We start from the raw sequence: 53,434 nt of genomic DNA, 5'->3' as shown, positions 1-53,434 counted from the left end.
AGGAGATCTCGTCCGCCCTCTCGGAGTTGTTCGTCCACATGGCCCGCGCCGTCGAGAGTTTCGCCGTCCTGATCACCACACAGGTCACCGTCAACGCCGAAGAGGCGGAGGACCGGCTCGTCAGAGAGCTCGCCGCGAGCCGCGCCAGCCGGGAGATCGTGGCGCACCTGCTCCTCGACGGCGTACAGGAACACCCGCGCCAGTGGCAGCTCCACGGCGCTCTGCTGGCCGAGATCGACCGGATCCTGGACGAGTTGGACGTGGAGAAACGTTCCATGCGACTGGTGGAGGAGCTCGACCGGCAGTCACGCGAGCAGCGCGAGAAGTACCCCGTGGTGGACAAGCTCCGGAGCAGGCTGCGCATCCGCCGCTCCAGGGAAACGCCCGAGGAATCGCTCGACTAGGGCCGTGATGATCGGGTACCCGGTGCTCGTGCCGAGATCCGCGCGGCAGGCACGCTGCCGTGCGTCACCCGAAGGAGGCGCAGATGAGCACGGTGAAGGAGACGGTAGAGGTCGAGGTCCCCGTCCGCACCGCCTACAACCAGTGGACGCAGTTCGAGGAGTTCCCGAACTTCATGGAGGGGGTCGAGGAGGTCAGGCAGATCGACGACCGCCACAACCACTGGACCACGAAGATCGGCGGGGTCAAGCGGGAGTTCGACACGGAGATCGTCGACCAGCTCCCCGACGAGCGGATCACTTGGCGTACTACCAGCGGTGACATGCATCAGAAGGGCATGGTCAGGTTCCAGCGGGTCGACGACACGCACACGCGTGTGGAACTCGTGATGGACGTCGAGGCGAGCGGCGCGGCGGAGAAGGCCGCCGACATGACCGGCATGATCGACCGGCGGGTGAAGGGCGACATGCGGCGGTTCAAGGAGTTCATCGAGCACCGCGACGGCGAGTCCGGGTCCTGGCGCGGTCGCATCACGCCCGGCTGACCACCGGCGTCGGAAGCACATCGACGGCCCTGACGCCCCGGCGTCAGGGCCGTCGCCGCTGCCCCGGACCCCTGACACGCGGAGAAGTCAGATTGAGCGGGGGCTTGTCAAGTTTGCTGCTCCGAGCTATATAGGTGTTGTCGCCATGTGCATCCCGTATCCGGGAAAGGAGTGACCGATGATGCTCATGCGTACCGACCCCTTCCGTGAGCTCGACCGCCTCACCCAGCAGCTGATGGGCACCAACGCGAGGCCGGCGGCCATGCCGATGGACGCGTTCCGCGAAGGCGAGACCTTCGTCGTCGAACTGGATCTGCCCGGCGTGGACCCCGAGACGATCGACCTTGACGTGGAGCGGAACGTGCTGACCGTGAAGGCCGAGCGCCGCTCCCGCGCGGGAGAGGACGCCGAGGTCCTGATCGCGGAACGGCCGACGGGCACTTTCAGCCGCCAGCTCTTCCTCGGCGAGACGCTGGACACCGAGCGGATCGACGCGTCGTACGACGCCGGAGTGCTGCGGCTGACCATTCCCGTCGCGGAACAGGCCAAGCCGCGCAAGATCTCGATCTCCGGGGGCAGCGGTCCCAAGGAGATCAACGGCTGACCCTGTCGGGGCGGGACCGGCGGACCCGGTCCCGCCCCTCGGCCCGCCGCGAGCGGGCGAGAGCCGCAAGTACGCACACGTACGAGGAAGGCCGGCGGCATGGTGATGATGTGGGACGCGTTCCTGTCGGCCGTGCAGGAACGGGGCCAGTACCCCTCACGGCAGGAAGCCGAACGGGCGACGCGCGTGGTGATCGCCCTCCTCGGCGCGCATGTGGTGGGCTCCGAGCGGTCGGAACTGGCTGCCCGGCTGCCGGAAGGCTGCGCGCTCCTGTTGCTCAATCCGCTGCCGGCCGCCGAGCCGCTCGGACCGGAGCGGTTCGTGCGGGCGACAGCCGCGTGGATCGAGGGCGCCACGGAAGAGACAGCGAAGTGGGACGTCAGCGCCGTTCTCAGCGTCGTCGCCGACGCGGCCGACGACGAGCTGATGCGTCGCGTCCTGCTCCAGCTGCCCCCCGGCTACGACGTCCTCTTCGGCCGCCCCCAGACGACGTGAGGTGTGGGGCGTTCGGCGGAGTCGGCGCGGCCTGTGGGCGGGCCCGCGCATAAGGTGCTGCCTCCCCGAAGAGGGGGCATGCTGATTCTGGACATCACGCAAAACCGCACATAGCTAGCACGAGCGGTACATGCAGCACAAGCAACACAAAGAAATACACCGGACGCGTCCGGACATCAGGAAAACAGCAGAGAGGCAGGTAGCCACAGTGATGCGGTGGAACGAACTCGTACAGCAGGTCCGCGCCTCGGGGCAGTACGCCACCGACGCCGAGGCGGAGCGCGTCCTGCGCACCGTGCTGACTGTGCTGGGCGCGCATACCAGTGGTGAAGAGCGCCGCGAGCTGGTGCGCCTGCTGCCTGTGGAGGCGGCCGTCATCCTCGCCCGTCAGGCCCCGGCCGCCCGGGCCCTGACCGCACCGGAGTTCGTCGAAGCCGTCGCCGCCAGACTCGGCGGGCTCACGCACCCGGCCGCGCGCTGGGGAGTGAGTTCCGTGCTCGGCGTGGTGGCCGACTGCGTGGGCGACGACCTCACCCGTCGCATCACCGCCGGCCTGCCGAGGGGCTACGCCCTTCTGTTCGGCCGCGCGGAGCTGTCCCCGGCAGCCGCCTGAGCCTGTACGCCGCCTGCCGTACAGGGGGAACGCCCACCGGGCGTTCCCCCTTCTCCATGCCCCTTCGCCGCGTCCGCCGACGCTTCGGTGCATACGGTCGTACGCTTGCCGTATGGCGGACAAGGAACGCGTCACGATCACGATCCCGGCGGAGAGCGCGGCTGCGCTGCGCAGGCTCGCCAAGGAGAAGCGCATCGAGTCCGTGTCGGCGTACGTGACCGAGGCGGTCGAGGAGCGCCTCGGCCGCGAGGAGCGCGCCCAGCGCATCATCGAGGGCTGGGCCGCGGAGGTCGAACGGGCCGGTGTCGAGGAGTGGGCCGCGGCGGTGGAGTGGGCGCGGGCCTCCGACCGGCGGGGAGACGACGCGGGGGGCGCAGCCGCGTGATCGGCGGGTACATCCTCGACGCCGGCGCGATAAGGCAACTCGTCCTCGGCCGCCCCTTCATGGTGGCCCGGGTGGTCGTCTCGGTCGAGCAGATCCAGGTCCTGTACGTACCCACCACGGCTCTGGCCGCCGGCCTGATCGGCCACGACATCTCGCCCCGCCGGCGGGAGCAGGTCGACACCGCCCTGGCCGCGCCGGTTTTCGAGTTCCACAGCCTGGACCGCCCGGCCGCCCAGGCGGTCGCCGAACTCGCCACCATGGCCCAGGTCGACCTGGCCACCGCCCACACCGGCCACCTGGCCCTGCGGCGGCCGGGCTGGCCGGTCATCACCGACCGTCCGGCCGAACTGCACAAGATGAACCCGGGCATCGAGACGGTCGACCTGCCGTAGTGGTCCGTTCGACTCCGCCGTCACCTGGCTTCGGCGCGCGCCGCCGCCTCCTCGGCGCGGCGGCGGGCCGTACGGGCCTCGGCGGCGGCCTCCCGGGCGCGGCTGCGCGCCGCCCCGACCTCGTCGCGGGCGGCCCTGTGCCGTTCCTTCGCCGCCCGCAACCGCTCGGTCAGCGCGGCCTCCTCGTCCGCCGCCTCGCGCAGCCGGCTCTCCACCTGGGCGAGTTCGTCCTCCCGCCCTTGGGCCCGCTCTTCCGCGGCGCTCGCGTCCTTCGCGGCCCGAACGCTCCGCGCACGCGCTTCCTCCCGCGCCTTCCTCTCCCGCTCCGCCTCCTTCTTCTTCCGCCCGCTGTCGGGGGCAGAGGGCGGAGAAGCCTTGCGCGCCACCGCGTCCGCCGTCGTGACGGCGGCGAATCCGACCGGCGGGCTGAGCGGTCTGGTGAGGCAGCCCGCGGCCCACTCCCGAGCGGCTTCGGGGTCGGCGAGAACGGCGTGCAGCGTGGCCTCCACCTCGTGCCGCACGTCCTCCCCGACCGGATGCCCGGCCTCGGCGGCCAGCGCCGTCGCCTGCCGGGCCAGTGCGCCGACCAACTCGTGCTGCCGGCGCCCGAGGTCCCGCAACTGCTCCCCGTCGAGCTCCCGGTGAGCCCGGCGCATGCCTTCGCCGAGGCTGATCAGCGGCTGCACCTGCTCGGGCAGGCGGCGTACGAGCAAATTGCTCGCCCACGCGGACAACGTCGGGCGGCGCAGGGCCTGGATGTGCCGCGCCAGCTCACGGTCGCCCGCCGTGCGGGCCGCCGCCACACGCTGGTTCCTGGTGGCGGTGAAGCCGGCCGGGGGCAGCCCGTACAGCTCGGCGGTGACGCTCTGCAGGTCCACGGTGCTCCCTCCATCCTGCCGACGGCCGACGGGGGGCCGGTCGCGGGCCGCTCCCGCGTGAGGCCGGCGGACGTGCGGGCCCGGAGACGGATGGGGCGGGGCGACTAGCGCGAGCCGGGCTCCGGCGCGCCCTGCTCGTCGTTGTCGTCCCGCTCTCCCTCCGCCTGGGACGGCGTCGTCTGCCGTACGTCCTCGTGCGTCTCGCCCTCGCGCTCGCCCTCTGCCTGGGAAGGGGACTGCTCACTCATCGGTGTGGTCCTCACTGCTGGAAGCCGCGGACGGCCGGCCGCCGTGAAGGGGCGCGGCCCTGCCTACGCCATTTTCGGCGGTGAGCGCCTTTCCTGCGATCCGGCGGACCTGTCCCGGGCCGTGCACACGGTGATCGTTCGCGGCGGACGGCTTCACGCGGTGGGCTTGCGCAGTTCCTCGTTGAGACGCAGGGCTTCTTCGAGCTGGTCTTCCAGGATGACGATGCGGCAGGCCGCCTCGATCGGCGTACCGCTGTCGACCAGTTCCCGTGCGCGGGCCGCGATGCGCAGCTGGTAGCGGGAGTAGCGGCGGTGGCCGCCGTCGGACCGCAGCGGCGTGATGAGCCGGGCCTCACCGATGGCCCGCAGGAAACCGGGCGTGGCGCCGATCATCTCGGCGGCGCGGCCCATGGTGTAGGCGGGGTAGTCGTCGTCGTCGAGGCGGTCGGTGGTGGGCGTTCTGGTGGCGTGCGGATGGGCTTCTTGAGTCATTTGCACCTCTTCTGGGACGCGTCGAGGGGCCCCGGCGCCGTACGGCACCGGGGCCCCGAGGGGGTACAACACGATCTACCGGCTCCAACTGCGCCGGCTGCTGTTCCGATTCGCTGATGTGTCGCTGAGTTCGTTGGCTGTGTCAGGAACCTTAACCGCGCCGCGCGTGGATGTCTATCGCCGCCGCGACAGATATTCAGGCGTGCCGCACCGGGATCAGCCGGCGCCCCCGCCGTCGACCCGCATCCGCACCTGCCGCTCCAGGCGCTCCAGGCTGTCGTCGAGGGCGGCGTTAACGGACTCCTCGCCGGGGTCGTGGCCCTGGTCGAAGAAGGAGAGGTGCACCGTGACCTCGGTGGCCCCGCTGCCGAGACCGGCCACCTGGAGCCATCCGGTGTAGCTGCCCTGGTCCCTCGTTCCCCATTCCAGCCGCATCTGCTCCTTCTGGGCGCGCAACAGGGCCGAGGTGTCCTGGTCCGTGCGGTCCTCGTGGACGGTGACGGCGGGCAGCTCCTCGGCGCGCACATGCAGTGCTTCCGGCATCCACTGGTCCAACTGGTCGATGTTGGCCGCCTGGTCGAAGACATGCTCGGGCAGTGCGGGCATTGTGCGAGAACGCTCGTATTCGGTCATCACCACACCATTCCTCGGCTCGAAACCGTTCGACGAACGCTTGCCCGGCGTGCCGGACGCGAAGCCGTACGGCCGTACAACCACCCGTTCGCAGGAGACCGCGCGGTGGGGGAGCGGAAGGCCGGTTCAGGTCCTCGTCTCCGCCGGCGGCCGGCTCGCGCGGATCACTGGCCGGTCGCTCCGGTGATCATCCGGTGCATCACGGCCTCCGGGATCGCGGGGTTGGCCGCGGCGTCCCGGGCAGTGCCGGAATCGTGCAGCAGGCGCTTGATCACCCGGGCGGGCAGCCGGGGGTCGCGTGCGGCGCGGGACCGGACCGCGCCGCTGGAGTCGTCGAGCAGCCTGATCACCGAGGCGGGTGAGAGCCGGGGATCCTGCAGGGCCCTCAGTCTGACCTCGGGGTGCGGGTCCCGGCTGTGGCGTTCCACCAGGCCGACCGTCGACTCCGGGTCGCGCAGGGCGGTCTGACGCATCCTCGGGTGCGGGTCGTCCGCGAAGCGCAGCAGGCCCTCGCGCGGGAAGTTGGGGTGGTCGTAGGGGCTGCGTCCGCTGAGGCTGCCGCCCCACTCCCGGAAGAGCGCCGACAGCATGGCGCCCGGTGCGTCGTCCGAGTTCTCGCTGAGGAAGATCCGTACGACCCGGTCCTCGTCGCGGGCGAGCTGTTCGACCAGGTCCCGGGGGAGCCCGGGGACACAGGCCACGCTGCTGCGGACCAGCAGATGCGCGGAGGACGCGCAGCGGCGCAGCAGTTCCGGGTCGTCCCGCGCGGCGAGGACCCAGGGCAGGGGAATGCGCAGGCCGTCGGGGTCGATGTCGACGGGGATCGAGGCGCGCTGCTCCTCGGAGAGGCCGGGGTGCGTGGACAGCGCCAGGCGCAGGCCGTCGTCGGCGTCCTCGGCGAGGGCGAGGACCAGGTCCGGCGGGAGGTGCGGGTTCTCGGCGAGGGCGGCGCGGCGGGCCGTCCCCTCCCGGCCGGCGGACGGGGCGGCGCAGGGGCCGGCGGCTGTGAGGGCCGGCTCGCCCCGGTCCCGCCGGGCGAGGAGCTGGGCCAGCTCACGGGTGAGGACGCACTGCCGGGTCGCCCGGTCGCGGGCCTCGTCCGACGGCAGGGCGTCGAAGACGGAGCGCGGCATGGGGACGCTCCGGTGGTGGGCGAGCAGTGCCTCCGTACGCACCTGCTCGTCCGCGTCGTCCAGGAGTCCGCCGCGGGCCCCGGGAATCAGCCGCGGCCAGAGCGGGCCGCAGACCGCGCTCCGTACGGCGGGGACGGGGTCCCGCGCCAGTACGGCTCCGAGGCCGGCCTCCAGATCATGGCGGTCGGCCACCGCCCGACGTACCGAGGGGTCGGGGTCCGCGGCGAGTTCGCGCACAGTCCCCCCGGGCAGGGGCGCCTGCCGCTCGATGAGCAGCGGGCGCCACGCCGACGGGAGTGTGGCGAGGAGCCGGGCGCGCTGCTCGGGGCTGAGATCGCGGTGTTGCGCCAGATCCTTCCTGACCTCGGGATCGGGGTGCGAGAGCCAGTGATCGATCAGCTCCGGCGGGAGCGAGCGGTAGCGGAAGAGGCCGGACTCCATCGCCAGGAGCCGTGAGAAGACCGGCAGGGTCAGGGCGGCGGGATTGGCGGCGAGCCCTTCGATCCAGGCCCCGCCGATGCGGCTGAAGGCCCGCCCCGCCGGCGGCCGCAGGAGGCCGCCGAGCCCCGTGAAGGGCACCGTGTCCCAGGCCGCGTCGCGCTCGTCCGGCGTCTCCTGCGCCTGGTCGCGCGCCGCCGCCTCGCGCCGCTCCCGCACCCCGGTCTCGACGACCAGCCAGACGGTGTACTCCTCTCCGGTCACGCCGAGCAGGGTGTCGCCGTCCGTGGAGAGCGTCACGAACTCGTGGTCGGTGGCGCCCGCGAGGTCCCAGCGGTCGGTGAGGCGGACCTTCGTCCAGTACGCGTGGCTGAAGATCTGAACGAGGAAGGTGCCGTCCGGTCCGACGATTCCGTGCCGGGTCGCCAGCCGGTACCACTGGTCGTTGACCTCCGCCGCCAGGGACGGGTGGTCGAGGCGGACCTCGGCGGTGGGCTCGGTCTCCTGTCCGGCCACGGACCGCCAGGCGGCTCGGGGTGCGAGGGTGTCGCCCTCCGCGCCTGCGCCGAAGTCCACCAGTTCCAGCCCCGCGCGGTCCACCGCGTCGTGCAGCGTCTCCCTGCCCCCACCCGTCATGCGCCCATCCTCGCCGACGCCGACGCCGACGCCGACGCCGACGCCGTGCGACTACGCCGCCCTGTACGGCAGCGGATCGAAACAGACGTGACGGTGACGGTCCCGCATGCCGAGACGCTGGAACCGCTGCGCGCACGATCCCTTGACGCGTCCCGCCGGCCCTCACATACTGACGGCCAAATCGATTTGGCCGAGTCGATGTGGCCCCCGTCCCGGGCCGGATCACGGTCGAAACCGGAGCGAGTCGAACGGAGCTCGAACGTGCCCAGTCCCCGCCCCGCGTCCCTTCACCCCGAGCCGACCCAGCCCGAACAGATCCACCCCGTGGACGAATCCCGCCCGATCGGCAGAATCCTGCTGTTCGGCATCCAGCACGTCCTCGTCATGGCCGCGACCCCCATCTCGGCGATCTTCCTGATGAGCGCGACCCTCCAGCTGGACCCCGACCTGACCGTCGACCTGCTCTCGGCGGCCTTCCTGCTCTCCGGGGCCGGCAGCCTCATCCAGTCGCTCGGGCCGTGGAAGTTCGGCCCCAGACTGCCCTTCGTCATGCTGCCCGGAGGCGCCCCTCTCATCCTCTTCCTGGCCATCGCCGAACAGCACGGACTGCCGACCGCGAGCGGCGCGGTGATCATCACCGCCGCCTTCTACTTCGTCGTGCTGCCCGTCTTCTCCCGGCTTCTCGCCTTCTTCCCGGCTCTCGTCATCGGCACGATGATCGTCATCGTCGGCGTGAACCTGGTGAAGGTCGGCGCGTTGCTCGTCACGGGCCGCCCCGGCCAGCCGGGCTTCGCCGACACCACCAATCTCCTCCTGGGGCTGGCGACCATCGGCTTCACCGTCGCGTTCTACTGGCTGTTCACCGGCGTCCTGCGGCAACTGGCCGTCATGCTCGGCCTGGTGGCCGGTACGGCCCTCGCCTTCGCGCTCGGATCCGTCGACGCCGGCCGGGCGGCCGAGGGCGGCCTGGTGAGCGTCCCGCAACTGCTGCCGTTCGGCTCGCCCGAGTTCAACCTGCTGGCCGCCCTGCCGCTGATGCTCTACAGCCTCGCCTCCATGGCGGAGGCCACCGGGCAGACCGTCATCAACGCGGAGGCCGTCGGCAAGGAGATCGACAAGCGCTCCGACGTCCCCAAGACCATCCGCGGCGACGCGCTCACGTCCCTCTTCGGCGGCTTCTTCGGCCTGCCGCTGATGGTGACCAGCGGCGAGAACATCGGCATCGTCCGCGTCACGGGCGTACGCAGCCGGTACGTCACCGCCGCCGCCGGCGTCGTGCTCATCGCCATCGGCTTCCTGGCACCGGTCACCCGTGCGATCAGCGTCGTCCCGTCGGCCGTCGTCGGCGGGACCGCCATGGTCGTCTTCGCCGTCATCACGGTGCTCGGCGTGCAGATGCTGGGCCGCGCCGACCTCGACCGGCACACCCACACCTTCATCTGCGCCGTCGCCATCGCGCTGGGCCTGCTGCCGATCCTCGTCCCCGGTGTGTACGGGGGCTTCCCGTCCGGCGTCCGGATCCTGCTCGAAAGCGGCGTCGCCGTCGGGGCGTTCGTCGCCGCCGTACTCAACATCCTCTTCCACCACGTACGGCCGCGGCTCACGCGCGGCGCACCGCACCCGGCCCCCGCTCCGGCGCGGACCGATGAGCCCGCCCCGGCCCAGCACCCCTGACCCGTCCCACCCGGAAAGAGCCCGATGACCTTCCTGCCCGACCCGCCCGACCAGCCCGGCCTCCAGGGCCCGGCTCCCGACCGGCTGCGCGCCGGCGGCGCCCCGCTGCTCCTCGCCCCCGACGCGGTGCTGACGCCCGACGGGCCGATGGACCATTACGCGGCCGTCGTCGACGGTGGCGCCTTCCTCGCGGTCGGACCCGCCGAGCAACTGGAGCGGACGTACGCGCACCTGAAGCCCGTACGGCTGCGAGGACACGTCCTGATGCCCGGTTTCGTCGACGCGCACCACCACCTCACGCAGACCTTCGGCGCCGCCCTGGCCTTCGGGGAGCCCTCCGAGATCTTCCGCCGGCTCTGGGTGCCCCTGGAGGGCGCTCTGGACGAGGAGGCGGTGTACGTCGCGGCCAAGCTCGCCGCGCTCGAGTCGCTGCGCGGCGGGTTCACCACCGTCGCCGAGGCGGGCACCCGCGCCCCGGTGGACGTGGAGCTGGTCGCCGCGGCCGCCCGGGACGCGGGGATCCGGTGCGTCCTCGGCCTCGTCTGCAACGACGCCGACGGCGGCGGCGACACCTCGACGACCCTGGCCCGGGCCGAGAAGCACCTCGTCCGTTACTGCACCGAGGAGTTGATCCACCCCTCCCTCGCCGTCTCCGTCCCGGAGGCCGCGACGGCCCGCACCCTGCGCGACACCGCGCGGCTGGCCGCCGGGGCGGGAGCTGTCGTCCAGATCCACGTCAACGAACACCTCGCGGCCGTGGAGCGCTCCCTCGTACAGCACGGGCTGCGCCCAGTGGAGTACCTCCACGAAGTGGGCGCGCTCGGCCCGCAGTTGCTGGCCGCGCACGCCACCCTGCTCACCCCGCGGGAGCTGACGCTGCTCGCCGACTCGGGGGCCGCGGTGAGCTACAACCCCGTGGCCAGCGCCTGGAAGGGCAACGCGGTGGCCCCGGCGACCACCATGGCCGAGCGCGGGATCCGGTTCGGCCTCGGCACCGACGGCACCCGGGGCGACGCCTTCCGGCTGACCGAGGCCGCGGAGTTCGCTCAGCGTCTCGCGTACGGCCTGGCCACCGGCGACTCCTCCTGCGGCGCCGGCTGGACCTGGCTGGAGCACGCGAGCCGGGGCGGCGCCGACGCCGTCGGGCTCGGCGCGCGTACCGGCCGGATCGCCGAGGGAGCCGCCGCCGACTTCCTGCTCGTCGATGTGAGCGGCCCCGAGATGCGGCTGTCGTGGGACCTTCCGTGGGAGCTCGTACGGCGGGGCAACCGCGACCAGATCACCGCCGTCTTCGTCGCCGGCCGCCTGAGTCTGTGGCGCGGCATGCCACTCGACTGGGACGGTCCGGCGCTGGTGCGGCGGGCCGCCGAACTGAGCCGGGACGTCATGCTGCGGGCCCCCGTGACCCGGGTCCACCCCACGTCGACGGCCGCCCGGCACGCCCGGGCCCAGTCGAGCGCGGCACGGTGAGTACGGAGACGCTGGCGGTCCTCGCGGTCACGGTCGCGGTCGCGGCGTTCGTCCAGGGCAGCAGCGGCCTGGGCTTCGCGCTGATCGTCGCGCCGGTGGCGGGGCTCCTCGACCCGGCACTGGTCCCGGTCTTCGTGCTCGCGTCGATGATCCCGCTCAACCTGTACGTCGCGTGGCGCGAACGGGACTCCCTCGACCTGCGCGGAGCGGGCTGGATCACCGCGGCGCGGCTGGCGGCCACACCGGGCGGCCTCATGCTGCTGTGGGTCGTCCCGGACGACCGCCTCGGCCTTTTCGTCGGGGCGGCGACCGTCCTGGCGGCGGTGGTGAGCCTCGCCGCCCCGGCGTTCACGCCCGGGCGCGGGGCCTACGTCGCCGCCGGGGCCGTCACCGGGCTCACGGAGACCGCGACCGGGGTCGGCGGACCGCCTCTTGCCCTCGTGTATCAGCACCGCCCGCCCGCCGAGCTGCGCTCGACGGTGGCGGTGTGCTTCCTGGTGGGCGAAGTCGCCTCGCTGGCCCTGCTGTTCGCGACCGGGCAGGGCAGACCGGCCCAACTGGGCCCGGTGGCAGTGCTGTTGCCCGCGCTCGCGGTGGGCGCCTGGTTGAGCCGTCTGGTGCACCACCGCGTCGACGCCCGCCGGATGCGCCTGTTCGTGCTGGCCTTCGCCCTCGTCTCCGGGGCGGTGCTCATGCTGGCGCCGTGACGCGCAGGGACGAGGCCCGGGGGACGACGCGGGGCTCGGGCGCCGTCGCGACCGCGGAGGCGGCGCCCGCGTCCCCCGCCGCCGCCGGTGCGCCGCCCAGCCGGCCGAGCAGCAGCTCCACCGCGTCGGCGGCGGCCCGGTCGAGGTGCAGCTCGACGGCGGTCAACGGCGGTTCGCAGGTCCGGGCCCGCAGACCGTCGTACCGCGTGACGACCATGACGTCGTCGGGGATCCGCCGGCCGCTGTCCCGGATCGCCCGTACGGCGCCGACCGCGAAGGCGTCGACCAGCGCGCAGACCGCGTCGGTCTCCGGGTGCTCGGCGAGCAGGGCGGCGCAGCGGTCGTAACCCGCCTGTTCGCCGCCCTCCTCCGGGGCCGTCGCGACCACCGGGGTCCAGCCCTGCTCGGCGGCGGCGCGCTCGTACGCGGCGCGGGCGTCGACCGCGGAATGGCGGGAGCCGGCGCCGATGATCAGGGCGGGCCGGCGCGCCCCCTGCTCCCGCAGGTGGGCCAGGAGCAGTTCGACGACGAGGCCGCCGCGCAGATCGACGTACGGGGCGTCGTCGCCGGGCGCCATGGGCCGGCCGAGCGCCACGTACGGCAGGTGCCGCTCCCGCAACTGGGCCACGGCCATGTCGTCCTCGTCGGGCTCCACCACGATGGCGCCGTCGATGTCCAGTGAGTACAGGGCCGATCCCGACTGAACGGGCGGCACGAGAACGAGTGCGTAGTCGTGGACGAGCGCCCGCTCGGCGGCGGCCGCGGCGACCTCCATGTAGAAGCCGAGCCGGGACGGCCCGCCGGCCACCGCGAAGGGCATCGACGAGGCGAGCGCGATGGCCTTCGCCTGCCCCCGGCGCAGCCGCTGGGCGCGGAGGTTCGGCCGGTAACCCAGCTCGGCCGCGACCTGCTTGATGCGTTCGCGGGTGCGGGGGTCGACCTTGCCGAGCCCGTTGAGGGCGTGCGAGACGGTCGTCCGCGACACCGCGGCGGCCTTGGCGACGTCGGCGATCGTCGGCGGCCGTGCACCGGGACCGGAAGTGGGCATCTGCGCTGACGCTCCTCGCTGGCTCTGACGAACGGGTGACGTGTGACAGCCACATCTTCGCCGACCGGGGCCGCCTCGCACACGCGTACGCCGCATCGCGGGTTGCTCCATTCGGCGCAAACGGGCTGCCCGGCGGCGTGGGCTTCCGCCCGTACGAACCGCGGCCGGTGACGATGCCGAGCGGTGGACGAGGTTCCGCTTCGGAGTCGGAACCGGCGGTGAACAGGAGACCTTGTGACGGCTGCACCGGGCGTTGCCCTCCCGCGCGAACCGGTACCGGGCGGAGGCGGCCCGGGGCGCGGGAGCGGAAAGCACCGTCTCCCCCGGTCGTGGACCGGCGTCTGGACGACGGCCCTGTGCCTGCTGCCGCTCGGTCTGCTCGGGGCGGGGGCGTGGCTGGGCCGCCACGTGCGTCCCAGCGCGGACGAGTGGTGCTTCCTGCCCAAGGTGCGTGACCTCGGCGTCTGGGGAATGGTCGAGAAGTTCTATGTCCTGGACAACGGCCGCGTGGGCAACGGTGTGCTCGTCGGTCTGTACGCGCAGTTCCCCGTCGCCGGACATCAGTGGTTCGCCCTGATCAGCGGCGCCGTCATGCTCGGTGTGCTGTGGGCGCTGACCGTCCGGGTGCTGCGCAGGTCCGGACGGACGGCGCCCCGCGGAATCCCGCTGCTCGTGGCGTCCATGATCACGGCGGTCTTCCTCTTCGCCACCCCCAACACCTACAAGACGTTCTACTGGCCCGCCGCCTCCGTGTCGCACACGCTGGCTCCCGTGCTGGCGTGCGCCGCCGCCCTCCCGCTGCTGGCGGCGCGCGGCCGCAGGGGCAGGATCGTCGCCCTGGCCGTCGTCTTCGTCTCCGGTGTCTTCATGGGCACGCTCTCGGAGGAGGCGTCCGTGGTCTGCCTGGTGGTGCTGGCGGGCATCGTGCTGCTCGGGCGCTGGATCTTCACCGAGCGGGCCCGTGCCGCCGCCCGCTGGTGGTCACTGGCCGGCATGGCCGGCATCGGCATCGGAACGCTCGTCCTGATGACGTCGCCCGGCGGACGCAGGCGGCGTGAACGGTTCGGCCTCGAAAGCACCTCGATGCTCGCCCCCGAGTCGCTGATCGCGTCGGCGCGCGGCTACGCGCACATCCTGGAGACCGTCTTCACGACCTGGCAGTACGCCGGGGCCCTCGCGGCCGGAGTGCTGCTCGGCCTGCTCGCGCGCGGCCGGGCGGGCGGCTCTCCGGTCCTGCTGCCCGTCCGTCCGTTGCTGTGGACGTCGTTCGGCGCCCTCGCCTTCCTCGTCTCGGGCTACCTCTGCACTGTCATCACCTATCCGGTCTTCGGCGCCCGCGTGATGACCGCCCAGCGGACCTGGAACGACTACCTGCTCCTCTACGTCCTGTTCCTGGTGGGCGCCGGCGCCTTCCTGGGCCGCGCGCTGCGACGGCGCGAGCGGCGTACGGGCGTGGCGACGGCGGCAGCCGCCGTGCTGTGCGCCGTGGCCGTCGCCGGGCTCGCCGTTCCGCTCCACGACCTGGGCCAGGACATGCGCGTACGGGCGCAGAAGTGGGACCGTCAGGACCGGTTCCTGCGCGCGCAGGCGGCGCAGGGCGCGACGTCCGCCCCCTACACACCGCTGTCGGTCGCCGGGACGCTGGAGCCGTTCGGCGGCAAGGGGCGCCACACCTGGCCGGCCGGCTGCGTCGCGGACTACTACCACCTCGACCGGGTCACTTACTCGACTCGGCTTCCGTGACCTGCGGCTCCGCCCCCGGCCGCGCGCCGGCCCCGGAGGCCCGGGTGGCGGCCGCACCGGACGTGATGGCCCACCGTGCCAGCAGGAAGGACAGCGGTGTGACCAGGACGCCGGCGGCGAGCGCGGAGAGGTTCTCGGGCAGGCCGAGCCCGCTCACGGCGACGTAGAGCAGGATGCCGCTGCCGACGACGTTGACCAGGCCCGACAGGGGATAGCGCAGGAAGGCCCGCCAGGTCGGCTTCGTGCGGAGGGTGACGTACGAGTTGAGGAGAAACGATCCGACGACGCTCACCGCATAGCCGACACCGTGGGCGGCCAGATAGGGCAGCCAGATGTTCAGCGAGGCGTACACGGCGTAGTAGACGGCCGTGTTGACGACGCCGATCGCGGCGAAGGCGGCGAATTGGCGCAGGCCCCGGGCGTTCACGCCTCAGGCCGGGCCTGTCCGGCGGGCTCCAGCGAGAGGCCGGAGCTCAGCACCGTGGCCGTCTCGTCGGTTTCGCGGACCACGTAGTGCGGACGGCGCTTCGACTCGTCGTAGATCCGCCCCACGTACTCGCCGATGACACCGAGCGTGGCGAGCTGGATTCCGCTGAGGGCCACGACGGCGGTGATCAGCGTGGCGTATCCGGGGGTGTCGACACCGTCCAGCACGACGTTGGCGATGATCCACAGCGCGTACACCAGGGCGGACAGGAAGAGCCACAGACCGGTGTGGATCGCGAGGCGCAGCGGGCGGCTGTTGAAGGAGATGAGCCCGTCGATGCCGTAGTTCAGCAGATGGCGCCCGCTCCACTTGGACTGCCCGGCGGCCCGCTGGACGTTCTCGTACGTGAAGCTGACCGTGTCGAAGCCGATCCAGGAAAAGAGCCCCTTGGAGAAGCGGTTGTTCTCCGGAAGGGCCAGCAGCGCGTCGACCGCCCGGCGGGACAGAAGCCGGAAATCGCCCGCCCCGTTCACGATCTCGACGTTCATGCAGCGCCGTACGAGCCGGTAGTACGCGCGGCACAGCGCCGTCCGCAGGACCCCCTCGTGAGCGCGGTCGCGCTGGGCGACGACCTGGTCGTACCCGTGCTGGTGCAGCTCCAGCATGCGGGGGATGAACTCGGGCGGGTGCTGGAGGTCGGCGTCCATCAGGACGACCGCGGCGCCCCGGGACATGCGCAGGCCCGCGAGCATCGCGGATTCCTTGCCGAAGTTCCGGCTGAAGGACGTGTAGCGCACTCGCGGGTCCGTGGCGGCGAGGTCCTTCACCACGGCTATGGTCTCGTCGCCGCTGCCGTCGTCGACGTAACAGACCTCGAAGGTCGAGCCTGTCGGTTCGAGAGCGGTGATCAGGGCCTGGTGAAAGGCCGCGAGCACCTCGCTCTCGTTGTAGCACGGCACGACGATCGATATCTGGACCATGGTCACCCACTCCAGCACGGTTCCGGTACATGCGCTGCCGCCTCCAGTGGAACGCGGCGGCGCGCCGGGGGCCGTCTCAGGCACTCCACACGGGTGACGCGTCCCGGGACGCCGGTGTGCCGGGAGTGGGGTGGAGGAGGACCTGCCGGGCTCAGCCGCCGAGCTGCGCGACCGACGTGTCCAGCGTGTTCGCCACGGCGGAGATGTCCTGGTCGGACGGGTCCGTGCCGTCGAGGCGCCGGGCGAGGTCCTCGGCGGACACCACCTCGATCGCGCCCCGGTAGGCGTCCGATTCCAGCTCGGCCGCCGGAATCACCCGGGCGCGGCCCTCGACGACGACGAGCGTCGGCTCGGCCACGCGCGAGCGCAGGAGTTCGCGGACATGGTCCTCAGTGATCACGCGTTCGTCCTTTCCCTGGTCACCTGTGACGCTTGCGGCGGGCGGGGGTGTCCGTGACGCCGCCCTCGCCCGAACGGCGCGCGCCGCGTTCCTCGCCGGACGACTCCACACCGGCGAGGCTCTCGCCGTCCGCCGTGCCGCCCTTGGCCGGATAGCCCTCCTGCGCGCTGGCCGTGCCGGGCACGACCCGTTCCTGCGCCTGGCGCTCGGCGCCGGAGTGGGCGCCGGGGCCCTTCTCTGTGCGCGGCCGGGGCTCGCGGTCCGGATTCCGTGATTCCTTCTCACTCATTGCGCACACCTCGTTCCTGGGTGTCGACGGCCCCCGACGACCCGCGGGCCGTCACGGCTGAGGGGTACCCGCGGTACGGGAGGGATAACTGCCCGGACTCCGCGGGCCCGCCGCCGGCGGGGCGGAACGCGGCTCACGCCGGTACGAGGCCCGGCCGGCCCGCCTCGGTGACGAACGAGGCGGCCGTGGTGAGCGTCCCGCCCGGCCTGGTGACCTCCGAGACGGTCCGGAAGTCCGCACGGGCCCGGTCCGACTCCAGGGTGATGACCGTGTATCCGCGTCGGCCGTTGTAGAACTTCAGGTGCGGGTTGGCCTGGACGAGGCTGTCGAAGTTGGCGGGCCGGTCGGATCCGTCCTTGCCGCTGGAGAGCGACGTGGTCGAGATCTCGGTGCCGACCGTCCGCGAGGCCGGGTCGTCGAAGTCCTTCTTCAGGTCGAAGCCGTATCCGACATGGGCGTCCCCGGCCAGCACCAGCAGGTTCTCGACACCGGCCGCCCCGGCGCCGTCGAGGAACCTCCTCCGCGCGGCGGGGTAGCCGTCCCAGGCGTCCATGGAGAGCTTGTAGTCGGCGGTCGGCAGGTCGCGCCGCCGCGCGAACGTGACCTGCTGCGGCACGACGTTCCAGGTCGCCCCCGCGCCCTTCCAGCCGTCGAGCAGCCAGCGCTCCTGCGTCTCGCCGGTCATGGTGCGCGACGGGGCCTCCGCCTCCGGGCCCGGCTTGTGCCAGCCGCCGCCGTACGCCCGCGGCGAGCGGTACTGCCGGGTGTCGAGCACGTCGAACTGCGCGAGCCGCCCGAAGCGCAGCCGCCGGTAGAGCCGCATGTCGGCGCCGTCGGGCTGCTGCGGGGTGCGCAGCGGCTGGTTCTCCCAGTACGCCCGGTAGGCGGCGGCGCGCCGGAGCAGGAACTCCTCGGGCGGCACGCCGTTCTCCGACGTCTCGTCCGCGTAGTTGTTCTCCGTCTCGTGGTCGTCCCACGTGACGACGAACGGATGCGCGGCGTGCGCGGCGATGAGGTCCTGGTCGGACTTGTAGAGGGCGTACCGCAGCCGGTAGTCCGCGAGCGTCGTGGCCTCGCGGTCGAAGTGCGCGGGCAACTGCCGGTCGGCGTAGGCACGGGCCCCGCCGGCGCCGTCGACGGCGTACTCGTAGAGGTAGTCGCCGAGATGGACGACCAGGTCCACGTCCTCGCCGGCCAGGTGCCGGTGAGCCGTGTAGTAGCCGTGGTGGTACGCCTGGCAGGCCACGGCGGCCAGCTTCAGCCTCGACTTCGCCGCGCCCCGGGCGGGTGCGGTACGGGTACGGCCGGTCGGGCTGGCCCAGGTGCCGGTGCGGAAGCGGTAGTAGTACGGACGGTCGGGGGCGAGGCCGTCGACCTCGACGTGCAGGGTGTGGTCGAACTCGGGATGCGCCGTGACGGTGCCGCCCCTGACCTTGCGCAGGAACGTCTCGTCGTGGGCGAGTTCCCAGGTGACCACCACCCGCTGCTCGGGCAGGCCGCTGTCGGGTTCGAGGGGGCGCGGAGCCAGCCGGGTCCACAGCAGCACGCTGTCGGGCAGCGGGTCCCCGGAGGCGACGCCCAGCGTGAACGGGTTCTCCGTGATCTTCCTGGGGTCGAGTTCGGCGACGCCCGCCGCACCGGCGGCCGGCACGTCGGTGGCGAAGGCGAGTGCGGCGGCGGCCGCGGTGAGGGTGAGGAAGTGACGGCGTCCCAGACGCCGGACGGCGGCGCGGAGCTCAGGCTGATGACTGTTCATATGCCGCCTGATATGCCCGCTTCGCTGCTTTCCTGATCACCGCATTCGAGTGGTGCGGGCAGTTGTGGGCCCGTCCCCGTGAAACGAGGGCGAACGAGGGCGAACGCCGCGGAGGGCGGCCGGGACAGGCCGCCCTCCGTGGTGCTCCGGTGCCGGTGCCGCGGGGGCCCGGCCACCGTGCCGGCGCGTCAGAGGCCGCTGGTCGCGTCCGGTTCCTTCTGGCGGCGCAGCAGGGCCGAACCGGCGAGGACCGCGCCGACCGCGGCGCAGGACACCGCCGCCGCCTCCGCCCACGCGAAGGACTCGCCCAGGCTGCTGTCCAGCAGGTCCACGGTGCCGACGCTCGCCAGCGCGTGCAGGGCCACGATGCCGATCGCGGTCGCGGCGCTCGCCGCCCAGACGCGCGTGGTGTCCCGCACGGCCAGCCACACACCGAACACCAGGCAGAGCACGGTGACCGCGAGGGCGAGGCCGTCCGCGTAACCGCCGGAGCGCAGGTGCGCGAAGTCCGTCGGCAGGTGGATGACGCCGCAGGCGAAGAGAAGGACCGCCGCGGGCCATCGCAGAACGGACCGCAGGGCCGGCGAGGGCGTGTCGTCGCCGAGCGCGTCACCGACGGACGGGACGACGCCGCGGGGGGCGGCGGTGGTCGGCCGCGCCGGGCGGCCGACCGGCCGCTCGCCGCCGGGGGCCGGCATGCGGCCCGCGTCGCGGACACCGGCCGGCGGTGTCGTCACGGCCCCGGTGCCGGCCTGCTGCTTCCGGGCGGCGGCCGGTTCCGCGGCCGGCGGGCGCTGGTGTTCGCCCTCCTCGTGGCCGAGGATGCTCACCAGCTGCGCCACCTCCTCGATGGGCCTGCCCACGGCCGCGGCGCGCAGCGTGGTGTCGGCCTCGTCCACCTCGTGCGGGGACTCGTTGAGCATGGCGACCAGCTGGCGCACTTCGTCCAGGGGCCGGGCCACGGCTGCGGCCCGCAGGGCCTCGTCGCCGGGGCTGTTCACCTCACCGGTGTGCCTGAGCAGGCTCACCAGCGCGGCGACCTCTTCGAGCGGCCGGCAGGTCGCCGCCGTCCAGAGCAGAGTCCGTATGGGTTCCTCGCCGGAGTCCGGGTCCTGCGGTCCGGTGGCCGCGGCCAGGTCGGCGGCCGTCGCCTTCGCGGCGGCCACCCGCGCGGCGTCCTCCTGCAGGGCCTTCTCCCGCGCGGCGGGGTCGCTCGCCGGGGTCGTTCGTGCGGCGCTCTCGCCTGCGGGCACGCGCGCGGCGGTCTCGTGCTCCGGCGTCGTCCGTGCGGCCTCGTGCTCCGGGGTGGTCCGTGCGGCGCTCTCGTCCGCGGGGGCCGTGCGCGCGGCGGTCTCGCTCACCGGAGTCACGTGCACGCCGGTCTCGTGCGCCGGGGTCACGCGCGGGCCGGTCTCGTCGGCGCGGGGCGTGCGCGGGGCGGCGCCGTTCGCGGAGGCCGCCCGTGCGGCGGCCTCGTCCCTGGCGGCCGCGTAGACGGCGGCCGCGTACGCCGCCGCGTCGTCGGGCGGCTGGGAGCGGTCGTCGTTGCCGGGCGTGGGGGACGTTGTCGGGTCGGTTGTCATGGCGCGGCTCCGTTCGCCGTACTTCCGGTGGCACACACCGTTCGGTTGCCGTGCGCCACCTGGACGCACGCTTTGATCCATCAAAGGGGCATACACGCCAATTGCGCCATCCGGGCAGGGCAGAAGGGGGGTTCCGGACGTCAGGCCGCGGGCGCGTGGTCGTCGTCGCCCTCGTCCTCCGTCCTGACCCTGGGCAGCAGCAGCACGCCCCAGGTGACCAGCACCGCGCCGACGCCCTCGGGGACGAGCCACCACCCCGTGCGCACCTCGTCGCCGTACACCAGCATCCCGAGAGCCACACTGACCAGCGCCTCTCCCAGCGTGAGCGCGGGCTGCGAGGCCACCAGGGGCCCGGACTCCATGGCGTTGGCCAGCAGGAACAGCGAGCAGGCGCCCGCCGCCACGAAGCCGTACGTCTGCCAGCAGGCCACGAAGGCGCCGAACCCGTGCTGTTCGAACGTGGTGGTGGAGAACTTCATCAGCGTGGCCGTCAGGGCGTAGCCGATCGCGGAGGCCGAGCTGAACAGGGCCGCCCGCGCCATGCCGCGCGGCCGCGCGAGGGCGGCCAGTACGCACAGGGTCATGACGCCTCCCGTCGCCAGCAGCGTCACCACCCACACGACCGGCGCGACCTCGGAGTGGCGTTCGTACGGCGACGCCGCGGCCAGTGCCAGACCGAGACCGAAGGCGATCATTCCCGCGGCCGTCCAGCCGGCCGCGGGAAGCCGGCGCCGGGAGACCATGCAGGCGATCAGGAGGGTGAAGGGCAGCTCGCTCACCAGAATGGGCTGGACGAGCGACATCGAGCCCAGCGTCAGGGCCAGCGCCTGGCACGCCGCGGCGACGACGATGACGGCGATCCCCCCGAGCCACGCCGCGCTGTGCACCAGGTGGGGGATGAGCCGGAAGCTGAAGGCGTCACCCGGGGGAACGCGGCGCGCGGCGATCCGCTGGAGCACCGTGCCGGTGGCGTTGCCCACCGCCGCGAGCACGGCGAACAGCACGGTGAGTACGGATGCCACGCGGCGCTTCCTCCGGTAGGCGGGAACTCAAGAGGTGCGGCCGGCGGGCCGGTTCTCCGGATGCGGCGGCGGCGCCATCCCCGGCAGCGGTCCGGCCGCCTCCTCCCGCGGCTCGTTCCGGGGCCTGCCGGACGTGAGGAGTTCGCGGGCCAGCAGGGTGAACCACAGCCCCACCAGCAGCACGTGCGCGCGTTGGGGCAGTCCGTGCCAGCCGGGGTGGCCGATCAGCGGGCCGACGGTGACGACGGCCGACACGAGCGCTCCGGCCAGCAGACGGGGCCCCCAGCGGCGCACCAGCGGCGCGCGCGACGGTGCGGAGGCCGCCGCCACGCACAGCAGCACCATGGAGGCGAAGAGGAAGAAGTGCACCAGCCCGCTCGTGACGGTGTGCCACGGGTGCACGGCCTCACACGCCGGCTCCCGGGAGGGGGCGCAGCCCATCGGCAGCATGACGTCGGCCAGCGACGACGCCCCGAACCCGCACAGCGCCCACCAGCCGGCACGGGCGGCGGCCCCCGGCAGCAGGTCGCGTGCGAGGAGTGCCAGGAGAGCGCCCGCCATCACGAGAGCGGCGCACGCGATCTCCATTCCGCCGAACAGCGCCCTGAAGGGCTGGTCCGCGGCGAAGAGTTCACTCACGTACGCGTGCCGGTAGTCCAGGCCCGTCGGCAGCAACAGCTCCAGCAGCCAGCCGTTGTACAGAAGGGCCGCGCCGACGAGGGCGACCGCCGCCGGTCTGCCCGACCTTCCCGCGACGGGCCGTCCGGGCCCCTGGGGCCGTGTGCGCTGAGTGGGCGTAATGCGAGTCGAGTGCATCGTGACGCTCCGAACCGGGCGGTCGCGGCGGCACGCGCCGGCGGGACGCTCGGATCGGTGAACGTGGCCGCTGCGCCGCCACGCGGGAGAGGCATGGTCATCCGCTGGTCTAGCGGGCCCGGCGTGCCCAGTCCAGGACCTGACGCCTCGTCTCACCCGTGTGGCCCTGAGCGGCGGCCGCGCCGTTGTGCCGGATCAGGGACTCCACCAGCCCGGAGCGGGTGTTGGGGAAGTCCAACGGGACCACCCCCAGCCCCGTCCAGCCGCCCGCCTCCGCGCCGTCGAGGAAGCCGTGCACTCTCGGGTTGAGCCGGTCGGAGTTCCACCGGGGCGGCAGCAGGGCCGACGTGCTCACGTAGTTCATGAACAGCTTGCCGGGCTGCTGGGCCGCCTTGCGGAAGTGGGCTTCGATCCTGGGGTACTTGGCGCCCGGCTCGGCCATGTAGTCGTCCTGGATGTCGAAGAGCGCCGAGTCCCCGTACCGCACGCCCGGCAGTCCGCCGTTGTCGGCCAGCAGCACGACCCGGCCCCGGGCCTGCCCCAGGGTCGGCAGTCCCGCGTCGATCCGGAAGAGCGGCCGCCAGCCCTTGACGTCCAGGTAGAGGTCGAAGATCCGGCGGAATTCGGCGTCCGCCGCCTCCGAGTACTCCTGTTTGACGCGCATCAGGACCGTCTCCGAGGGACGGGCCCGAAGGAAGTCCCGGCAGGCGATGAGGATGTCGCCGAACATGAGGTTCTGGTAGTACGCGCCGTGATGGATGGCGAAGGAGTCGCCGGTGACCCGGCAGCGTACGTCGAGGAAACGGATGCCGCTGAGCAGCTGGTCGGCCACCGATGTGTTCTGGCACGCCACCCAGGGGCCGCCGACGCGGGCGCCCGAGTCGTGGGTGCCGGGGATCGTCAGCCGCTGTATCGGCGTGGAGTCGCCCAGGCCCGCCATCCAGTCCTGTACGGACAGGGTCCGCGTTGCCGCGGCGGCGCGCGGCGTGGCGAGCAGGGCGGTCGCGGAGACCGCCGCCGCTCCCGTGAGAAAGGTGCGCCGGTCCACGCTCATCTGCCTGGTCCCCCTCGGTCGGCCGGATCGCCGACCGCCCGATCGGCCCGTGCAGTATGACGTGCACAGGTCATGACTGCCAGGGGTCGGACACCTGCGCGGCCGCGCGGGATCGGGGACACTCGGGAGGACGACCGGACGCCAACTCACCGTCACCGAGGTGCACATGACCGTCAGAAACCAACGATCAGGTCCCGCGCGGCCGCTCGCGCTCGCCGCCACCGGGCTCGTCGCCACGGTCGCGCTCTACATGGCGCTCGTGGCCTTCGGCAACATCACGGACTTCGGCACGAACCAGGAGTTCGTACGGCACGTCCTGGCGATGGACACCACCTTCAAGGACGAGGACCTCATGTGGCGGGCCGTCGAATCGAGGACGCTGCAGGACGTCGCGTACATCGCCATCATCGTCTGGGAGACCGTCGCGGCCCTCGTGCTGATCGCGGCGACCGTCCAGTGGGCCGCCGCGCTGCGCAGCGGCGCGTTCGGCCGGGCGCGGCGGACGGCCAGCCTGGGCCTGCTCATGGTGCTGCTGCTCTTCGGTGCGGGGTTCATCGCGATCGGGGGCGAGTGGTTCGCGATGTGGCAGTCCGAGGACTGGAACGGGCTTGAGGCCGCCACCAGGAACGTCCTCGTCGCGGGTCTTGCCCTGGTGGTCGTCCACCTGCCGGCCGGCGCCGAAGTCGACACGCGGTGAGGGCGGGACAGCAGTCTGTCCCGCCCTCACCCGGCCGCTGACGGTCAGGGCTGAGGAGGCCGGTCCTGCGGACCCGTGCCCCGCTCCCCGCCGAACTCGTCCCTCAGCCTCTCCTGGCCCGTGTCGACCTGGCGGCTGTACTTGCCCTGGGTCCGGTCGTCGACGGCGTCGCCCGCCTTGTCGACGCCCTTCCCGGCCTGCGACTCGTGGCCCTTCATCATCTGCTTGAGCTTGTCCATCATGGACATGAGCTAGCCTCCTAGCTGGTCGCCCCCACTCCTACAGGGTCCCCGCACCTCACGCTGTCCGCATCCGCGGGCCCTGACGAACCGGCGAGAACGCCGGGCCGACGGCCGAGTTCGCCGGTATCCGGCGGGACACGCCGAGGTTCGTGTTCTCCCGGACGCTGGAGCGGGCCGACCGGAACACCACGATCGTGCGGGAGGCCGACCCCGGCGCGATCAGGGCGCTCAAGGCGCGGCCGGGCGGGGACATGACCCTCAGCGGCGCGGCCCTCGCCGCGGAATTCATGCGCCAGGGCCCGGTCGACGAGTACCGCGTCTACATCCGTCCGGTCCTCATCGGGCGGGGCAGGCCTCTGTTCCCCGCGGCGGACGCCTATGTGGGCCTGCGGCTCGTGGAGACCCGGACGTCGGCAACGGCGTACTCCTCGCCCGTTGCGCCGCGGGGTGAGCGCGGCCGCTCACCCCGCCTCCGCCGGCCCCGCGTCCAGCCAGCCCCGCGATCGCAGCTCCGCGACGAAGCGCTGGTACGACGCCTCCAGCGCCGCCCGCTCCCGCTCCACCGGATCGACCGCGCGCCCGCCCGCCGTCATCGCCGCCGCACTCGCCGACAGGTCTGGGTGGAGCGTTCCGGCGGCGGCGAGCAGGGCCGCTCCGAAGGCCGTCTCCGCCCGCTCGGCGACGCGCAGCGGCCGGCTCAGGACGGTGGCGCGGATCCGGTTCCACAGGTCGCTGCGGCTGCCGCCGCCCGCCGCGTGCAGCGGGCCCCGCACCCCGACGCCCAGTGCCTGGACGCGTTCGATGGCGAGGCGCTCGAGGAAGGCGACGCCCTCCAGCGCGGCCCGGTGCTCGTCCGCCTCGTCCCGCGGTGTGCCGGCGAGGAAGCCCCGCGCGTCACCGGAGACGAACGGGAACCGCTCGCCCTCCCGGCGCAGCGGATAGTTCAGGCACGACGCCGGGCCACGGGCGGCCGCGGCCGCGTCCAGTTCCGGCAGCCGGGCCGGGTCCACGGCGGCCAGGGCCTCGCCACCGGTGTTCGAGGCGCCGCCGGGCAGCCACCAGCCGTCGGGGTGGCGGTGGCTGTAGAGGGCGCCGGACGGGTCGGTGACCAGCTCGCGGGTGACCCCCTTCAGGACGTACGTCGTCCCGAGCACGCCGACGAACTGGCCGGGTTCCACGGCGCCCGTGGCGATCTGGCCCGCGCATCCGTCCGTCATCCCGAGCCGGACCCGGCAGCCGGCGGGCAGACCGGTCTCCGCCGCCGCCCACGCCGATACCGTGCCCGCCTCGGTGCCGGGCGGCCGCACGGCGGGCAGCAGGCCGGGGGAGACGCCGAAGGCGTCGAAGACCTCGCCGGCCCACTCGCCCGCGCGGGGGTCGTAACCGGTCTTCAGCGCGTGGCTCCAGTCCGCGGCGACCGGATGCCCGGTCAGCTTGCGGCCGAGCAGGTCCGGCGTGTGCAGCACGACGTGTCCCGGGAGCGCCCGGTTCGCGTACCAGACGAGCCTGCCGAGCGCCGCCGTCGGGCCGACCGTCAGGCCCAGCGCCCGCCAGCGCGGCGCGCCCAGTTCCTGCGCCTTGGCGTTGAGGTCGGCGGCCCGCCGGTCGTCGTACATCAGCGCCGGTCCCACGGGATCCCCGTCGGGGTTCGCGAGGACCAGGGTGCCCGAGGTGGCGCAGACCGCGACCGCCACCACCTCGGCCCCGCCGGCCGGCAGCGCGCCGGTGGCCTGCCGCAGTGCGGCGGCGGCCGCCGGCCACCACGCGCGGGCGTCCTGTTCGCTGTGGCCGCCCGCGCCGCGCACCGGCCCAGGGAGCGGCGCCCTCCCCTCGGCGAGGACCTGCCCGAGGGCGTCGGCGCACACCACTCTGACCGCGGCGGTCGCAACGTCGACGCCGGCCACGACGGGGACGGGGGAGCGGGCGGCGCCGGTGGTGGGGGTCATGTGAGGGGCGGGTCCTTCCGTGCGCGGGCGGGTACGGGGATCGGGCTCAGGTGGTGGCGCGGGCCGCGACCGGCACGGCGGCCTCCTGGAGGGACTTGCCCTGCTCGATGGCCTCCTCCGACGCCCGCGGGAGACGCAGGAAAAGCGTGAGCACCGCGGCGACGACGTACAGGCCGGCGAAGATCAGGACGACGCCGTCCCGGCCGAGCGGCCCGAGGAACAACGAGACGACGGCGGGCCCCACGAACGCCGCGCCGCCCGCCCCGAGGTTCAGCAGCGCCATCGCGCCGCCCTTGTTCTCCGGGGCCAGCGACGGCATCAGGGCGGAGATCGGGACGAACCCGGCGAGCGTGGCGCCGTAGACCATGCCGACGCCGACCGCGACCCAGTAGTTGTCCGTCATCAGCTTCGGGACGAAGTACAGGGCGAGCACGCTCACCGCACAGCCCACCGCGCCGAACCAACCGATGGTGGTGCGCCAGCCGATCCGGTCGCTGACCAGGCCGAAGAGCAGGTTGAAGAAGATGTTGGTGGCGAACATGATCGACAGCAGTCGCAGCCAGTCGCCGTCGCTGAAGCCCATCTCGTCGGTGAAGAAGGCCGGCAGGATCACCCAGAGGCCGAACTGCGGAGCCGTGTTGATGACGCGCACCACGCAGCCGACGGCCACCTTGGGGTTGGTCCAGGCGATGGACAGGCTGCGGGTCAGCGACTGGACCGGCTTGACCCCGGGCGGCGCGAGCCGGGAGTACCCGGTGCGTTCGTGTACGCCGAGGAGACAGAAGGCGCCGCCGATGGCGATCAGGGCGAGCGCGACCCACAGCGTGCCGAACTTTCCGAAGAGCGGATTGGTGACGGACGCGGTGAGCGAGCCCAGGGTGGGCAGGCCGCCGGTGAAGGCGAAGTAGAACCAGCCGACGGCCGCGCCGAGCCGGGCGACCGGGGCGGTGGCCGTGACCCACACCAGGAAGGAGAACGCGAAGAGCGGGTAGCCGAAGCCCCGCAGGCCGTAGAACACGAGCATCAGGGTGTAGTCGTCCTGCGCCGCGCCCAGCGTCAGGAAGAGGATGTCGAAGACGATCCAGATGGCGAGGCCCGCCTGCATCACCCGTCGCGGCCCCCACAGTTCGGACAGGGCGCCCGACAGCCAGGAGGCGAGCATGACGGTGACGCCGTACGCCGTGATCACATAGCTCGCGCGGACCTCGCTGCCGGCGCCGTTGCCCTCGATGAACGGCGCGATGAAACCGGACTCGACCCCGTCGCCGATCATGAAGATCAGTACGCCGATGAACCCGAAGAGGAGGGGCCTGGGAATCCCGACGCGGTCCCAGACGGTCCCCCCGACGCGCGCGGCGGATGTGGCGGTGCTGCTCATTGCTCGTGCCTCCACAGTGAGGTGCCATGGCCCGCGGACGTACAGCCGCGACGGGGATGCATCATGACCTCTGTGAAATTAACACGCAAGAGTTTAAGAATCTTGTTGTCACGCGGCGGACATGCGGTCAGGCGGCGGACGCGACCCGGACGTCCGTACGCTCGCCGAGAGCCGCCAGCAGCTCCGCGTCCACCCCGTCGTCCACCACCAGGTGGTCGAAGTCCCCGACGGGGCCGAGCCGGTGCAGCGCGGTCCTGGCCAGCTTTGTGCGGTCCATCAGCAGCACCTTGCGCGTGCCGGAGGCCAGCATCGCCCGCTTGACCAGCACCACGTCCTGTTCCTGGTGATACGTCATCCGGGCGTCCATCGCCGAGGTCGACACCAGCACCATGTCCACCGAGAGCGCCTCTATGGCCTCCAGGCAGGGCACGCCGAGGAAGGAGTCGTGGGTGCGCGAGTACTCCCCGCCGAGCGAGATGAGGCGTATCTCCTCGTGGCCGGCGAACAGGTCGATCACCCGCCGGGCGTTGGTCACCACCGTCAGCGGGGCGTGGTCGACCAGCAGCGCGGCCAGGGCCAGCGCGGTCGTGGAGTCGTCCAGCATCACCGACATGCCGGGCTCGACGAGCTCGGACGCGGTCCTGGCGATGGCCTCCTTCTCGGCCGTGTTGACGCCGAGGCGGTAGTCCAGATTCGACTCGAAGACGGTCGAGGGCAGTGCGGAGACCCCGCCCCGGAAGCGGCGCAGCACCCCGCGTCTGGCCAGTTCGTCCAGGTCCCGGTGGACCGTCATCAGACTGACCCGCGTCAGCTCCGCGAGCTCGGCGCCGCTCGCCGTGCCGTGCTTCAGGACGTGCTCGGTGATGATCTGCCTGCGGGCTTCCGCGCCGGTCGTCGTCATGCGCCCAAGTTTCGCGCACCGCCGTGGAGGGACGCCGAGGTGGGGACGTTGAGCGAGCGCAGCGCCGTACCGGCGTCCGTCACCTCGATCTCTGTCACGGCCGCGTTGTCGAGCCGCGGGAACACCAGGCGGTAGCGGCCGACGGGGATGGAGAGCATCGCGCACAGCGCCATGCGCAGCAGCGTGTTGTGCGCCACCACCAGGACCGTGCCGTCCGCGTGCTTGCGCGCCAGGCCGCGCAGCGCGGTGGAGGCGCGGGCCGCGGCCTCGGACGGCGGCTCCGATCCGGGGAAGGCGCCCAGCTCGGCGTCCTCCATGAAGCGCCGTACGGCCTCGGGGTCCTCGGCGGCCATCTCCGCGATGGTGCGGCCCTCGCCCCAGCCGAAGTCGACCTCGCGCAGTCCCTCGACGATCTCGGGCTCCACGCCCAGTACGTCCGCGGCGGGCCGGGCGGTCAGCCGGGCACGGCTGACCGGCGAACAGGCCACGGCGTCGACGCCCCGGTGCTTCGCCCAGTGCCCCAGCTCCTCCGCCTGCCGCAGCCCCTTGGCGGTCAGCGCGATGTCGGAGATGCCGGCGTACCGGTTCTCCGCGTGCCACTCGGTCTCTCCGTGCCGTACGAGCAACAGGCGTGCTGACATGGGCGATCTCTCCCCTGCAAGGCGCGGCGACCCCGCGGGACCGGGGTCGCGTCGGTCCATTGATTCGTCAAAACAATGATGTTAAATCTATCAGCGCCAGTGTTAGTGGCGCTGCGGCAACGCCCGACGCGCATCGCCACCGCGACCCCGAGAAGGGCCCCGCCCCATGCGCATCCTCGCCGCCGGCGATCATTTCGTACGCCCCGACCTTCTGCGCGCCGCCCTGCGCGAGGAACTCGGCGCCGCCCCCGAGATCACCGAGCTCACCCTGCCCTGGCCCCACGAACCCTTCGGCCCCGTCGGAGACGTCCACGAGGCGAGCGGTACGGAGGAGGAACTCGTCGAGGCGCTGGACGGCGCCGAGATCTGCGTGACCCAGATGGCGCCTTTCACCGAGAAGGTCTTCACCGCCTGCCCGGACCTGCGCATGGTCGCCGTCTCCCGGGGCGGCCCCGTCAACGTCGACCTCGACGCCGCCACCCGGCACGGCGTCGCCGTCGCCTTCGCGCCCGGCCGCAACGCCCCCGCCGCCGCCGAGTTCGCCGTCGGCCTCATGCTCGCCGCCATGCGGCGCATCACCACCGCCGACGCCGAACTCAAACGCGGCATGTGGCGCGGCGACTTCTACGCGTACGACGAGGGCGGCATCGAACTCGACGGCGCCACCGTAGGGCTCGTCGGCTACGGCGCAATCGGCCGCATCGTCGCCCGCGTCCTGCGCGCCTTCGGCTCCCACGTCCTGGTAGCCGACCCCTACGCCGATCCCGACGCCGCCCGCGCCGACGGCGTGGAACCGGTCGGACTCGACGAACTCCTGCGCCGCAGCAGCGTGGTGAGCCTGCACGCCCGCCTCACCCCCGAGACGCACCACCTCATCGACGCCGCCGCACTGGAGCTCCTCCCCGAGGGCGCGGTTCTGGTCAACTCCGCGCGCGGCGGCCTCCTCGACTACGCCCCGCTGCCCGGTCTGCTGAAAAGCGGGCGCCTCGGCGCCCTCGCCCTCGACGTGTACGACGTCGAACCCCCGCCCGTCGACTGGCCGTTGCACGACGCCCCGAACGTCGTCACCGCCCCCCACCTGGCCGGAGCCACCCGGCAGACCGCCCACCGCGCCGCCGCCATCACCGCCGCCGAGGCTGGCCGTTTCGTACGCGGCGAACAGCTCGCCCACCCTGCCAACCCCGAGGTGCGGGAGGCCGCACGCCCATGAGCGTCGTCATCGGCGTCGACGTCGGCACCTCCGTGACCAAGGCCGTCGCCTTCGACGGCGAGGGGACACCGCTGGCCTCTGCCACGCGCCGCAGCAGCCTCGTGCGGCTGCCCGGCGGCCGCGTCGAACAGGACCTCGACGACGTCGTCCGCACGGTCGCCGAAGTCGTACGGGAGACCTCCGCCGCCCTGCCGGAGCCGGCCGCCGCCGTCGCCCTCACCGGCCAGGGCGACGGCCTGTGGCTGCGCGCCGCGGACGGCCGCGCGGTACGCCCGGCCATCTCCTGGATGGACGGCCGCGCCGCGGACCTCGTGGCGCGCTGGCTGGCGGACGGCACGGTCCAGGAGGTTCACAAGCACACCGGCTCCGGCATGTTCCCCGGTTGTCACGCCCCGCTCCTCGCGCACCTGCGGGAGCACGAGCCGCAGACCCTGCGGCGCGCGGCCACCGCCGGATACTGCGTCGACGCCGTCGCCCAGCGCCTCACCGGCCGGGTCGGCGTGGACGCGTCGGACGCCACCCTGCCCTTCCTCGATCCGGTCACCCGTACGTACGCGCCCGAGGCGCTCGCCGCCTGCGGCATCGAGGACCTGGCGCACCTGCTGCCCGACCCGGCCCCACCCGGAACCGTCCTCGCCCTCGACGCCACGGGGGCGCGGCTGCTCGGACTGCCCGAAGGACTTCCGCTCACGGCGGGACCGTACGACCTGCCGGCCTGCGCCATCGGCAGCGGCGTGCGCGACGTGGGCGACGGGCTGCTCATCGTCGGCACCACCCTCGCCTGCCAGGTCCTGACCGACAGCGCCCGTACGGACGGCTCCGCCGAGCCGGCCGGCATGTGGCTGTGCACCCCGGACCCCGGCCGCTGGCTGCGCGCGATGCCCGCGATGGCCGGCACGGCGGCCCTCGAATGGGTCCTCGCGCTCACCGGCGCGACCACGGCCGACCTCGACGCGCTGCTCGCCGAGAGCCCTCCGAGCGCGCACGGCGTCACCGCGCTGCCGTTCCTCTCCGGCGCGGGGGAGCGGGCCCCGTTCGTGGACCCGGCCGCCCGCGGGCGGCTCGACGGGCTCACGCTCGCCCACACACGGGGCGACGCCGTACGGGCCGTGTGCGAGGCGATCGGTTACGCCGCCCGGCACTGCCTGGAGGCCGCCGGTCTCAGCGGCGCCCTGGCGGCCTGCGGCGGAGGAATCCGTTCGGGCCCGTGGGCGCAGCTCTTCGCCGACGTCCTGGGCCGGCCGGTCCGCATCCCGGTGGAGAAAGAGGTGGGCGCGCTCGGCGCGGTGCGCGTGGCGCGGCACTCCCTCGGCGAGACCCCGGAGACGAAGCAGCAGCCGCACCGCACGGTGGAGCCGCGCCCGGCCTCCCGCGCGGCGTACGAGGACGGGTACGCCGCCTACCGCCGCGCCCTCGACACCGCGCGCGCCCAGTGGGCGGACCCGGGCCCGTGGCCGCCCGCCACGTCCGGGCCGTCGCCGTCCTAGGCCCCGGCCGGGGCGGCGGACCGGCGGGACTCGCGGATCGGGGCGCCCGCCCGGTGCAGGCTCGTGAGCGCCTGGCGGTAGGAGGTGATCAGGCCGGTCTCCAGGTAGCCGATGTCCAGGTCCCGGCAGTACTCCCGGACGATGACCTGGGCACGCCGCAGGTGCGGGGCGGGCATGCTGGGGAACAGGTGGTGCTCGATCTGGTAGTTCAGGCCGCCCAGCATCAGGTCGGTGAACCAGCCGCCGCGCACATTGCGTGAGGTCAGCACCTGGCGGCGCAGGAAGTCGGGGCGGTCGTCGCCGGTGAGGATCGGCATGCCCTTGTGGTTCGGGGCGAAGATCGATCCGAGGTAGACGCCGAAGAGGCACTGGTGCACGGCCAGGAAGGCGATCGCCATGCCCGGCGGCAGCACCAGGAACAGCGCGGCCAGGTAGGCGGCGAAGTGGGCGAACAGCAGGGTGCCCTCGAGGGTGCGGTTCTTGAGCGTCCGGTTGGCGAGCGCCCGTACACCCGCCACGTGGAGGCTGAAGCCCTCCAGCGTGAGCAGCGGGAAGAACAGGAACGCCTGCGAGCGCCCGAGCAGCCGGGGGAGCCCCTTCGCCACCCGCGCCTGGTCCTGGGACCACACGAGGACGTCGGGAAGCACGTCCGGGTCCAGTTCCGCGTGGTTGGGGTTGGCGTGATGACGGGTGTGCTTGTCCATCCACCACCCGTATCCCATGCCGATGCCGAGGTTCCCGGCTATGCGGCCGGAGCGCTCACTGGCCTTGCGGAGCCGGAAGACCTGGCGATGCGCCGTGTCGTGAGTGACGAGTGCGACCTGGCCGAAGACCAGGGCGAGGAAGGCCGCGACCGCCAGCGTCCACCAGCTGTCCCCGACGAGGACGAAGGCGGTCCAGCCCCCGGCGTACAGGGCCGTCACCGCCGCGATACGGGCCGTGTAGTAACCGGGGCGGCGCCCCATCAGCCCGGCCGCGGCGATCTTCTTGTACAGCCGGGAGAAGTCGCTGCCCGGCTTCGGCGGCGCGGCGGACGGGGGAGGGCGTACGGAGGTCTGCACTGGCATGGTGACGTTTCCTTCGGGTGGGGCAGGCCGGCGGGGGCCGGCCGGGCGGTGCGCGAGGCACAAGGGGCGCGCCGCCGGCCTGGCGGTCCGTGGATGCGCGCGGCGGAGGTCCGGCGCCGGGTGTCGGCGCGGACTCCGCGGTCGGCGGGGGCTGGGTGAGCGGGACGCGGGACGCGGGCCGCGATGCGGCAGAGGTCGCGCCGGACGTCGGACGGAGAGCGCCTCGGCCTCGGGACACCTGCGTCCCGGCTGTCTGCGGCGCGGGTGGAACCTGCTGCTCCGCCCACGGTAGACCACACGCGGTCGGCGCCGGGTAAGCGTGAGGCCCTCCGGTCGCCCGCGCGGACCCCACGGCCTTGCCCGCCCTAGGGCCGCCGTCCCCCCGGCAGTGTGGTGCGCATCACGCCGGGCAGGTCCGCGCCCGGGCGCCGGGCGCCCCGTCGGTGCGCGTGGCGGGCTACCCCGGTCGCTCCGCCAGGTGCCCGGCGAGCCGGTCGAGGAAGACGCGCTGGCCCGGTACGAGCCGCTCGTGCGCGCTCTCTGGCGTGCACCACGCGACCTCGTCGATCTCCGGGAAGTCCTGCCGCACGCCCGAGCCCCTCGGCCACTCCATGGTGAACGTGCCGAACTCCGCCAGCGCGGGATCGAGGTCCGCCTCGATCGCCCAGATCGTGACGATCTTGCCGCTCGGCTGACGGGACTCGCCGAGGGCGACGAGCTCTCCGTCGGGCACGGGCAGGCCCAGCTCCTCCGTGAACTCCCGGCGGGCCGCCGCCTCGGGGGTCTCGTCCGGCTCGTACTCCCCCTTGGGGATCGACCAGGCCGCCGTGTCGCGGCCGGCCCAGAAGGGACCGCCCATGTGACCGATGAGCACCTCGGTGCCGTCGGATGAGTTCCGGAAGAGGAGGAGCCCCGCGCTTCGTTTGCCCGACATGCCGTCAAGTCTCCCCGCCGGGGCGGCCCGACGCCATCGCGCACAGCCGTGTCGTGTCCGCCGGACGCCGCCGGTGGGCGTGCGCGTCGCGGACCGTTGGTGTGCGACGTGTCGCATCTCGGCGGTCCTGCGCGCCGCACGGGGTACATGGGCGCCATGGATCACGTGGTACTGGCAGGAATGTGGGGACTGGTGGCCGGTTCGGCCCTGCTCCTCGGGGCGGTGCTCGGGTACGGGGTGCGCATCCCCCAGTGGGTGGTGGCGTCGGTGATGGCGTTCGGCGCGGGAGTGCTCATCTCGGCGGTGTCCTTCGAGCTGGTCGAGGAGGCGTACGACCAGGCCGGGCTGGGACCGGCGGCGATCGGGACCGTGGGCGGCGCGGTGGCCTACACGGCGGGCAACATGTGGCTGGCGCGTCGCGGAGCCCGGCACCGCAAACGCTCCGGGCTCCGGCAGTCCCAGCCCTCGGAGGCCCAGCAGGCGGGGTCGGGAACGGCGTTGGCCCTCGGGGCGCTGCTGGACGGTGTGCCGGAGTCGGCGGTCATCGGCGTCAGCCTCGTCGACGGCGGGGCGGTGAGCATGGTGACGGTGGTGGCGGTGTTCATCAGCAACGTCCCCGAGGGCCTGTCGAGCTCGGCCGGCATGCGGCAGGCCGGCCGCGGCAAGGCGTATGTCTTCGGTATCTGGGGTGGCATCGCCGCCGCGAGCACGCTCGCCGCGGTGCTCGGCTACGCCGTCGTCGGCGGGCTGCCGACCGCCGTGGTCGCCGCGGTGACGGCGGTGGCGGCCGGAGCGATTCTCGCGATGATCGCCGACACGATGATCCCGGAGGCGTTCGAGGACGCCCACCTGGCGATCGGCCTGATCACCGTCAGCGGCTTCCTGGTCTCCTTCGCGCTGTCACACGCCTGAGCCGGGGCGCTCTCCCGCTCCGGTGGATGACAGAGCGTCAGGAGGGAGCAGAGTGAAACGGATGGTCTCGTGCGTGGCCCGGGGTCCCGTCTCGTACAGCAGGCCCACTCTGCCCGGGCCCGTCTGCACCAGGTCCGAGTAACCGGCCAGGTCCGGCGACACGGACCAGGCCGTCCGCCACGAACGCCCTCCGTCGTCGCTGGCGCGCACCCGCATCCGCCGGCGGCTGTCCGGGGCCGACGGGCCCGAGTACAGCAGCGGCGCGCGCCACGGCGGCCCGGCGACCTGGAGCACGCTGCCCTGCACGGTGGGGCCCGTCAGGCCGGTCTGCGCCCGGAAGGGCACGGACAGGGTCAGCCCGCCGTCGGCGCTGTAGGCGTCCGCGCGGGAGCCCTCGACGGCCCGGTCGTGGTCGCGGGCGTTGATGTAGACCGTTCCGCCGGGGAGTTCGGCGAGCGTGCTCTCGTTGAGCGCGAGGGGGCCGTCCACGGACCCGCTCACGTACCCCACCCGCCAGGTGTGGCCGCCGTCGTCGCTGTAGAGGGAGTGCGCGCCGCTGCGCCCCGTCGTGCCCGAACTGTGGTTCGCCGGTACGAGCAGCCGGCCCCGGTGGCCGCCCTGCCGCAGGGCGACCGCGTGGCCGGGACCGACGGCGTACCAGCGCCAGTGGGCCGGCTTGACCGCCCCGGTGATGTCCCGCTGCGGCGACCAGCTCCGGCCGCCGTCGGCGCTGCGCTGGACGTACACCCGGCGGACCGAGGAGGCGGCCTTCCCGGACCTCACCTGCCGCTCGGCGGCACCGCCCAGCGTCCGGCACGTCACCAGCACCACGTCTCCGCTGTGGGGGTCGACCACCGGCACGGGATTGCCCACCGTGTCCGTACCGGCGTCCGCGACCAGTTGGAGCGGCTGCCAGGTGCATCCGCCGTCGAGGGACCGGCGCAGGACCAGGTCGATGTCGCCGTCGTCCGCCGAGGAGTTCCGCCGCCCCTCGGCGAAGGCGAGGAGCGCGCCGCCCGGCACCTGGAGCGCCGCCGGGATGCGGAAGGTGGTGTAGCCCGCATCGCCCGACCGGTACGGCACGGACGCCGGGCACGGCCGCGTGTGCCCGTACGCCGCCCCTCCCTGCGCCGCGGGCGCGGGCTGCGTCCCCGTCGGCCCGAGCACGGCCACCAGGGTCAGCAGGAGGGCCGGTCGTCGGCGGGCGGTGGCACGAAGTCTCATCGCGTCTCTCGTCCGGTGCGGCGGGTACGGAGGTGCGGCGCGGTGCGAAGTCGCACGCGTCCGCCGCCCGGAGGGAACATAGCGGCAGGAACCGCCTGTTGCGGCGCGCGCCACGCCTGCGGGCCCGGCCGGCCGCTCAGACGCGGGACGTCCGGGGGCGGGGCGGCAGGGGGTGCAGCCGGACCTCGCTCAGCCGGCCGCCCTCGGCGACGGCGGTCATGTACGTGCAGTACGGCTCCCGCCGCCGGTCGGTCGGCGAACCCGGGTTGAGCAGCCGCAGCCCACCGGGAGCGGTGCTGTCCCAGGGGATGTGACTGTGGCCGAACACCAGCACGTCCAGGTCGGGGAACCGTTCCTCACACCTGCGCTCCCGCCCCTGGGTGCCGCCGGTCTCGTGCACGACGCCGAACCGCAGCCCCCCGAACTCGGCCCGCGCCACCTCCGGCAGCCGCGCCCGCAACTCCGGGCCGTCGTTGTTGCCGTAGACGCCGACCAGAAGCCGTGAGCGCGCTTCGAGCAGGTCCAGCGTGGCCGCGTCCACCCAGTCCCCGGCATGGACGACCGCGTCGGCCTCCTCGAGCCGCGCGAGGAGCTCGGCGGGCAGTGCCCGGGCTCGTTTGGGCAGATGGGTGTCGGACGTCAGCAGCAGGCGCACACCCACCACCGTACGCACACCGCTGTCCCGCGCCCGACGGCTCACCCCTCGCGAGGGGTGATGCCTTGGCCTGGCCCGATAGCGGTGGGTGACCGTTCGGCATGCGCGCACGCGCCGACGCTGCTTCGCTGAGTGCGCCCCCCTCTGTCCTGTCACCCGAGGAGTGATCATGAGCGCTGCAGGTGAGTCCGGCGGCCGTGCCCAGGAGTTGCGCCAGATGGCGCGCGAGATGGACCAGGCCGCGGAACGTGCCCTCGACCCCGAGCAGCGCAAGCGGCTCGAGGACAAGGCCCGCCGCCTCAGGGAACAGAGCGAGCAGGCGAGCAGCATGGGCGGCGGGGACCTCTACCCCCCGCAGTAGCCCGTGCGTACGACACCGGCCGGTGGCTGCCCCCGCGCCCCGGGCGCGCGCGAGGCCACCGGCCGGTCACTTGCGTACACGGGCGAACCTGCGAGGGCCGCCCGCACGTACGCGGCCGCCGCGAAGGCACCGCCGGGTGACGGTACGCCGCCCCGGGCGGGCGCCGTACCGTCTGTGGCAGCGTGTGGACCGAAGCGTCCCACCGCCCTGAACGACCGGCCGACCGCAGGAGCATGCGATGGCGACACCACAGCGCGTGGTCCCGCTGCTGGAGCAGTTCGATTTCGCGCGCGAGCGCCTCACCGACCGCTTGAACGGCCCGGTCATGGACAGCGGCAACGGCACGGCTGTCGAAGTCGGCCCCCTGACCGACGAGGAGTACTTCTGGGAGCCCGTCCCCGACTGCTGGTCCGTCCGCCGCCGTACGGCGGGCCCGGGGCCGGGAGCGACCCTGCAGGCCGGGACGGGGGACTGGGGCCGCGACACGGCGCCTGCCCCGCACCCGTGGCCGCCGCCGTTCACCACCCTCGCGTGGCGCCTCGACCACCTCACCGAACTGCTGGCCCTGCGCGCCGACCACACGACCGGCAGCCGCACCCTGACCCGCGACGACCACCGCGCCAGGGGGGACGCCGCCGGGGCCGTCGCCGCCTTCGACGCCGCCGCCGCGGCGTGGCGCGGGACGCTGCTCGGCGTCGGCGACTCGGCGCTCGACACCGTCGGATTCAGCACCTACCCCCACGGCAGCGACCCGGAGGACCCCCTCATCGACGTCGTCTGGTGGGTCAACCAGGAACTGCTGCACCACGGAGCCGAGATCGCCCTTCTCCGCGATCTCTACCGCGCACAGCCGCGCTGACGGCGGGCGGGACGGTTCCGGCGGTGTGCGGCGGTGCACGGCGACAGAAGCGCCGCACCGCGTGATGCTGATGCCGTGAGCATTCAGGACCATGGACAACGTGACCCGGCGGCCCCCGCCCAGGCGCCCTCCGTGGGCGTCGAGGAGGAGTACTTCCTCGTCCACCCCGCGACCCGGCGGATGGAACCGGCGGGCGCCGCGGTCGTCGCGCGGGCCGCCGAGGTGCTGGGCGACCTCGTCTCCGGCGAGTTCACCCAGTACCAGATCGAGGGGAAGACACCTCCCTGCGCGAGCCGCGACGCCCTGCGCCGGGAACTGGCCCGGGTGCGCGGCGCGGCCGTCGCGGCCGCACGCGACGAAGGGCTGCGGCTGTGCGCCTCCGGCACCCCTCCGGTGGGAGGCGGCGTACCGGACGACATCGGAGACCACCCGCGCTACCTGGCGGGCGCGGACCAGTACCGGGCGCTGCTCGACGACTTCGCCCTCAGCGCCTTCCACGCCCACGTCCACCTGCCCGACCGGGACGTGGCCGTCCTGGTCGTCAACCACCTCAGGCCCTGGCTGCCGCTCCTCGTGGCGATGAGCGCCAACTCCCCCTTCCACCAGGGTCGGGACACCGGATACGCGAGCTGGCGGGCCGTCATGCGCAGCGGGTTTCCCTGCCTCGGACCGCCCCCGTACGCCGCGTCACCGGCCGAGCACCGGCGGATCTCCGAGGCGATGGCGGCGTCGGAGGCCATGCTGGCGCCGGACATGCCGTTCTGGGACGTCCGGCTCAACCCGCGGCTGCCGACGGTGGAGATCCGCACCATGGACGTCCTGCCGGACATCGACGACACGGTCGCCCTCACCGCGCTCATCCGCGCGCTCGTGGTGACGGCGCGGAGGAAGGTCGTACGCGACGGCGACCCCGGCCCCCGCACGGGCGCGGAACTGCTGCGCGCCGCGTACTGGCGCGCGGCACGCGACGGCTGGTCCGGCGCGGGCGTCGACGCGTTGAGCGGACGGATCCTGCCCGCCGCGGTGCAGGGGGAGCGGCTGGTCGCGTACGTACGCGACGCTCTGGAGGAGTACGGAGATCTGGCCGAGGTCACGGCGTTCCTGCGGCGCCTGACGGAACGGGGCTGCGGCGCGCGGCTCCAGCGCGCCGCGGCCGCCATGGGGGCGGGTCCCGGGGCGGCCGTGGACGAGCTGGTCGCGGCGACGGCCGCGGCGCGGTGGGCGTTGCCCCGGTGAGCGTGCGGGGTCAGGGCCCGGCCGGCCCCGGCTCAGCGGGCCGTCAGAGTCGTCACCAGCACGTCGCGGTACGCGAGCCGGCCGGGGTCGAGCGGGCGGATCGGCGAGACCTGGTGCAGCGTGCGGCGGTCGTCCCCGAGCAGCAGGGTGCCCGGCTGGTCCAGCGTCGCCGCCACCACCTGCTTGCCGTCCGGGTCGAACACCGCGCTCTCGCCGCCGTCCGCGTTGCGCCGGGCGATCAGGAGCGAGGTGACGAGGGTGACGCCGTCCCGGTGCAGCCCCTCGGGGGTGGGCTCACCCCGGTCGTCGGCCGCGGCGACGACGCGGAAGGGATGCACGTTCACACTCCACTCCGCCGTCCGGTCGAGGGCGTCCGCGAGCTCCCCCAGCAGCCTGATGAGGGCCCTCAGCACGGGATCGGCCGCGAAGGCGTCGGTGAGCGGGTCGAAGTGGCGGTCCACCTGGACGAACAGCGGGTTGGTGTCCTGCGGCTGTACGAACGGGACGTGCGGCAGGAGCGTCAGCTCTCCGGTGCCCGCCGCGAGGGAGAAGCGCCCGTAGCGGCGCAGCCGGCAGGTCCCGCTCTCGGCCGCGTAGCGGTCGGGTGACAGGTCCTCCCAGTGCGCGGCGAAACGCTCCCACGCCCGCCGGTCCGTTCCCGTGCACGCCGTCGTGGTGTCCGGCGGCATCAGGTGCACACCGGTCGAGGTCAGGGCCCGTCGGGCGGCCTCGACCGAGGCGGTGCGGACCGGGTCGGGGGCGGCACCGGTCGTGGTGCCCCAGTCGAGGTCTTCCATTGACAGCGTCCGTCCACTTCGGTGCGGTGGCGCCCGGCGGCGTCCCGGATTCCATCGTCGGGTTCGTGGCGGCTGCCCGCATCCCGGCCCCGCCGCACGGGGGGCCGCGCGGCGACGGGAGGCCGTGTGGGACGATCCAGCCATGGATCTAGCGCCCCTTGAGCTGGCTGTCAGCCGTCTGCGTGAAGCCGAAGCCGCCCTGGACGCGGCCCGTGCCGACGTCGAGACCGAAGCCGTCGGCGCGGTGCGCGAGGGCGCGCCGGTCGACGCCGTCTGCGAGGCGTCCGGGCTGACCCCGCACGACCTGCTGCGCCTGGAGAAGACGACGGGCCAACTGCCCCACTGACGGGGCCCGCTCCGGTTGCCGTACGGATCGGCCGCACCCGTGCACGCGGCCGGGGTGGGAAAACGGGCGCCCGGTTCAGCCGTCGGGCAGGCACAGCACGGCGATCCGCTGCACGAGGTTGTTGCCGAAGCCCCCGCGGTTCCACGGCTGCTCCAACGGCTGCGTGCTGCCCGCCGCGTCGGTGGCGCGGACGCTCAGCACATGACGGCCCGGCCCGGCGGTCCAGGTCGCCCGCCACCGCCGCCAGGCCCACACGCCGCCGTCCGGCCGGGCGAGTTCGGCCCCGCTCCAGGAGCTGCCCCCGTCCGTGCTCACCTCGACCCGCGTGACCTCGCCGTACCCGGACCACGCCCGGCCCTCCAGCGGCACCGGTCCGGGACGTACGACGCGGGTCCGCGACATGAAGTCGGGGAAACCTGGCGGAACCATCAGCGCCCGCGGGGCGATGCGGGTGACCGGCTCGCCCGGCTCGTCGGCCGCCTGCCGGTAGCGGTACGCCACGGCCTGCTGGAAGCCGGTGAACGGCGTGTCGGTGAGGGTGATCTCGCGCAGCCATTTCACGTGCGCCATGCCGTACCAGCCGGGGACCACCAGCCGCAGCGGGTAACCGTGCTGGGGCGGCAGGGGGCGGCCGTTCATGCCGTACGCGACCAGCACCTCGGGGTCGCCGCCGGTGGCCACCGCCAGCGGCAGGCTCCACCGGTAGTCCTGCTCGACCCCGCGTTCGACGCCGTGGTCGGCCCCGCCGAAGACCGCCTCGACGGCGTCGGGACCGATCCCCGCCTCGTCGAGCAGCAGACGCAGCGGCACCCCGGTCCAGTCGGCCGTCCCGACCGCTTCCACCAGCCATGGCTGGCTCACGGGCCGCGGCGACAGACGCGCCCGGCCGTTGCCGGCGCACTCCATGGTCACGCGCCGCGTGACGGCCGGGAAGGAACGCAGTGCCTCCATGTCCAGCGTCAGCGGAACGCGCACCCGGCCGCCCACCGTGAGCCGCCACTCGTCGGCAGTGGCCACGGGGATGTCGTAATGGACGAGTACGTAGTGGAGCCCCGGCGGGGTGACGTCGTACCGCAGCGCTTCCAGCGGCAGCCCGTGGTTGCGCGCCGCGAGCGCGAGTTCGTCCGGGCCGATGCCCTCGGCCGGCCCGGCGACGCGCCCCGGCGTGCTGACGTCCTCCAGGTGTGCGATCACGCGTCCGCCGGAGTGCGCGCCGGTTCGTCCGGCGCGTCCTTCCGTACGTCCGTCCATGACCTCATGGTGCGCTTTTCCCGTCCCCGGGGCACCTGGCGGAGGAATTGCGCGGGTCCCGGACCGGCGGGATGCTGGACGTATCGGCCCTCCGGCGTGCTGGTCGCCCATGGACGCGGCTGAACGCAGGTGCCGGGCGCCGGCGCACGACCGCTCACCGGCGGGCCCGACGGGGGGAGAGGCCGGATGGGAAGCGGTCCGCGTCTCGGCAAGGAGAGGGTCATGGACGGGAGAACTCTGGAAGCCATGCGGACCGCGCTGCGCGGCCCGGTCATCGGCCCGCAGGACCCGGAGTACGACGAGAGCCGCACGATCTACAACGCCATGATCGACCGGCGTCCGGCCGCCATCGCGCGGTGCGTGGACGCCGCCGACGTGATGGCGGCGGTGGGTTTCGTCCGCGACAACGGCCTCGAAGCCGCCGTCCGGGGCGGCGGGCACAGCGGTCCGGGCCTGGGGCTGGTCGAGGACGGCGTGACCATCGATCTGTCGCCCATGCGGTGGGCGCACGTCGACCCCGCCGCGCGGACCGCGCGGGTCGGCGGCGGCAGCCAACTCGGCGACCTCGACCACGCCGCCCACGGCTTCGGCCTCGCCACACCCGCCGGCATCATGTCGACGACGGGCGTCGGGGGCCTCACCCTCGGCGGCGGACACGGTCATCTCACCCGCAAGTACGGGCTCACGGCGGACAACCTGCTGGCCGCGGACGTCGTACTGGCCGACGGCAGCTTCGTCACCGCGAGCGCCACCGAGCACCCCGACCTCTTCTGGGCCCTGCGCGGCGGCGGCGGGAACTTCGGCGTCGTCACCTCGTTCAGTTTCCGGCTGCACCCGGTGGGCACCGTGGGCGCCGGCATGACCGTGTGGCCGGTCGACAGCACCCGTGAGGTGCTGCGCTGGTACCGCGACTTCCTGCCGCAGGCGCCCGAGGACCTGAACGGCTTCTTCGCGACGCTCACCGTGCCGCCCGGCCCGCCGTTCCCGGAGGAGATCCACGGCCACAAGATGTGCGGGGTGGTGTGGTGCTGGACCGGTGACCTGGACCGCCTCGACGAGGCGCTCGCCGTCGTCGGCGAACCGGGCCGGCCGGCCTTCCACTTCGCGGCGCCCATGCCGTACCCGGCGCTGCAGACCCTGTTCGACGAGCTGATCCCCGCCGGCCTCCAGTGGTACTGGCGCGGGGACTTCTTCGACCGGATCACGGACGACGCCGTCGACGTGCACGCCAAGTACGCCGAGAACCTCCCCACCGACCTGTCGACCATGCACCTCTACCCGGTGGACGGAGCGGCGAGCCGCGTCGGCCCGGACGACACCGCCTGGAGTTACCGGGACGCCGTGTGGTCCGGCGTCATCGGCGGCATCGACCCCGATCCGGCCAACGCCGAGCTGCTGAAGCAGTGGTGCGTGGACTACTGGGAGGAACTGCACCCGCACTCCATGGGCGGCGGTTACGTCAACTTCATGGGCGCCGGCGAGCGGCAGGACCGGGTCCGGGCCGCCTACGGCGACCACTACGACCGGCTGGCGGACATCAAGCGGACGTACGACCCGCACAACTTCTTCCACGTCAACCAGAACATCGAGCCGGCGCAGCAGTGACTGACCCACCGTCGCCGGCAGACTCTGCGGACAGGGAGGTGCACGCGAACACGGACGTGCGGCGAGCAGCCGTCGTCGAGGCGCCGTCCGTACTCGGCCTGCGGCCTTCCGGCGTACAGGACGCGCCGGCCGGGCGAGGCCGCCTCGATGGAACTGGCCCTGGCCACGGGGCGCGGCCCGCCGCCCCTCACCGGCCTGGAAGGCCGAAGGCCGCTCGTACGGGACGAGGACGTCGTCGCCCTCGGTTTCCGCGACACCGCCGAATCGACCGAGGCGGGCATGCAGCCTCTGCCGCCGGGGCTGCACGCGGTCGGCCTCGACGGCGTGCGCGCGGTCGGCGCCCGGGCGGCCGCGCGCCGGGCGGTCGGCCTGCTCACCACCGGCGGGAGCGCCGGATATTGGGGGTGCACCTCGACGTCGACGTGCTGGACGACGCGGTGATGCCCGCCGTCGACTACCGGCTCCCCGGAGGGCTGACGTGGGCGGAGCTGGAGACCGTACTGCGGACCGCACTCGCCGGCGAACGGGCCCGGGGACTGAACGTCACGATCTTCAACGTCACGATCTTCAACCCGCGCCTCGACCCGGACGGGAGCATCGCCGCCCGCCTCACGGAATGCCGGGGCCGGGGGCTGTCGGCACGTACCGGACACCGGAGTTGACGCCCCCGGCGGGGGCGCGTGGCGGAGACCGGGGGTGGTCAGGGCCGGCGCGTGCCCGTGGGCCGGCTCACCACCCGCCGGGCCACCGCGTGCGCCCCGGCCGTGGCCGCCCCGGCGAGCGCCAGGCTCCACGCGAGGTCACGGGGCCGCGTGGGACGCAGGACGCCGGCCCTCCGCAGCCGCCCCCGGGCCCACAGCGTGAAGGGGACGACGGTGAGCACGGACGTGACCGAGCCCGGCGTGTACCGGCCGGCGGCGGCGGCCTGGGCGAGATGGACCAGCCCGTGCAGTCCGAAGCCGTTGACGGCCTGCTGGTAGAACGCGGAGCGCCCACCCGTGCGGTGCCCGTCGGCAGCGGCGGCGGTGACCACCAGGGCCATCGCGCCCACGGCGGCCGCGAACTCGCGGCCGTCGACGGACTCCAGGCGCCGCCACACCCACTCGGGCACTTGGGGCAAGCGGTCACGCAGCTCCGGTACGTGCGTACGGGACCAGTGCGGCATCGTGGCCACTTCCTCCAGGTCGTGCACCGCCCATGCCGCCAGCAGGCCGAAGGTGGCACCCGCTCCGACGCCGCCGCTGATCCGTTCGCCCCCGCGCTCGCTCATGAGTGGGCAGTCTGCCAGGACGCGTCAGGCGCGTCGCGAGAGGGGCCATCCCCGGACGCGACCGCCGGACGGCAGGCCGGGGGAGGCGGAAGAGGCCGTGGGCGGCCCGTACAGGAGGGTCGCCAGGCAGGCGCCGAGCACCCCGCCGAGCAGCTGTGCGGTGACGAAGCCCGGGAGTGACACGGGGGCGATTCCGGTGAGGGAGTCGGTGAGCGCCCGGCCGGCCGTCGCCGCCGGGTTCGCGAAGGAGCCCGACGAGGTGAACCAGATCGCCGCGGCGATGTACGAGGCGACCGCGAGCGGAGTCAGCCGGGCGCGCCCGATGCGTTCGAGTCCGTACACCACCAGCACGAGTCCGGCCGTGGCGACCGTCTCGCCGAGCAGGAGATGCCCGGCCGACCGCACCTGCGTGGACCAGACGCCGGGCACGCGGCCGAACATCGACTCGGCCAGCAGGCCCCCGGCGACCGCGCCCGTGAGTTGCGCGGCGATGTAGAGGGCGACCTCACGGCCGCCGAAGCGGTCCGCGGAACGCCGCCGGGACCACCAGGTGAAGAGGGTGATCACCGGGTTGAGATGGGCGCCCGAGACGGGGCTGAGCAGCACGATGAGCAGGCCGAGCCCGATGGCCGAGGCGAGGGTGTTGGCGAGGAGCTGCACCCCGGTGTCCCGGCTGAGGCCCGCGGCCTGGATTCCGGAGCCGACGATGACGGCCACCAGGGCCGCCGTGCCGACCAGTTCGGCGGCTGCTCGGCGTGGCAGAGCCGTGTCGATCCCCATACTGCGGTTCCTCCCCGTACCCCCGGACGCTGTTAATGGAAAATGTATTCCGTATCTTGGAAATCGGGGAGAGTGCCGTCCGGAGGGTGGACATCCGCGCGTCCGGCAGGACCCCGCCGCGGCGGCGCCGGAAGGCCCGCGGACCGGGATCGGGCACCTGCCATGAGCGGCGCGGCGGCCACGCCGTAGGCTGCGGGCGCGGAGCAGGGCGCCGGGGCGGCCTGCTCGCAGCTTTGTGGACCACCTACACTCGTCCTCCGTTCCGGCTGCCGCCGGAATCCGCACGTACCGATTGAAGGGCCCTCTCCGACGTGAGTTCCGCGAACCGTGCCGACGCACCGATCTATGCAGACCTCGTGGAGGAGCGGGGCGACGTGCCCGCAGAGGTGCGCCAGGTCGCCGAGGAGACGCTGCGGGAGGTAGAGCAGGCGATGGACTTCAGCGCCGTACGGGCCTCGGCCGCGCGCTGGTAGGCGGGGCGAGCAGGTCGCGACCGCGCGGCCTCAGACCGCCAGGCGCTTGAGCACGGCGGGAAGCGCCGTCCCGATCGGCTCGCGCACGACCTCGTCGGCCAGCTCGTCGTAGGGCGTCGGCTCGGCATTGACGACGACCAGCCGAGCGCCGCGCTCCGCCGCGATCCCCGCGAGCGAGGCGGCGGGCTGCACCTTGAGACTCGTGCCCACGGCCACGAACACGTCGCTCGCCTTGGCGATGGACAGGGCCTCGGCCATCACCACGGGGTCGAGACGCTGTCCGAACATGACCGTGGCCGACTTGAGGATGCCCCCGCACTCACGGCACGGCGGATCCTCCTCGCCCGCCCCCACCCGCGCCAGCGCGTCCTCCATCGGAGAGCGGGCATGGCAAGCGGTGCACACCGTCGACCGCGCCGTCCCGTGCAGCTCCAGCACCTTGCGGGCGGGCATCCCGGCCATCTGGTGCAGCCCGTCGACGTTCTGTGTGAGGACCCGCACCGGCACCCCCGAGCGCTCGAGCTCGGCGATCGCCCGGTGGGCGTCGTTCGGCCGGGCCCGCCGCGCGGGGCTTTCGAACCGCATGCGCCAGGCGCGGCGCCGGATGTCGGGGTCGGCCATGTAGAAGCCGTACGTGACGAGCTTCTCCGCCTCCGGATCGCGCCGCCACAGGCCGTTCGGCCCACGGTAGTCGGGGATGCCGGAGTCCGTGGAGATCCCGGCTCCGCTGAGAACGGCCACCAGCGGCCGTCGGGCAGTGCCGTTGTCGCTCATATGCGTGAGCGTAGGCGGCGCCCGGTGCGCCGTCGACGCAATTGATCCCCGCCGCAACCGCTGCTCCCCGCCCCGCCCCCGGAACCGGGGAGGACGGCCCCGGCGTCCTCCGCTCGACGCGCTCCACGCGCACGACCGGCGACTCCCCAGGGGGCTCCTGCATGACGGGCACGGCCACGCGGTACCTCTACCTCGCCCGCCACGGCGAGGCGTCACCGGACGAGACGACCCTGACCGACGCCGGACGCCGGCAGGCCGTGCTGCTCGGTGAACGGCTGCGCGGGACGCCGCTGTGCGCCGTCCATCACGGTCCGCTGCCCCGCGCGGCCGAGACCGCACGGCTCGTCGCCGAACAGCTCGACGGCGTACCGCTGCACCGGTCCGAGCCGGCCGGCGACTACATCCCGCACGTTCCGCGCCGGGAGGAACTGCCGGCGGACTCGGCCGACGCCCTGCTGGACTTCCTCGCGCGGTTCCCGGCGGAGGAGCGCGAGCGCGGTCCCGCACTCGCGCGGGAGGCTCTCGCGCTGTTCACGGGTCCGGCGCAGGGCGCCCGGCCCCGCCACGAACTGGTGGTCACCCACAACTTCCTCATCGGCTGGCTGGTCCGGGCCGCTCTCGACGCACCCGACTGGCGCTGGATCGGCCTCAACCACGGAAACGCCGCCCTGACGGTGATCCGCTACGCGCCCGGCAGGCCGTCCTCCCTGCTCTGCCAGAACGACACGCGGCACCTGCCCGCCGACCTGCGCTGGACCGGTTTCCCGCCCGAGCAGTACGTCTGGGACACGTGGGACGGCAGGCCGGGAGCCCACCCCGCGACCCGGCCGCGCCGCCCGTAATGGGGGAGTATGGGGGTACGCATGTGTGAGCGCGGGGCAACGGCTTCTCAGCGAGGAGGCGACGACATGGGCAGGTCCGATCGCTACGAACTGGTCTTCGTGCATCCGGGTGCACCGACAGCCGTTCCGGACGCGGCGGATGTCGTGCAAGTGCACCGCACGGAACGCAGCGGGCCCGGCGGCCACCCGGTGTACGCGGACGACACCGGAATCGTCCTGGCCGAGATAAGCGACCGGGACGAGGTACGCATGATCGCCAGCGGCGGGCACCAGGACCCGGCCGTGGCGGTCCAGGTACGCCCGGCCTAGCCCGGTTCGCCGGTTGCCGCTGGCGCCGCCCGCGCGTTTGATGGGAGGGGGCCCGCCCCGGACAAGCCCGTCCGGAAGGGCCCGGTGTCCGGGTGAGGGAAGCGGGCACGGCGTCGGAAGGTGGATCGGATCGTGGAACTCGTACTGCGTCCCGGAAGGCCGGACGACGCCGCCGAGTGCGGTGGAATCTGCTACGCCGCGTTCTCCGGCATCGCCCTGGAACACGGCTTCTCCTCGGACGTTCCGGGCACGGAGGCGGCCGAGGGCATGTTCACGACCCTCCTGAACCACCCCGGCTTCTACAGCGTCGTGGCCGAGCTGGACGGCCGGATCGTCGGCAGCAACTTCCTGGACGAGCGCTCGTCCGTCGTCGGCCTCGGGCCGATCACGGTGGATCCGGCCGTCCAGAACGGCGGTGTCGGACGCCGGCTCATGGAAGACGCCATGCGGCGGGCAGCCGAGCGGCGCGTGCCCGGACTCCGGCTGCTGCAGAGCGGTTACCACGCGCGTTCGTTCGCCCTGTACGCCGGCCTGGGGTTCGAGTTCCGCGACACGATGGCCTGCCTGCAGGGACCGCCGATCGGAGGGACGGTGGCGGGGTACGAGGTGCGGCCCGCTACGGACGCGGACCTCGCGGCCTGCAACGACGTGTGCCGCAGGGTGCACGGCGCCGACCGCGGCGGCGAACTCGTCGACGCGCTCGAGGCGGGCACGGCCCGCGTGAGCGAGCACGGCGGCCGGATCACCGGTTACGCCACGGACCTCTCCTTCTTCGCCCACGCCGTCGGCGAGAGCACCGAGGACATCAGGGCCCTCATCGCCGCCGCGCCGTCCTTCGGCGGCCCCGGCATCCTCGTCCCCGCGTCCGACGGCGTACTGCTGCGGTGGTGTCTGCGCAACGGCCTCAAGGTGCAGCAGCTGATGAGCCTGATGACCATCGGGCTCTACAACGAACCCGCCGGCGCGTACCTGCCCTCCGTGCTCTACTGACCGGTCGCGCGGTCCGGGCCGCCCGACCGGCTCCCCGGCTGATTTCCCGGTGGTGTGAAGAGATGCCGTTGGGGGCGTTCGGGTGGTTGCCGCCCCGATGCGCAACCGAGGGCGGCCTCAGGGGGTTCCTCTGGGTCAGTGACGACCCCCTGGAGGTTCCGATGAACAGCACTCCGATTCCCGGGCTACCGCCGAGGACGCCGCGATGGGCGTTCGATCCGTACCGTTTCCACGGCCTGGACGACCTGGACCAGCAGCCCATGGCGGCCGCCGTCGACGAGGCGGACGACTACTCCCTGCTGGCCCCGCACCCCTCGCAGCGGCCGTCCTTCTCCCTGGCGGCCACGGACAGGCGCCGCCTGGACCTCCACGCGGCCCTGACCACCACCGGCGTCGCGCCCCTGCCCGGAGATCTCGAGGCCATCGACGTCCTGAGCCGGCTCGACGACCCCACGGTCAGGGCCGTACTGCGGTGGATCACCAGTCCCTGACCCGCTCGCGCGCCCGTGCGGGCCGGGCGTCGGGCCGCGGAATCGCGCCCCGGGGACGGGAACACCTCACCGGCCCACCGTGTTGTGGTGGAAAAGCCGGCCGCCGTCTTCGCGGGCGAGCCGTCCGCCCCCTCGTCGTTCCGGGATGCCATGTTCAGTCCCCGCACCGTTGTTTCCACCGCCGCCACGGGCGCGCTCGTCGCCGCCCTGGTGGGCTGCGCGGGCGCCGGCAGCGGCCGGGCGGACGCCAGGCCGCCGGCCGCCGCGGTCTCGGTCCTCCCGGCGGAGGTCTCCCCGCCCGCGCCCGCCACGGAGGCCGCCGCGCCCGCCGGCCGCGAGAGCCCCGCCCGGCAGCAGGCCGGAGTGATGGCCATACCGTCGATAGGCGTGACGGATCTGCGCGTCGTCCCCTACGAGGGAACGACCGACGACCGGGCCGGTACGAAGATCCAGGACCGTGGTGTCGCGGCCAGTCCGTACGGTGACGAGGGCGGCGTAGGCCCCGGCGAGATCGGCAACTACCTCGTCACGGCGCACCGCCTCTCCGCCGGCGGACCCCTGCGCGACCTGCCCTCCGTGGACGAGGGCGACTCCGTCTTCGTCACGGCGGGCGGCAAGGAGTACGAGTACGAGATCACCGAGACCCGCAAGACGTCCTTCCGCTCGGAGCGGTCGCTGGCCGAGCAGCGGGCCGCCGTTCCGGGCTCGCCCGGCAAGAAGCCGACCGAGGCGATGATCACGGTCTCCACCTGCGCGACACCGGAGGACGACGCGGCCGGCAACTTCTGGCGCGACGCCAACGGCAACCCCGAGCACCGCATCGACAAGATCGGCGTGCTGGTCTCGTCGCGGACGGCGACGGCCGAGTAGCAGGCCGGCGGTCGGGTGCGAGGTCGAACACCGGCGTACGCGATGTGGCTTGCGGGTGACGGGGGGCGTGCAACCGTGTCCGCGCGGACGGTTCGGCCGTTGCTCAAGTCATGATCAAAGCTAAGCGTGTCCTCGCCGTCGCGGCCCTCGCCGCCGGTGTCTCAGCCCTCGCCGCGCCGTCCGCGACGGCCGCCGACCCCTCCGGCGGTTACCTGCTGTCGGTTCCCGAAGAGCTCGACAAGCTCGGCTCGAGCGCCGTCCCCGTCGACCGCCGGGACGAGGTGCCGACGGTGACCGACCAGCTCAAGGGGCTCGGTCAGCTGCACAAGCTCAACGAGCTCCAGCAGTTCACCGGCATGGTGGCACCGCTCACCGGTGCGGTTCCCGAGCTGGGCTAGCGGCTCGACGCCGACCGCTCGATCGAGACGCCGGGGGGGCGCCCCCCGGCGTCTCGCCGTTTGTTCGGGCGCCCCGCACGCAGCCGGTGGCCGTAGTGCCGGACCCGTCGTGCCTCGGCGCAGCGCGCCTTCCGCAGCGGTTCCGTATGACGCTCCGCGCTCAGGCCGTTGTCGTCGCCGTCCAGGCACCGTCGGCCGCGCTCGGTCACGAGCGGCGCCGGCTCCGGGGCGGCGAGCGCGGCGCCCCACCACGACTGCCCGTCGGCCGGGGAACTCACCTTCAGGGACGACCCGTTGACGGCCCAGCTCGCCCCGCAGACGTAGGGGTGCGGAGCTGCCGGGACGAGCGCCGAGTGCACGGGCTGGTGCAATACCTCGACCGCCGCCGAGCGTGACGGCGTACGACGCCACGGCGTCCGGCGGTACGGCGTCCGGCGGTACGGCCGCCGGCCCGCGGGTCCGGCGGCCGTACAGTGGGCCCCCACCGCAGGGGCGGGCCGCTGGGCGGGGCGGGGCGTCCGAACGCGTCGGTCACCGGAGCCGCGGCTGCTCCTGCGACTCCTCTTCCTCCTCGTCCGGCAGCTTCACGTCGCTGACCGTGACGTTCACCTCGACGACTTCCAGGCCCGTCATCCACTCGACCGCCGAGATCACGCTCTCGCGCACGGACCCGGCGACGTCCGTGATCGACACGCCGTAGTCGACGACGATCTCCAGGTCGACGGCCGTCTGCTTCTCGCCCACTTCGACGTTGACGCCCCGCGAGACGGACTTCGCGGCACCGGGCACGCGCTCGCGTGCCGCCCCGAAGGCCCGGGAGATCCCGCTGCCCATGGCGTGGACGCCCGTCACGTCGCGCGCCGCCATTCCGACGATCTTCTCGACCACGCTGTCGGAGATGGTGGTCCGTCCCCGGCCTCCGGGGTCGCCCTGCTTCCCGCTGAGATTCTGTCCGGTATCGGTCATGACCGGTCGTTCCTTCCCAAGGTGAGGAGCTTGCCACCGTCCTTCCACGTTAGGCCCGCCCGGCCGACGATGCTCGGCGCGGCGGGAGAACCCGCCGCTGACCTGCGCGAACCCCGGACGGTCCGCGCTCTCGCCCTGCGCCCGGCCCGGGTCGGCCCCGGCGGCCGTCCGAGGCTCCTACCCGAGCGGGCCCCCTCAGCGCGTCATGCCCCGGGCCGACCTCTCCTCCTCCACCGGTCGCACCCCGCCACGTCTCCGGGATGATCTCGGCGCCGACAGGCAACGGACCGCCGGTTCCCGTCCTCTTCGAGCCTGACAAGCCGATCAACAGGAAGGGACGACGCATCGTGGGTACGAGCCATGCGAGACAGGGGGCAGTGGCCCTCACCGTGATAGGGGCCGTACTGGCGCCCGTGTCACCGGCGTTCGCCGCCGACCCGCCGCGCGCCGACCTCCGCGCCGACGTGAACCGGGACGGGCGGGTGGACGTCAGCGGAGCCGCGGACACCGAGGGCGAGGACACCTGGACGGCCCGCAGAGGGGCGGTCTTCCTCCCCAACATCGACGACGACACCCGGCGCTGCCCGGTCACGGGGCCCGGCGGCCGACGGTTGTCCGACGCCGAACTGGCCGCCTGCAACGACGCGTCCGACACCAGGGTCAACGGCGGCGGCGACGCGGCCGACCTGGCCCGGGTGCGGTCCGTACCGATGCGGAACCTGCCCGCCGCGGCGACCGGCACGCTGAAGACCGTCACCGGGGCCAAGAAGACGCGCGTCTTCGTCAAACGCTCCTCCGGCTGGACCGCGGTCACCGCCCGCACCCGCCTCACCGCCGAGGAGCTGCGCTCCGGAGTGGAGTTCGGCGTCGAGGGCACCGACGTCATACGCGACAGCGCGGTCTGGGACGGCCGCGCCGTCGTCCGCCTGACGGTGACCTCGGGCGCGAGGAGCACCTCCGACGACGTGACCCTGCGCGTCGCGCCGCTGCTCACCCACCACCACCTGCAGAAGGCACAGCAGTTGATGGTCACCAAGGTGCCGGGCGGGGACGACTACGCCCGCCGCCAGCAGGCGTTCGTCAAGAGCCTCGCGACCGGGGTCAGGGCCTCCGGGATCGACAAGCCGCTGGTCACCTTCGACAAGTACGGCGACATCTGGGCGCAGGACTTCGTCGAACCCGGCTACGTCAGCATGGCCGGACCCGCCGGCAGCCGGCGGACGATGCGCGTGATGCTGAGGTCCGCGCAGGCGGACCGCGAAGCCGGCCGCGAGCTGTTCGAGAAGCTGCGCGGCAACGGCGTGGGCGTCGTACAGGTCTCGGGGGTCCGCGACTCGGAGGAGTGGACCCTCAACTCCATGGGGAACCTGGAGACCGTCCCGCCGTACACCCACGGCGGCCGGTCCTTCCCGGCCGGGCGCATCATCATGGGCGAGCGCAAGGACAACGGCTCGAAGCCCGCGAAGGCGATGCGGACGCTGCTGAAGTCCCAGGGCCTCCAGGACCCGCTGCTCCTCGACACCTCGTGGCTGCACGTGGGGCACGTGGACGAGTTCGTGCAGTTCCTGCCCGCCGACACCCCGCGCGGCTGGAAGATCGGCATCGCCGATCCGGAGGCCGGCCTGCGGCTGCTGCGCGAAGCGCAGGAAGCCGGGCACGGCAGGACCCGGATGTTCTCGGTGCCGGGCGCCCCGGGCATGCCGGCCCCCAAGGAGACCATCGACCAGGCGCTCGCCTCGAAGTGGCTGGTGGCCGACAACACCCTGGCCGCGAAGCGGATCGAGGCGAACCTGAAGGTGCTCCAGCGCGAGACGGGCGCGACCGACGCCGAGGTCGTACGGGTGCCCGCGCTCTACACGCGGGGCACGGAAGAAGGCGAGCAGGGCGACCGCATGCCGCGGCTGTCGCGGATGGGCGCCGGCAAGGTGCCCGACGTGGTCCGTGAGTACGGGCAGCACAAGGAGCTCGCGCGACACGCGGACCGCTCCGGCGAGGCCCCGGACACGGTCATGACCAGCGCGTACGTCCCGGGCGCGGTGAACGGGATCGTACTCGGCGGGAATCGCTACCTGGCCCCGCGGCAATGGGGACCGGTCATCGGCGGCAAGGACGTCTTCACCGCCGCCGTCGATGCCGCGTACACCGCGGCCGGCATGAACGTGTCGTACCTCGACGACTGGTACACGTACCACCTCGGCGCGGGCGAGGTGCACTGCGGAACCAACACCCTGCGCGACGCGTCAGCCGCCTGGTGGGTGCGGTAAGCCGCCACGTCGTCGCCTGCCGCCCCCGGCGGCGCCGCAGGTTTGACGTGGTGGGGGGTGGGGACACGCTGAGTGGAAGGATCGTTCTCAGCAAGATCGGAGGACACCATGATCGTCCTCGGGCTCATTCTGCTCATCATCGGTTTCGTGGCCGGCATCTCCATCCTGTGGACCATCGGGATCATTCTGGTCGCCATCGGCGCCGTCCTCTGGATCCTGGGATCGGTCGGGCACGCGGTCGGCGGACGAAGGCATTACTGGTAGGAGTCACCTGAACGGGTGTGGCGGGGGGGGGGGGGGGGGGGAACCCCCCCCCCCCCCCCCCCGGAGGGGGGAAGAGAAGTCCCGGTCCCCCCCCAAAAACACCCCCCCCCGCCCTTTCGCCCCCCCCAAACC

Annotated in this window: 62 protein-coding genes and 1 pseudogene (1 of these 63 only partly in view); 32 read left to right on the top strand and 31 right to left on the bottom strand. The window is 73.2% G+C overall.

The genetic code is table 11. The features are described from left to right. From AC07FK_RS26345 to AC07FK_RS26315, 7 genes are all read left to right on the top strand, one after another. Positions 1-404, top strand: the final stretch of a protein-coding gene (locus AC07FK_RS26345) for an FUSC family protein (RefSeq protein ID WP_479107416.1). The gene continues 829 nt to the left of window position 1, outside the view; the window shows 404 of its 1,233 coding nt (coding positions 830-1,233); the start codon falls outside the window, past its left edge; the stop codon is at positions 402-404. 83 nt (positions 405-487) lie between these two features. Further along, entirely contained in the window at positions 488-946 is a 459-nt protein-coding gene (locus AC07FK_RS26340; protein ID WP_479107415.1) for an SRPBCC family protein, read from the top strand. A 178-nt stretch (positions 947-1,124) separates the two neighbouring features. Continuing rightward, the gene (locus tag AC07FK_RS26335; protein WP_479107414.1) at positions 1,125-1,550 is read left to right on the top strand and encodes an Hsp20/alpha crystallin family protein; all 426 of its coding nucleotides are present in this window, start codon (positions 1,125-1,127) and stop codon (positions 1,548-1,550) included. Positions 1,551-1,649: 99 nt separating this feature from the next. Next, entirely contained in the window at positions 1,650-2,045 is a 396-nt protein-coding gene (locus tag AC07FK_RS26330; RefSeq protein WP_479107413.1) for a DUF2267 domain-containing protein, read from the top strand. 211 nt (positions 2,046-2,256) lie between these two features. Beyond that, entirely contained in the window at positions 2,257-2,658 is a 402-nt protein-coding gene (locus AC07FK_RS26325; protein ID WP_479107412.1) for a DUF2267 domain-containing protein, read from the top strand. Positions 2,659-2,770: 112 nt separating this feature from the next. Beyond that, on the top strand, positions 2,771-3,043 hold the full coding sequence (locus AC07FK_RS26320; protein ID WP_453406038.1) for a ribbon-helix-helix domain-containing protein: 273 nt from the start codon (positions 2,771-2,773) through the stop codon (positions 3,041-3,043). Next, positions 3,040-3,435, top strand: coding sequence for a hypothetical protein (locus AC07FK_RS26315; protein WP_479107411.1), 396 nt, complete (start codon positions 3,040-3,042; stop codon positions 3,433-3,435). The genes AC07FK_RS26320 and AC07FK_RS26315 overlap by 4 nt, the downstream gene beginning before the upstream one ends. 20 nt (positions 3,436-3,455) lie before the next feature. Here AC07FK_RS26315 and AC07FK_RS26310 read toward each other — a convergent pair whose 3' ends face one another. The 5 genes from AC07FK_RS26310 to AC07FK_RS26290 all read right to left on the bottom strand — a co-directional run bounded on the left by AC07FK_RS26310 (position 3,456) and on the right by AC07FK_RS26290 (position 7,893). Further along, positions 3,456-4,313, bottom strand: a complete 858-nt coding sequence (locus tag AC07FK_RS26310; protein ID WP_479107410.1) for a BAR domain-containing protein — start codon at positions 4,311-4,313, stop codon at positions 3,456-3,458. Positions 4,314-4,417: 104 nt separating this feature from the next. Next, positions 4,418-4,561 (bottom strand): hypothetical protein, encoded by a 144-nt coding sequence (locus tag AC07FK_RS26305; RefSeq protein ID WP_479107409.1) that lies wholly within the window; start codon positions 4,559-4,561, stop codon positions 4,418-4,420. 153 nt (positions 4,562-4,714) lie between these two features. Continuing rightward, positions 4,715-5,053 carry a MerR family transcriptional regulator gene (locus AC07FK_RS26300; RefSeq protein ID WP_479107408.1) on the bottom strand — a complete coding sequence of 113 codons (339 nt, stop codon included), beginning with the start codon at positions 5,051-5,053 and terminating at the stop codon, positions 4,715-4,717. Positions 5,054-5,269: 216 nt separating this feature from the next. Continuing rightward, the gene (locus AC07FK_RS26295; protein WP_479107407.1) at positions 5,270-5,686 is read right to left on the bottom strand and encodes an SRPBCC family protein; all 417 of its coding nucleotides are present in this window, start codon (positions 5,684-5,686) and stop codon (positions 5,270-5,272) included. A 164-nt stretch (positions 5,687-5,850) separates the two neighbouring features. After that, a complete protein-coding gene (locus tag AC07FK_RS26290) occupies positions 5,851-7,893 on the bottom strand; it encodes a PE-PGRS family protein (RefSeq protein WP_479107406.1) in 2,043 nt (680 codons plus the stop codon). 261 nt (positions 7,894-8,154) lie between these two features. Here AC07FK_RS26290 and AC07FK_RS26285 point away from each other — a divergent pair, with 261 nt between their 5' ends. The 3 genes from AC07FK_RS26285 to AC07FK_RS26275 are packed head-to-tail and all read left to right on the top strand — an operon-like array spanning position 8,155 to position 11,744. Continuing rightward, positions 8,155-9,567: a uracil-xanthine permease family protein gene (locus tag AC07FK_RS26285; protein ID WP_479107405.1), complete on the top strand. Its 1,413-nt coding sequence runs from the start codon at positions 8,155-8,157 to the stop codon at positions 9,565-9,567. A 24-nt stretch (positions 9,568-9,591) separates the two neighbouring features. Continuing rightward, positions 9,592-11,037: an amidohydrolase family protein gene (locus tag AC07FK_RS26280; protein ID WP_479107404.1), complete on the top strand. Its 1,446-nt coding sequence runs from the start codon at positions 9,592-9,594 to the stop codon at positions 11,035-11,037. Further along, complete coding sequence (locus AC07FK_RS26275) at positions 11,034-11,744, top strand: sulfite exporter TauE/SafE family protein (protein WP_479107403.1); 711 nt, start codon at positions 11,034-11,036, stop codon at positions 11,742-11,744. Before AC07FK_RS26280 ends, AC07FK_RS26275 begins: the two co-directional genes overlap by 4 nt. Here AC07FK_RS26275 and AC07FK_RS26270 read toward each other — a convergent pair. Continuing rightward, the gene (locus tag AC07FK_RS26270; RefSeq protein WP_479107402.1) at positions 11,728-12,792 is read right to left on the bottom strand and encodes a LacI family DNA-binding transcriptional regulator; all 1,065 of its coding nucleotides are present in this window, start codon (positions 12,790-12,792) and stop codon (positions 11,728-11,730) included. The genes AC07FK_RS26275 and AC07FK_RS26270 overlap by 17 nt on opposite strands. A gap of 234 nt (positions 12,793-13,026) precedes the next feature. Here AC07FK_RS26270 and AC07FK_RS26265 point away from each other — a divergent pair, with 234 nt between their 5' ends. Continuing rightward, a complete protein-coding gene (locus AC07FK_RS26265; RefSeq protein WP_479107401.1) occupies positions 13,027-14,535 on the top strand; it encodes a DUF6056 family protein in 1,509 nt (502 codons plus the stop codon). Here the strand turns inward: AC07FK_RS26265 and AC07FK_RS26260 are convergent. The 9 genes from AC07FK_RS26260 to AC07FK_RS26220 form a co-directional block, all read right to left on the bottom strand. Beyond that, positions 14,510-14,962: a GtrA family protein gene (locus AC07FK_RS26260; RefSeq protein WP_479107400.1), complete on the bottom strand. Its 453-nt coding sequence runs from the start codon at positions 14,960-14,962 to the stop codon at positions 14,510-14,512. The two genes, AC07FK_RS26265 and AC07FK_RS26260, sit on opposite strands and share 26 nt — an antisense overlap. Beyond that, entirely contained in the window at positions 14,959-15,942 is a 984-nt protein-coding gene (locus AC07FK_RS26255; protein WP_479107399.1) for a glycosyltransferase family 2 protein, read from the bottom strand. Before AC07FK_RS26255 ends, AC07FK_RS26260 begins: the two co-directional genes overlap by 4 nt. 151 nt (positions 15,943-16,093) lie before the next feature. Then, entirely contained in the window at positions 16,094-16,342 is a 249-nt protein-coding gene (locus AC07FK_RS26250; protein WP_479107398.1) for a hypothetical protein, read from the bottom strand. A 19-nt stretch (positions 16,343-16,361) separates the two neighbouring features. Further along, positions 16,362-16,631, bottom strand: coding sequence for a hypothetical protein (locus AC07FK_RS26245; protein ID WP_479107397.1), 270 nt, complete (start codon positions 16,629-16,631; stop codon positions 16,362-16,364). A gap of 133 nt (positions 16,632-16,764) precedes the next feature. Continuing rightward, positions 16,765-18,387 carry an alkaline phosphatase D family protein gene (locus AC07FK_RS26240; RefSeq protein ID WP_479107396.1) on the bottom strand — a complete coding sequence of 541 codons (1,623 nt, stop codon included), beginning with the start codon at positions 18,385-18,387 and terminating at the stop codon, positions 16,765-16,767. 188 nt (positions 18,388-18,575) lie between these two features. Further along, positions 18,576-19,970: a hypothetical protein gene (locus tag AC07FK_RS26235; RefSeq protein ID WP_479107395.1), complete on the bottom strand. Its 1,395-nt coding sequence runs from the start codon at positions 19,968-19,970 to the stop codon at positions 18,576-18,578. A 140-nt stretch (positions 19,971-20,110) separates the two neighbouring features. Then, entirely contained in the window at positions 20,111-20,992 is an 882-nt protein-coding gene (locus tag AC07FK_RS26230; RefSeq protein ID WP_479107394.1) for a DMT family transporter, read from the bottom strand. A 27-nt stretch (positions 20,993-21,019) separates the two neighbouring features. Continuing rightward, entirely contained in the window at positions 21,020-21,808 is a 789-nt protein-coding gene (locus AC07FK_RS26225) for a DUF998 domain-containing protein (protein ID WP_479107393.1), read from the bottom strand. A 109-nt stretch (positions 21,809-21,917) separates the two neighbouring features. Further along, complete coding sequence (locus tag AC07FK_RS26220) at positions 21,918-22,862, bottom strand: phosphatidylinositol-specific phospholipase C (protein WP_479107392.1); 945 nt, start codon at positions 22,860-22,862, stop codon at positions 21,918-21,920. A 166-nt stretch (positions 22,863-23,028) separates the two neighbouring features. Here AC07FK_RS26220 and AC07FK_RS26215 point away from each other — a divergent pair, with 166 nt between their 5' ends. Next, positions 23,029-23,559, top strand: coding sequence for a DUF2165 domain-containing protein (locus tag AC07FK_RS26215; RefSeq protein WP_479107391.1), 531 nt, complete (start codon positions 23,029-23,031; stop codon positions 23,557-23,559). Positions 23,560-23,603: 44 nt separating this feature from the next. On the opposite strand, the gene AC07FK_RS26210 is transcribed toward AC07FK_RS26215, so the two are convergent. Continuing rightward, positions 23,604-23,807, bottom strand: coding sequence for an antitoxin (locus tag AC07FK_RS26210; protein WP_479107390.1), 204 nt, complete (start codon positions 23,805-23,807; stop codon positions 23,604-23,606). 143 nt (positions 23,808-23,950) lie between these two features. Here AC07FK_RS26210 and AC07FK_RS26205 point away from each other — a divergent pair. Continuing rightward, a pseudogene (locus AC07FK_RS26205) lies at positions 23,951-24,157 on the top strand (dihydrofolate reductase family protein); the annotation flags it as partial. Positions 24,158-24,262: 105 nt separating this feature from the next. On the opposite strand, the gene AC07FK_RS26200 reads toward AC07FK_RS26205, so the two are convergent. From AC07FK_RS26200 to AC07FK_RS26185, 4 genes are all read right to left on the bottom strand, one after another. Then, a complete protein-coding gene (locus tag AC07FK_RS26200) occupies positions 24,263-25,747 on the bottom strand; it encodes an FGGY-family carbohydrate kinase (RefSeq protein WP_479107389.1) in 1,485 nt (494 codons plus the stop codon). Between the two features lie 46 nt (positions 25,748-25,793). Beyond that, a complete protein-coding gene (locus AC07FK_RS26195; RefSeq protein ID WP_479107388.1) occupies positions 25,794-27,125 on the bottom strand; it encodes an MFS transporter in 1,332 nt (443 codons plus the stop codon). 127 nt (positions 27,126-27,252) lie between these two features. Further along, positions 27,253-28,026 (bottom strand): DeoR/GlpR family DNA-binding transcription regulator, encoded by a 774-nt coding sequence (locus AC07FK_RS26190; RefSeq protein ID WP_479107387.1) that lies wholly within the window; start codon positions 28,024-28,026, stop codon positions 27,253-27,255. Next, positions 28,023-28,667 carry a histidine phosphatase family protein gene (locus tag AC07FK_RS26185; RefSeq protein WP_479107386.1) on the bottom strand — a complete coding sequence of 215 codons (645 nt, stop codon included), beginning with the start codon at positions 28,665-28,667 and terminating at the stop codon, positions 28,023-28,025. Before AC07FK_RS26185 ends, AC07FK_RS26190 begins: the two co-directional genes overlap by 4 nt. Positions 28,668-28,833: 166 nt before the next feature. Between AC07FK_RS26185 and AC07FK_RS26180 the strand changes: the two genes are divergently transcribed. Together AC07FK_RS26180 and AC07FK_RS26175 are read left to right on the top strand one after the other, a co-directional pair. Next, a complete protein-coding gene (locus AC07FK_RS26180) occupies positions 28,834-29,877 on the top strand; it encodes a 2-hydroxyacid dehydrogenase (RefSeq protein ID WP_479107385.1) in 1,044 nt (347 codons plus the stop codon). Then, positions 29,874-31,364, top strand: coding sequence for an FGGY family carbohydrate kinase (locus AC07FK_RS26175; RefSeq protein WP_479107384.1), 1,491 nt, complete (start codon positions 29,874-29,876; stop codon positions 31,362-31,364). The genes AC07FK_RS26180 and AC07FK_RS26175 overlap by 4 nt, the downstream gene beginning before the upstream one ends. Here AC07FK_RS26175 and AC07FK_RS26170 read toward each other — a convergent pair. Both AC07FK_RS26170 and AC07FK_RS26165 read right to left on the bottom strand, forming a co-directional pair. Continuing rightward, positions 31,361-32,431 (bottom strand): fatty acid desaturase family protein, encoded by a 1,071-nt coding sequence (locus tag AC07FK_RS26170; protein WP_479107383.1) that lies wholly within the window; start codon positions 32,429-32,431, stop codon positions 31,361-31,363. The two genes, AC07FK_RS26175 and AC07FK_RS26170, sit on opposite strands and share 4 nt — an antisense overlap. A 457-nt stretch (positions 32,432-32,888) precedes the next feature. Next, positions 32,889-33,365 carry an NUDIX hydrolase gene (locus AC07FK_RS26165; protein ID WP_479107382.1) on the bottom strand — a complete coding sequence of 159 codons (477 nt, stop codon included), beginning with the start codon at positions 33,363-33,365 and terminating at the stop codon, positions 32,889-32,891. Positions 33,366-33,521: 156 nt separating this feature from the next. Here AC07FK_RS26165 and AC07FK_RS26160 point away from each other — a divergent pair, with 156 nt between their 5' ends. After that, complete coding sequence (locus AC07FK_RS26160) at positions 33,522-34,277, top strand: ZIP family metal transporter (RefSeq protein ID WP_479107381.1); 756 nt, start codon at positions 33,522-33,524, stop codon at positions 34,275-34,277. On the opposite strand, the gene AC07FK_RS26155 is transcribed toward AC07FK_RS26160, so the two are convergent. Together AC07FK_RS26155 and AC07FK_RS26150 are read right to left on the bottom strand one after the other, a co-directional pair. After that, entirely contained in the window at positions 34,266-35,501 is a 1,236-nt protein-coding gene (locus AC07FK_RS26155; RefSeq protein ID WP_479107380.1) for a sialidase family protein, read from the bottom strand. The two genes, AC07FK_RS26160 and AC07FK_RS26155, sit on opposite strands and share 12 nt — an antisense overlap. A 136-nt stretch (positions 35,502-35,637) precedes the next feature. Continuing rightward, the gene (locus AC07FK_RS26150; RefSeq protein ID WP_479107379.1) at positions 35,638-36,156 is read right to left on the bottom strand and encodes a metallophosphoesterase family protein; all 519 of its coding nucleotides are present in this window, start codon (positions 36,154-36,156) and stop codon (positions 35,638-35,640) included. Between the two features lie 169 nt (positions 36,157-36,325). Between AC07FK_RS26150 and AC07FK_RS26145 the strand changes: the two genes are divergently transcribed. The 3 genes from AC07FK_RS26145 to AC07FK_RS26135 all read left to right on the top strand — a co-directional run bounded on the left by AC07FK_RS26145 (position 36,326) and on the right by AC07FK_RS26135 (position 38,612). Next, positions 36,326-36,517, top strand: coding sequence for a DUF6381 family protein (locus AC07FK_RS26145; protein WP_479107378.1), 192 nt, complete (start codon positions 36,326-36,328; stop codon positions 36,515-36,517). Between the two features lie 238 nt (positions 36,518-36,755). Next, complete coding sequence (locus AC07FK_RS26140; RefSeq protein ID WP_479107376.1) at positions 36,756-37,376, top strand: DinB family protein; 621 nt, start codon at positions 36,756-36,758, stop codon at positions 37,374-37,376. Positions 37,377-37,451: 75 nt separating this feature from the next. Continuing rightward, on the top strand, positions 37,452-38,612 hold the full coding sequence (locus tag AC07FK_RS26135) for a carboxylate-amine ligase (RefSeq protein ID WP_479107374.1): 1,161 nt from the start codon (positions 37,452-37,454) through the stop codon (positions 38,610-38,612). 32 nt (positions 38,613-38,644) lie between these two features. On the opposite strand, the gene AC07FK_RS26130 is transcribed toward AC07FK_RS26135, so the two are convergent. Further along, entirely contained in the window at positions 38,645-39,409 is a 765-nt protein-coding gene (locus AC07FK_RS26130) for a 2OG-Fe dioxygenase family protein (protein ID WP_479107373.1), read from the bottom strand. Between the two features lie 142 nt (positions 39,410-39,551). On the opposite strand from AC07FK_RS26130, the gene AC07FK_RS26125 reads away from it, so the two are divergent. Next, a complete protein-coding gene (locus AC07FK_RS26125) occupies positions 39,552-39,755 on the top strand; it encodes a hypothetical protein (protein WP_479107372.1) in 204 nt (67 codons plus the stop codon). Positions 39,756-39,830: 75 nt separating this feature from the next. Here AC07FK_RS26125 and AC07FK_RS26120 read toward each other — a convergent pair whose 3' ends face one another. Next, positions 39,831-41,006 carry a sulfite oxidase gene (locus AC07FK_RS26120; RefSeq protein ID WP_479107371.1) on the bottom strand — a complete coding sequence of 392 codons (1,176 nt, stop codon included), beginning with the start codon at positions 41,004-41,006 and terminating at the stop codon, positions 39,831-39,833. 222 nt (positions 41,007-41,228) lie between these two features. On the opposite strand from AC07FK_RS26120, the gene AC07FK_RS26115 reads away from it, so the two are divergent. The 3 genes from AC07FK_RS26115 to AC07FK_RS26105 all read left to right on the top strand — a co-directional run bounded on the left by AC07FK_RS26115 (position 41,229) and on the right by AC07FK_RS26105 (position 43,273). After that, positions 41,229-42,611 carry an FAD-binding oxidoreductase gene (locus AC07FK_RS26115; protein ID WP_479107370.1) on the top strand — a complete coding sequence of 461 codons (1,383 nt, stop codon included), beginning with the start codon at positions 41,229-41,231 and terminating at the stop codon, positions 42,609-42,611. A gap of 147 nt (positions 42,612-42,758) precedes the next feature. Further along, positions 42,759-43,052: a hypothetical protein gene (locus tag AC07FK_RS26110; RefSeq protein WP_479107369.1), complete on the top strand. Its 294-nt coding sequence runs from the start codon at positions 42,759-42,761 to the stop codon at positions 43,050-43,052. Further along, complete coding sequence (locus AC07FK_RS26105) at positions 43,016-43,273, top strand: arginase family protein (RefSeq protein WP_479107368.1); 258 nt, start codon at positions 43,016-43,018, stop codon at positions 43,271-43,273. Before AC07FK_RS26110 ends, AC07FK_RS26105 begins: the two co-directional genes overlap by 37 nt. Before the next feature lie 38 nt (positions 43,274-43,311). Here AC07FK_RS26105 and AC07FK_RS26100 read toward each other — a convergent pair whose 3' ends face one another. Beyond that, positions 43,312-43,881 (bottom strand): HXXEE domain-containing protein, encoded by a 570-nt coding sequence (locus AC07FK_RS26100; protein WP_479107367.1) that lies wholly within the window; start codon positions 43,879-43,881, stop codon positions 43,312-43,314. Positions 43,882-43,905: 24 nt separating this feature from the next. Continuing rightward, on the bottom strand, positions 43,906-44,661 hold the full coding sequence (locus AC07FK_RS26095; RefSeq protein WP_479107366.1) for an aquaporin: 756 nt from the start codon (positions 44,659-44,661) through the stop codon (positions 43,906-43,908). A gap of 311 nt (positions 44,662-44,972) precedes the next feature. Here AC07FK_RS26095 and AC07FK_RS26090 point away from each other — a divergent pair, with 311 nt between their 5' ends. Beyond that, a complete protein-coding gene (locus AC07FK_RS26090) occupies positions 44,973-45,134 on the top strand; it encodes a hypothetical protein (protein WP_479107365.1) in 162 nt (53 codons plus the stop codon). Between the two features lie 30 nt (positions 45,135-45,164). On the opposite strand, the gene AC07FK_RS26085 is transcribed toward AC07FK_RS26090, so the two are convergent. After that, positions 45,165-45,908: an SIR2 family NAD-dependent protein deacylase gene (locus AC07FK_RS26085; protein ID WP_479107364.1), complete on the bottom strand. Its 744-nt coding sequence runs from the start codon at positions 45,906-45,908 to the stop codon at positions 45,165-45,167. 161 nt (positions 45,909-46,069) lie between these two features. On the opposite strand from AC07FK_RS26085, the gene AC07FK_RS26080 reads away from it, so the two are divergent. The 6 genes from AC07FK_RS26080 (at position 46,070) to AC07FK_RS26055 (ending at position 49,808) form a co-directional block, all read left to right on the top strand. Beyond that, positions 46,070-46,750, top strand: a complete 681-nt coding sequence (locus AC07FK_RS26080) for a histidine phosphatase family protein (RefSeq protein WP_479107363.1) — start codon at positions 46,070-46,072, stop codon at positions 46,748-46,750. 66 nt (positions 46,751-46,816) lie between these two features. Beyond that, the gene (locus AC07FK_RS26075) at positions 46,817-47,059 is read left to right on the top strand and encodes a DUF6296 family protein (RefSeq protein ID WP_479107362.1); all 243 of its coding nucleotides are present in this window, start codon (positions 46,817-46,819) and stop codon (positions 47,057-47,059) included. A gap of 132 nt (positions 47,060-47,191) precedes the next feature. Beyond that, a complete protein-coding gene (locus tag AC07FK_RS26070) occupies positions 47,192-48,049 on the top strand; it encodes a GNAT family N-acetyltransferase (protein ID WP_479107361.1) in 858 nt (285 codons plus the stop codon). 161 nt (positions 48,050-48,210) lie between these two features. Then, complete coding sequence (locus AC07FK_RS26065) at positions 48,211-48,540, top strand: hypothetical protein (protein ID WP_479107360.1); 330 nt, start codon at positions 48,211-48,213, stop codon at positions 48,538-48,540. Between the two features lie 150 nt (positions 48,541-48,690). Continuing rightward, positions 48,691-49,410, top strand: coding sequence for a class E sortase (locus tag AC07FK_RS26060; protein WP_479107475.1), 720 nt, complete (start codon positions 48,691-48,693; stop codon positions 49,408-49,410). 110 nt (positions 49,411-49,520) lie between these two features. Further along, positions 49,521-49,808: a hypothetical protein gene (locus AC07FK_RS26055; RefSeq protein ID WP_479107359.1), complete on the top strand. Its 288-nt coding sequence runs from the start codon at positions 49,521-49,523 to the stop codon at positions 49,806-49,808. On the opposite strand, the gene AC07FK_RS26050 is transcribed toward AC07FK_RS26055, so the two are convergent. Continuing rightward, the gene (locus AC07FK_RS26050) at positions 49,805-50,179 is read right to left on the bottom strand and encodes a hypothetical protein (RefSeq protein ID WP_479107358.1); all 375 of its coding nucleotides are present in this window, start codon (positions 50,177-50,179) and stop codon (positions 49,805-49,807) included. The genes AC07FK_RS26055 and AC07FK_RS26050 overlap by 4 nt on opposite strands. A 160-nt stretch (positions 50,180-50,339) precedes the next feature. Then, entirely contained in the window at positions 50,340-50,774 is a 435-nt protein-coding gene (locus AC07FK_RS26045; protein ID WP_479107357.1) for an Asp23/Gls24 family envelope stress response protein, read from the bottom strand. 377 nt (positions 50,775-51,151) lie between these two features. Between AC07FK_RS26045 and AC07FK_RS26040 the strand changes: the two genes are divergently transcribed. Together AC07FK_RS26040 and AC07FK_RS26035 are read left to right on the top strand one after the other, a co-directional pair. Beyond that, positions 51,152-53,038 carry a protein-arginine deiminase domain-containing protein gene (locus AC07FK_RS26040; protein WP_479107356.1) on the top strand — a complete coding sequence of 629 codons (1,887 nt, stop codon included), beginning with the start codon at positions 51,152-51,154 and terminating at the stop codon, positions 53,036-53,038. A 108-nt stretch (positions 53,039-53,146) separates the two neighbouring features. Continuing rightward, positions 53,147-53,302 (top strand): DUF6131 family protein, encoded by a 156-nt coding sequence (locus AC07FK_RS26035; RefSeq protein WP_479107355.1) that lies wholly within the window; start codon positions 53,147-53,149, stop codon positions 53,300-53,302. The last annotated feature ends 132 nt before the right edge of the window (positions 53,303-53,434 follow it).

It is taken from the genome of Streptomyces sp. NPDC046122 (assembly GCF_056429965.1).
Note: the sequence above shows the minus strand (reverse complement) of the source record. Positions and strands in the feature narration are given on the sequence as shown.

Excerpts from the sequence above, each read along its gene's own strand:
- AC07FK_RS26125 (WP_479107372.1), top strand. The coding sequence starts at position 39,552 with ATGGATCTAGCGCCCCTTGAGCTGGCTGTCAGCCGTCTGCGTGAAGCC.
- AC07FK_RS26280 (WP_479107404.1), top strand. The coding sequence starts at position 9,592 with ATGACCTTCCTGCCCGACCCGCCCGACCAGCCCGGCCTCCAGGGCCCG.
- AC07FK_RS26120 (WP_479107371.1), bottom strand. The coding sequence starts at position 41,006 with ATGGACGGACGTACGGAAGGACGCGCCGGACGAACCGGCGCGCACTCC.
- AC07FK_RS26185 (WP_479107386.1), bottom strand. The coding sequence starts at position 28,667 with ATGTCAGCACGCCTGTTGCTCGTACGGCACGGAGAGACCGAGTGGCAC.
- AC07FK_RS26255 (WP_479107399.1), bottom strand. The coding sequence starts at position 15,942 with ATGGTCCAGATATCGATCGTCGTGCCGTGCTACAACGAGAGCGAGGTG.
- AC07FK_RS26215 (WP_479107391.1), top strand. The coding sequence starts at position 23,029 with ATGACCGTCAGAAACCAACGATCAGGTCCCGCGCGGCCGCTCGCGCTC.
- AC07FK_RS26055 (WP_479107359.1), top strand. The coding sequence starts at position 49,521 with ATGATCAAAGCTAAGCGTGTCCTCGCCGTCGCGGCCCTCGCCGCCGGT.
- AC07FK_RS26340 (WP_479107415.1), top strand. The coding sequence starts at position 488 with ATGAGCACGGTGAAGGAGACGGTAGAGGTCGAGGTCCCCGTCCGCACC.
- AC07FK_RS26305 (WP_479107409.1), bottom strand. The coding sequence starts at position 4,561 with ATGAGTGAGCAGTCCCCTTCCCAGGCAGAGGGCGAGCGCGAGGGCGAG.
- AC07FK_RS26160 (WP_479107381.1), top strand. The coding sequence starts at position 33,522 with ATGGATCACGTGGTACTGGCAGGAATGTGGGGACTGGTGGCCGGTTCG.
- AC07FK_RS26110 (WP_479107369.1), top strand. The coding sequence starts at position 42,759 with ATGGAACTGGCCCTGGCCACGGGGCGCGGCCCGCCGCCCCTCACCGGC.
- AC07FK_RS26095 (WP_479107366.1), bottom strand. The coding sequence starts at position 44,661 with ATGGGGATCGACACGGCTCTGCCACGCCGAGCAGCCGCCGAACTGGTC.
- AC07FK_RS26200 (WP_479107389.1), bottom strand. The coding sequence starts at position 25,747 with ATGACCCCCACCACCGGCGCCGCCCGCTCCCCCGTCCCCGTCGTGGCC.
- AC07FK_RS26165 (WP_479107382.1), bottom strand. The coding sequence starts at position 33,365 with ATGTCGGGCAAACGAAGCGCGGGGCTCCTCCTCTTCCGGAACTCATCC.
- AC07FK_RS26320 (WP_453406038.1), top strand. The coding sequence starts at position 2,771 with ATGGCGGACAAGGAACGCGTCACGATCACGATCCCGGCGGAGAGCGCG.
- AC07FK_RS26130 (WP_479107373.1), bottom strand. The coding sequence starts at position 39,409 with ATGGAAGACCTCGACTGGGGCACCACGACCGGTGCCGCCCCCGACCCG.
- AC07FK_RS26235 (WP_479107395.1), bottom strand. The coding sequence starts at position 19,970 with ATGACAACCGACCCGACAACGTCCCCCACGCCCGGCAACGACGACCGC.
- AC07FK_RS26240 (WP_479107396.1), bottom strand. The coding sequence starts at position 18,387 with ATGAACAGTCATCAGCCTGAGCTCCGCGCCGCCGTCCGGCGTCTGGGA.
- AC07FK_RS26115 (WP_479107370.1), top strand. The coding sequence starts at position 41,229 with ATGGACGGGAGAACTCTGGAAGCCATGCGGACCGCGCTGCGCGGCCCG.
- AC07FK_RS26335 (WP_479107414.1), top strand. The coding sequence starts at position 1,125 with ATGATGCTCATGCGTACCGACCCCTTCCGTGAGCTCGACCGCCTCACC.
- AC07FK_RS26145 (WP_479107378.1), top strand. The coding sequence starts at position 36,326 with ATGAGCGCTGCAGGTGAGTCCGGCGGCCGTGCCCAGGAGTTGCGCCAG.
- AC07FK_RS26325 (WP_479107412.1), top strand. The coding sequence starts at position 2,257 with ATGCGGTGGAACGAACTCGTACAGCAGGTCCGCGCCTCGGGGCAGTAC.
- AC07FK_RS26065 (WP_479107360.1), top strand. The coding sequence starts at position 48,211 with ATGAACAGCACTCCGATTCCCGGGCTACCGCCGAGGACGCCGCGATGG.
- AC07FK_RS26180 (WP_479107385.1), top strand. The coding sequence starts at position 28,834 with ATGCGCATCCTCGCCGCCGGCGATCATTTCGTACGCCCCGACCTTCTG.
- AC07FK_RS26045 (WP_479107357.1), bottom strand. The coding sequence starts at position 50,774 with ATGACCGATACCGGACAGAATCTCAGCGGGAAGCAGGGCGACCCCGGA.
- AC07FK_RS26075 (WP_479107362.1), top strand. The coding sequence starts at position 46,817 with ATGGGCAGGTCCGATCGCTACGAACTGGTCTTCGTGCATCCGGGTGCA.
- AC07FK_RS26245 (WP_479107397.1), bottom strand. The coding sequence starts at position 16,631 with ATGAGTGAGAAGGAATCACGGAATCCGGACCGCGAGCCCCGGCCGCGC.
- AC07FK_RS26330 (WP_479107413.1), top strand. The coding sequence starts at position 1,650 with ATGGTGATGATGTGGGACGCGTTCCTGTCGGCCGTGCAGGAACGGGGC.
- AC07FK_RS26220 (WP_479107392.1), bottom strand. The coding sequence starts at position 22,862 with ATGAGCGTGGACCGGCGCACCTTTCTCACGGGAGCGGCGGCGGTCTCC.
- AC07FK_RS26300 (WP_479107408.1), bottom strand. The coding sequence starts at position 5,053 with ATGACTCAAGAAGCCCATCCGCACGCCACCAGAACGCCCACCACCGAC.
- AC07FK_RS26295 (WP_479107407.1), bottom strand. The coding sequence starts at position 5,686 with ATGACCGAATACGAGCGTTCTCGCACAATGCCCGCACTGCCCGAGCAT.
- AC07FK_RS26195 (WP_479107388.1), bottom strand. The coding sequence starts at position 27,125 with ATGAGCAGCACCGCCACATCCGCCGCGCGCGTCGGGGGGACCGTCTGG.
- AC07FK_RS26175 (WP_479107384.1), top strand. The coding sequence starts at position 29,874 with ATGAGCGTCGTCATCGGCGTCGACGTCGGCACCTCCGTGACCAAGGCC.
- AC07FK_RS26290 (WP_479107406.1), bottom strand. The coding sequence starts at position 7,893 with ATGACGGGTGGGGGCAGGGAGACGCTGCACGACGCGGTGGACCGCGCG.
- AC07FK_RS26210 (WP_479107390.1), bottom strand. The coding sequence starts at position 23,807 with ATGTCCATGATGGACAAGCTCAAGCAGATGATGAAGGGCCACGAGTCG.
- AC07FK_RS26155 (WP_479107380.1), bottom strand. The coding sequence starts at position 35,501 with ATGAGACTTCGTGCCACCGCCCGCCGACGACCGGCCCTCCTGCTGACC.
- AC07FK_RS26100 (WP_479107367.1), bottom strand. The coding sequence starts at position 43,881 with ATGAGCGAGCGCGGGGGCGAACGGATCAGCGGCGGCGTCGGAGCGGGT.
- AC07FK_RS26225 (WP_479107393.1), bottom strand. The coding sequence starts at position 21,808 with ATGCACTCGACTCGCATTACGCCCACTCAGCGCACACGGCCCCAGGGG.
- AC07FK_RS26190 (WP_479107387.1), bottom strand. The coding sequence starts at position 28,026 with ATGACGACGACCGGCGCGGAAGCCCGCAGGCAGATCATCACCGAGCAC.
- AC07FK_RS26060 (WP_479107475.1), top strand. The coding sequence starts at position 48,691 with ATGTTCAGTCCCCGCACCGTTGTTTCCACCGCCGCCACGGGCGCGCTC.
- AC07FK_RS26140 (WP_479107376.1), top strand. The coding sequence starts at position 36,756 with ATGGCGACACCACAGCGCGTGGTCCCGCTGCTGGAGCAGTTCGATTTC.
- AC07FK_RS26270 (WP_479107402.1), bottom strand. The coding sequence starts at position 12,792 with ATGCCCACTTCCGGTCCCGGTGCACGGCCGCCGACGATCGCCGACGTC.
- AC07FK_RS26080 (WP_479107363.1), top strand. The coding sequence starts at position 46,070 with ATGACGGGCACGGCCACGCGGTACCTCTACCTCGCCCGCCACGGCGAG.
- AC07FK_RS26085 (WP_479107364.1), bottom strand. The coding sequence starts at position 45,908 with ATGAGCGACAACGGCACTGCCCGACGGCCGCTGGTGGCCGTTCTCAGC.
- AC07FK_RS26035 (WP_479107355.1), top strand. The coding sequence starts at position 53,147 with ATGATCGTCCTCGGGCTCATTCTGCTCATCATCGGTTTCGTGGCCGGC.
- AC07FK_RS26170 (WP_479107383.1), bottom strand. The coding sequence starts at position 32,431 with ATGCCAGTGCAGACCTCCGTACGCCCTCCCCCGTCCGCCGCGCCGCCG.